At 63.3% G+C, this 43,775-nt stretch carries 59 protein-coding genes, 1 pseudogene and 1 riboswitch; of the genes and pseudogenes, 46 read left to right on the forward strand and 14 right to left on the reverse strand.

Annotation, left to right across the window (positions count from 1 at the left end; genetic code table 11):
* Positions 1-697, reverse strand: a pseudogene (locus QZY67_RS03555) (excinuclease ABC subunit UvrA); the annotation flags it as partial.
* 239 nt (positions 698-936) lie between these two features.
* A riboswitch (glycine riboswitch) is annotated at positions 937-1,036 on the forward strand.
* Positions 1,037-1,141: 105 nt separating this feature from the next.
* Between QZY67_RS03555 and QZY67_RS03560 the strand changes: the two are divergent.
* A complete protein-coding gene (locus QZY67_RS03560; protein WP_295368648.1) occupies positions 1,142-2,557 on the forward strand; it encodes a sodium:alanine symporter family protein in 1,416 nt (471 codons plus the stop codon).
* A gap of 227 nt (positions 2,558-2,784) precedes the next feature.
* Positions 2,785-3,210, forward strand: coding sequence for a cell division protein SepF (locus tag QZY67_RS03565; protein ID WP_295368581.1), 426 nt, complete (start codon positions 2,785-2,787; stop codon positions 3,208-3,210).
* 57 nt (positions 3,211-3,267) lie between these two features.
* Here the strand turns inward: QZY67_RS03565 and QZY67_RS03570 are convergent, their stop codons facing one another.
* The 4 genes from QZY67_RS03570 to QZY67_RS03585 all read right to left on the reverse strand — a co-directional run bounded on the left by QZY67_RS03570 (position 3,268) and on the right by QZY67_RS03585 (position 7,997).
* Positions 3,268-4,398: a DUF3048 domain-containing protein gene (locus QZY67_RS03570; RefSeq protein ID WP_295368593.1), complete on the reverse strand. Its 1,131-nt coding sequence runs from the start codon at positions 4,396-4,398 to the stop codon at positions 3,268-3,270.
* Between the two features lie 127 nt (positions 4,399-4,525).
* Complete coding sequence (locus QZY67_RS03575) at positions 4,526-5,722, reverse strand: coenzyme F420-0:L-glutamate ligase (protein WP_295368594.1); 1,197 nt, start codon at positions 5,720-5,722, stop codon at positions 4,526-4,528.
* Positions 5,723-5,929: 207 nt separating this feature from the next.
* A complete protein-coding gene (locus QZY67_RS03580) occupies positions 5,930-7,204 on the reverse strand; it encodes an adenylosuccinate synthase (protein ID WP_294532718.1) in 1,275 nt (424 codons plus the stop codon).
* Between the two features lie 130 nt (positions 7,205-7,334).
* On the reverse strand, positions 7,335-7,997 hold the full coding sequence (locus QZY67_RS03585; protein WP_295368595.1) for an RsiV family protein: 663 nt from the start codon (positions 7,995-7,997) through the stop codon (positions 7,335-7,337).
* Between the two features lie 241 nt (positions 7,998-8,238).
* On the opposite strand from QZY67_RS03585, the gene QZY67_RS03590 reads away from it, so the two are divergent.
* The 5 genes from QZY67_RS03590 (at position 8,239) to QZY67_RS03610 (ending at position 11,583) form a co-directional block, all read left to right on the forward strand.
* Positions 8,239-8,520, forward strand: coding sequence for an acylphosphatase (locus tag QZY67_RS03590; protein ID WP_294532722.1), 282 nt, complete (start codon positions 8,239-8,241; stop codon positions 8,518-8,520).
* A gap of 127 nt (positions 8,521-8,647) precedes the next feature.
* Positions 8,648-8,959, forward strand: coding sequence for a YerC/YecD family TrpR-related protein (locus tag QZY67_RS03595; protein ID WP_294532724.1), 312 nt, complete (start codon positions 8,648-8,650; stop codon positions 8,957-8,959).
* The gene (locus QZY67_RS03600) at positions 8,946-9,695 is read left to right on the forward strand and encodes a class I SAM-dependent methyltransferase (protein ID WP_295368596.1); all 750 of its coding nucleotides are present in this window, start codon (positions 8,946-8,948) and stop codon (positions 9,693-9,695) included. The genes QZY67_RS03595 and QZY67_RS03600 overlap by 14 nt, the downstream gene beginning before the upstream one ends.
* Positions 9,696-9,927: 232 nt before the next feature.
* Positions 9,928-10,803, forward strand: coding sequence for an Hsp33 family molecular chaperone HslO (gene hslO, locus QZY67_RS03605; RefSeq protein WP_294532728.1), 876 nt, complete (start codon positions 9,928-9,930; stop codon positions 10,801-10,803).
* A gap of 198 nt (positions 10,804-11,001) precedes the next feature.
* On the forward strand, positions 11,002-11,583 hold the full coding sequence (locus QZY67_RS03610; RefSeq protein WP_295368597.1) for a Crp/Fnr family transcriptional regulator: 582 nt from the start codon (positions 11,002-11,004) through the stop codon (positions 11,581-11,583).
* Positions 11,584-11,672: 89 nt separating this feature from the next.
* On the opposite strand, the gene QZY67_RS03615 is transcribed toward QZY67_RS03610, so the two are convergent.
* The 8 genes from QZY67_RS03615 to QZY67_RS03650 all read right to left on the reverse strand — a co-directional run bounded on the left by QZY67_RS03615 (position 11,673) and on the right by QZY67_RS03650 (position 17,712).
* Positions 11,673-12,092: a DUF6465 family protein gene (locus tag QZY67_RS03615; RefSeq protein WP_295368598.1), complete on the reverse strand. Its 420-nt coding sequence runs from the start codon at positions 12,090-12,092 to the stop codon at positions 11,673-11,675.
* Between the two features lie 243 nt (positions 12,093-12,335).
* Positions 12,336-13,022: a hypothetical protein gene (locus tag QZY67_RS03620; RefSeq protein ID WP_295368599.1), complete on the reverse strand. Its 687-nt coding sequence runs from the start codon at positions 13,020-13,022 to the stop codon at positions 12,336-12,338.
* 124 nt (positions 13,023-13,146) lie between these two features.
* Positions 13,147-14,631: a recombinase family protein gene (locus QZY67_RS03625; protein ID WP_295368602.1), complete on the reverse strand. Its 1,485-nt coding sequence runs from the start codon at positions 14,629-14,631 to the stop codon at positions 13,147-13,149.
* Between the two features lie 132 nt (positions 14,632-14,763).
* Entirely contained in the window at positions 14,764-15,333 is a 570-nt protein-coding gene (locus tag QZY67_RS03630) for a Uma2 family endonuclease (protein WP_295368603.1), read from the reverse strand.
* 118 nt (positions 15,334-15,451) lie between these two features.
* Positions 15,452-16,183, reverse strand: a complete 732-nt coding sequence (locus QZY67_RS03635) for an Ltp family lipoprotein (RefSeq protein ID WP_295368604.1) — start codon at positions 16,181-16,183, stop codon at positions 15,452-15,454.
* A 217-nt stretch (positions 16,184-16,400) separates the two neighbouring features.
* The gene (locus QZY67_RS03640; protein WP_295368606.1) at positions 16,401-16,736 is read right to left on the reverse strand and encodes a helix-turn-helix transcriptional regulator; all 336 of its coding nucleotides are present in this window, start codon (positions 16,734-16,736) and stop codon (positions 16,401-16,403) included.
* A 145-nt stretch (positions 16,737-16,881) separates the two neighbouring features.
* On the reverse strand, positions 16,882-17,088 hold the full coding sequence (locus tag QZY67_RS03645; RefSeq protein ID WP_295368608.1) for a hypothetical protein: 207 nt from the start codon (positions 17,086-17,088) through the stop codon (positions 16,882-16,884).
* Positions 17,089-17,244: 156 nt separating this feature from the next.
* Positions 17,245-17,712: a hypothetical protein gene (locus tag QZY67_RS03650; protein ID WP_295368610.1), complete on the reverse strand. Its 468-nt coding sequence runs from the start codon at positions 17,710-17,712 to the stop codon at positions 17,245-17,247.
* A 95-nt stretch (positions 17,713-17,807) separates the two neighbouring features.
* On the opposite strand from QZY67_RS03650, the gene QZY67_RS03655 reads away from it, so the two are divergent.
* Entirely contained in the window at positions 17,808-18,011 is a 204-nt protein-coding gene (locus QZY67_RS03655; RefSeq protein WP_295368612.1) for a helix-turn-helix transcriptional regulator, read from the forward strand.
* Between the two features lie 31 nt (positions 18,012-18,042).
* On the opposite strand, the gene QZY67_RS03660 is transcribed toward QZY67_RS03655, so the two are convergent.
* Complete coding sequence (locus QZY67_RS03660) at positions 18,043-18,429, reverse strand: hypothetical protein (protein ID WP_295368613.1); 387 nt, start codon at positions 18,427-18,429, stop codon at positions 18,043-18,045.
* 95 nt (positions 18,430-18,524) lie between these two features.
* Between QZY67_RS03660 and QZY67_RS03665 the strand changes: the two genes are divergently transcribed.
* The 38 genes from QZY67_RS03665 to QZY67_RS03850 all read left to right on the forward strand — a co-directional run.
* A complete protein-coding gene (locus QZY67_RS03665) occupies positions 18,525-18,722 on the forward strand; it encodes a hypothetical protein (protein WP_295368614.1) in 198 nt (65 codons plus the stop codon).
* Positions 18,723-18,763: 41 nt separating this feature from the next.
* Positions 18,764-19,219 carry a helix-turn-helix transcriptional regulator gene (locus tag QZY67_RS03670; RefSeq protein WP_295368615.1) on the forward strand — a complete coding sequence of 152 codons (456 nt, stop codon included), beginning with the start codon at positions 18,764-18,766 and terminating at the stop codon, positions 19,217-19,219.
* A 54-nt stretch (positions 19,220-19,273) separates the two neighbouring features.
* Positions 19,274-19,489 carry a hypothetical protein gene (locus QZY67_RS03675; protein ID WP_295368616.1) on the forward strand — a complete coding sequence of 72 codons (216 nt, stop codon included), beginning with the start codon at positions 19,274-19,276 and terminating at the stop codon, positions 19,487-19,489.
* The gene (locus QZY67_RS03680; protein ID WP_295368617.1) at positions 19,486-19,998 is read left to right on the forward strand and encodes a helix-turn-helix transcriptional regulator; all 513 of its coding nucleotides are present in this window, start codon (positions 19,486-19,488) and stop codon (positions 19,996-19,998) included. Before QZY67_RS03675 ends, QZY67_RS03680 begins: the two co-directional genes overlap by 4 nt.
* Positions 19,999-20,010: 12 nt before the next feature.
* Entirely contained in the window at positions 20,011-20,322 is a 312-nt protein-coding gene (locus tag QZY67_RS03685; protein WP_295368618.1) for a hypothetical protein, read from the forward strand.
* Positions 20,323-20,829: 507 nt separating this feature from the next.
* Entirely contained in the window at positions 20,830-21,513 is a 684-nt protein-coding gene (locus QZY67_RS03690; protein WP_295368619.1) for a hypothetical protein, read from the forward strand.
* The gene (locus QZY67_RS03695) at positions 21,497-22,867 is read left to right on the forward strand and encodes a DnaB-like helicase C-terminal domain-containing protein (protein ID WP_295368620.1); all 1,371 of its coding nucleotides are present in this window, start codon (positions 21,497-21,499) and stop codon (positions 22,865-22,867) included. Before QZY67_RS03690 ends, QZY67_RS03695 begins: the two co-directional genes overlap by 17 nt.
* 5 nt (positions 22,868-22,872) lie before the next feature.
* Positions 22,873-23,031, forward strand: a complete 159-nt coding sequence (locus tag QZY67_RS03700) for a hypothetical protein (protein WP_295368621.1) — start codon at positions 22,873-22,875, stop codon at positions 23,029-23,031.
* On the forward strand, positions 23,028-23,804 hold the full coding sequence (locus tag QZY67_RS03705) for a ParA family protein (RefSeq protein WP_295368622.1): 777 nt from the start codon (positions 23,028-23,030) through the stop codon (positions 23,802-23,804). The genes QZY67_RS03700 and QZY67_RS03705 overlap by 4 nt, the downstream gene beginning before the upstream one ends.
* Positions 23,797-25,287, forward strand: a complete 1,491-nt coding sequence (locus tag QZY67_RS03710) for a ParB N-terminal domain-containing protein (protein WP_295368623.1) — start codon at positions 23,797-23,799, stop codon at positions 25,285-25,287. The genes QZY67_RS03705 and QZY67_RS03710 overlap by 8 nt, the downstream gene beginning before the upstream one ends.
* Before the next feature lie 144 nt (positions 25,288-25,431).
* On the forward strand, positions 25,432-25,638 hold the full coding sequence (locus QZY67_RS03715; protein WP_295368624.1) for a hypothetical protein: 207 nt from the start codon (positions 25,432-25,434) through the stop codon (positions 25,636-25,638).
* 13 nt (positions 25,639-25,651) lie between these two features.
* Positions 25,652-25,912 (forward strand): hypothetical protein, encoded by a 261-nt coding sequence (locus tag QZY67_RS03720; RefSeq protein ID WP_295368625.1) that lies wholly within the window; start codon positions 25,652-25,654, stop codon positions 25,910-25,912.
* Between the two features lie 2 nt (positions 25,913-25,914).
* The gene (locus QZY67_RS03725) at positions 25,915-26,424 is read left to right on the forward strand and encodes a hypothetical protein (RefSeq protein ID WP_295368626.1); all 510 of its coding nucleotides are present in this window, start codon (positions 25,915-25,917) and stop codon (positions 26,422-26,424) included.
* Entirely contained in the window at positions 26,414-26,617 is a 204-nt protein-coding gene (locus tag QZY67_RS03730; protein ID WP_295368627.1) for a hypothetical protein, read from the forward strand. Before QZY67_RS03725 ends, QZY67_RS03730 begins: the two co-directional genes overlap by 11 nt.
* Positions 26,617-27,000 carry a hypothetical protein gene (locus tag QZY67_RS03735; protein WP_295368628.1) on the forward strand — a complete coding sequence of 128 codons (384 nt, stop codon included), beginning with the start codon at positions 26,617-26,619 and terminating at the stop codon, positions 26,998-27,000. The genes QZY67_RS03730 and QZY67_RS03735 overlap by 1 nt, the downstream gene beginning before the upstream one ends.
* The gene (locus QZY67_RS03740) at positions 27,000-27,257 is read left to right on the forward strand and encodes a hypothetical protein (RefSeq protein WP_295368629.1); all 258 of its coding nucleotides are present in this window, start codon (positions 27,000-27,002) and stop codon (positions 27,255-27,257) included. The genes QZY67_RS03735 and QZY67_RS03740 overlap by 1 nt, the downstream gene beginning before the upstream one ends.
* Positions 27,247-27,966, forward strand: a complete 720-nt coding sequence (locus tag QZY67_RS03745) for a hypothetical protein (RefSeq protein ID WP_295368630.1) — start codon at positions 27,247-27,249, stop codon at positions 27,964-27,966. The genes QZY67_RS03740 and QZY67_RS03745 overlap by 11 nt, the downstream gene beginning before the upstream one ends.
* Positions 27,967-28,099: 133 nt before the next feature.
* A complete protein-coding gene (locus QZY67_RS03750) occupies positions 28,100-28,252 on the forward strand; it encodes a cysteine-rich KTR domain-containing protein (RefSeq protein WP_295368649.1) in 153 nt (50 codons plus the stop codon).
* Between the two features lie 103 nt (positions 28,253-28,355).
* A complete protein-coding gene (locus QZY67_RS03755; RefSeq protein WP_294548427.1) occupies positions 28,356-28,673 on the forward strand; it encodes a hypothetical protein in 318 nt (105 codons plus the stop codon).
* Positions 28,674-28,787: 114 nt separating this feature from the next.
* Positions 28,788-29,138, forward strand: a complete 351-nt coding sequence (locus QZY67_RS03760; protein ID WP_294548424.1) for a hypothetical protein — start codon at positions 28,788-28,790, stop codon at positions 29,136-29,138.
* Positions 29,135-30,787: a terminase large subunit gene (locus QZY67_RS03765; RefSeq protein ID WP_295368631.1), complete on the forward strand. Its 1,653-nt coding sequence runs from the start codon at positions 29,135-29,137 to the stop codon at positions 30,785-30,787. Before QZY67_RS03760 ends, QZY67_RS03765 begins: the two co-directional genes overlap by 4 nt.
* Before the next feature lie 9 nt (positions 30,788-30,796).
* Entirely contained in the window at positions 30,797-32,059 is a 1,263-nt protein-coding gene (locus tag QZY67_RS03770; protein WP_295368632.1) for a phage portal protein, read from the forward strand.
* On the forward strand, positions 32,013-32,591 hold the full coding sequence (locus QZY67_RS03775; protein WP_295368633.1) for an HK97 family phage prohead protease: 579 nt from the start codon (positions 32,013-32,015) through the stop codon (positions 32,589-32,591). Before QZY67_RS03770 ends, QZY67_RS03775 begins: the two co-directional genes overlap by 47 nt.
* Positions 32,591-33,781, forward strand: a complete 1,191-nt coding sequence (locus tag QZY67_RS03780) for a phage major capsid protein (RefSeq protein ID WP_295368634.1) — start codon at positions 32,591-32,593, stop codon at positions 33,779-33,781. Before QZY67_RS03775 ends, QZY67_RS03780 begins: the two co-directional genes overlap by 1 nt.
* Before the next feature lie 57 nt (positions 33,782-33,838).
* Positions 33,839-34,117 carry a head-tail connector protein gene (locus tag QZY67_RS03785; RefSeq protein WP_295368635.1) on the forward strand — a complete coding sequence of 93 codons (279 nt, stop codon included), beginning with the start codon at positions 33,839-33,841 and terminating at the stop codon, positions 34,115-34,117.
* Positions 34,110-34,421 carry a hypothetical protein gene (locus QZY67_RS03790; protein ID WP_295368636.1) on the forward strand — a complete coding sequence of 104 codons (312 nt, stop codon included), beginning with the start codon at positions 34,110-34,112 and terminating at the stop codon, positions 34,419-34,421. The genes QZY67_RS03785 and QZY67_RS03790 overlap by 8 nt, the downstream gene beginning before the upstream one ends.
* On the forward strand, positions 34,414-34,797 hold the full coding sequence (locus QZY67_RS03795) for an HK97 gp10 family phage protein (protein ID WP_295368637.1): 384 nt from the start codon (positions 34,414-34,416) through the stop codon (positions 34,795-34,797). Before QZY67_RS03790 ends, QZY67_RS03795 begins: the two co-directional genes overlap by 8 nt.
* Positions 34,794-35,099, forward strand: coding sequence for a hypothetical protein (locus tag QZY67_RS03800; RefSeq protein ID WP_295368638.1), 306 nt, complete (start codon positions 34,794-34,796; stop codon positions 35,097-35,099). The genes QZY67_RS03795 and QZY67_RS03800 overlap by 4 nt, the downstream gene beginning before the upstream one ends.
* A 2-nt stretch (positions 35,100-35,101) precedes the next feature.
* Positions 35,102-35,686, forward strand: coding sequence for a major tail protein (locus QZY67_RS03805; RefSeq protein ID WP_295368639.1), 585 nt, complete (start codon positions 35,102-35,104; stop codon positions 35,684-35,686).
* Positions 35,686-36,048: a hypothetical protein gene (locus QZY67_RS03810; protein ID WP_295368640.1), complete on the forward strand. Its 363-nt coding sequence runs from the start codon at positions 35,686-35,688 to the stop codon at positions 36,046-36,048. Before QZY67_RS03805 ends, QZY67_RS03810 begins: the two co-directional genes overlap by 1 nt.
* 29 nt (positions 36,049-36,077) lie before the next feature.
* Complete coding sequence (locus QZY67_RS03815; RefSeq protein ID WP_295368650.1) at positions 36,078-36,221, forward strand: hypothetical protein; 144 nt, start codon at positions 36,078-36,080, stop codon at positions 36,219-36,221.
* Between the two features lie 12 nt (positions 36,222-36,233).
* Entirely contained in the window at positions 36,234-38,249 is a 2,016-nt protein-coding gene (locus QZY67_RS03820; protein ID WP_295368641.1) for a hypothetical protein, read from the forward strand.
* Positions 38,246-38,635 (forward strand): hypothetical protein, encoded by a 390-nt coding sequence (locus QZY67_RS03825; RefSeq protein WP_295368642.1) that lies wholly within the window; start codon positions 38,246-38,248, stop codon positions 38,633-38,635. Before QZY67_RS03820 ends, QZY67_RS03825 begins: the two co-directional genes overlap by 4 nt.
* Positions 38,632-40,929: a hypothetical protein gene (locus QZY67_RS03830; RefSeq protein ID WP_295368643.1), complete on the forward strand. Its 2,298-nt coding sequence runs from the start codon at positions 38,632-38,634 to the stop codon at positions 40,927-40,929. Before QZY67_RS03825 ends, QZY67_RS03830 begins: the two co-directional genes overlap by 4 nt.
* Before the next feature lie 10 nt (positions 40,930-40,939).
* Positions 40,940-41,080, forward strand: a complete 141-nt coding sequence (locus QZY67_RS03835; RefSeq protein ID WP_295368644.1) for a hypothetical protein — start codon at positions 40,940-40,942, stop codon at positions 41,078-41,080.
* Between the two features lie 113 nt (positions 41,081-41,193).
* Positions 41,194-42,552 (forward strand): hypothetical protein, encoded by a 1,359-nt coding sequence (locus QZY67_RS03840; protein ID WP_295368645.1) that lies wholly within the window; start codon positions 41,194-41,196, stop codon positions 42,550-42,552.
* A gap of 4 nt (positions 42,553-42,556) precedes the next feature.
* Positions 42,557-43,081: a hypothetical protein gene (locus tag QZY67_RS03845; RefSeq protein WP_295368646.1), complete on the forward strand. Its 525-nt coding sequence runs from the start codon at positions 42,557-42,559 to the stop codon at positions 43,079-43,081.
* The coding region (locus tag QZY67_RS03850; protein ID WP_295368647.1) for a phosphodiester glycosidase family protein at positions 43,078-43,775 on the forward strand (698 nt) is incomplete at its 3' end. The genes QZY67_RS03845 and QZY67_RS03850, both read left to right, overlap by 4 nt.

Here is a 43,775-nt window from a genome sequence, read left to right on the forward strand (position 1 = left end):
TCAGCTCCCGGAAGGGCACGTCCGTCCGCACGCCCATGGCCCGGCACACGTCGGTCATCAGCGACCACATGAGGCTGTTCCAGGGGGCCACCGCCCCCTGGTCAATGGTCAGGGACTCGTCCGGAACCAGGGTGGACCGGTCCACCGCCCGCACCACGCCGGTGCCGCCGCAGGCGCGGCAGGCCCCCTGGCTGTTGAAGGCCAGCTCCTCCGCGCCGGGGGCATAGAAATGAGCGCCGCACTCCGGGCAGATCAGCGCCTGCCCCGCCGCCACCGCCAGAGAGGGCGGCACATAGTGCCCGTTGGGGCAGCGGTGGCTGGCCAGGCGGGAGTACATCAGCCGCAGGCTGTTGAGCAGCTCCGTCCCCGTGCCGAAGGTGCTGCGGATTCCCGGCACGCCGGGCCGCTGGTGGAGGGCCAGGGCCGCCGGGACGTAGAGCACCTCGTCCACGTCCGCCCTGGCCGCCTGGGTCATCCGGCGGCGTGTGTAGGTGGACAGGGCCTCCAGGTACCGCCGGGAGCCCTCGGCATACAGCACCCCCAGGGCCAATGACGATTTCCCGGAGCCGGAAACGCCGGCGACGCCCACGATCTGGTTCAGCGGCACCGCTACATCAATGTTTTTCAGATTGTGGACTCTGGCGCCACGGACCTGGATCTTGTCCGGCTTACGCTCCCGCCGCTTCATTTTGCCCATCTTTTTTGCCCCCATTTCAAGGGATGACAGCCTGGTGTTCCAGCCTGCAAAATCATAAATCTGAAAATATATTGTATCACATGGCGCCGGCAAAGGAAAGGGACTTGACAATGTCCTCTGCTGGCGGTATAATGTCCCTCACAACCGAACAGGACAATAGAAGCGCCCAGGAAAAAGCCGTTGGCTTGCCGAAGGAGTAACACTCTCAGGTGTTCCGGACCGGAACAGAGACTGTGCGTGGATGTCACTCTGGAGAAGCTCACGAACTGGGTGCCGAAGGGGCAAAGCGGCGCGGGACAGCGCCGCCAATCTCTCAGGCAAAAGGACAGAGGATGCACAAAATGGCGGCGGGGGCGTCAGACCCCGCCGGAAGCAGTGTTTTTTCTTTTCAGGCCGTGGGTAAATCCACGGCCTGTTTTTTTGAAGAGGAGAGAAAACACTATGATGGAAGCACTGCAAGCGCTGGAGGCGTGGCTCTACCCCTACGTTTGCGACATCAACGTCACCCTGTCCAGCTATATCCTGGTCTTTCTGCTCATCGGCGTGGGGCTCTGGTACTCCATACGCACCCGCTTTGTCCAGATCCGCTGCTTCGGCGAGGGAATGCGGAAGGTGTTCGGCAATCTGTCCCTGCGGGGCGGGCGGCAGGAGCGGGGCATGAGCTCCTTCCAGGCCCTGGCCACCGCCGTGGCCGCCCAGGTGGGCACGGGCAACATCGTGGGCGCCTCCGGCGCCATCCTCACCGGCGGCCCGGGCGCCATCTTCTGGATGTGGATCATCGCCTTCTTCGGCATGGCCACCATCTACGCGGAGGCCACCCTGGCCATTGTGACTAGGGTGACGGACAACCAGGGCCACTTCCACGGCGGCCCGGTGTACTACATCACCACCGCCTTCAAGGGCCCCTTCGGCAAGTTCCTGGCCGGCTTCTTCGCCGTGGCCATCATCCTGGCCCTGGGCTTCATGGGCTGCATGGTCCAGTCCAACTCCATCGGCTCCACCTTCCAGACGGCCTTCCATGTGCCCTCCTGGGTGGTGGGCATCGCGCTGGTGGCCATCTGCGGCTTTATCTTCCTGGGCGGGATGGACCGCCTGGCGGCGGTGACCGAGAAGCTGGTGCCCGTCATGGCGGTTGTCTTTCTGGCGGGCGGCCTGGCCGTGCTCATCGCCCGGTACCGCTACATCCCCGAGACCTTCGCCATGATCTTCCGCTACGCCTTCCAGCCCCAGGCCATCATCGGCGGCGGCTTCGGCTACGCCATCAAGACCGCCATCAGCCAGGGCGCCAAGCGGGGGCTGTTCTCCAACGAGGCGGGCATGGGCTCCACGCCCCACGCCCACGCCCAGGCCAACGTGAAGGACCCCCACGACCAGGGTGTGGTGGCCATGGTGGGCGTGTTTATCGACACCTTTGTGGTGCTCACCCTCAACGCCCTGGTGATCATCTCCACCCTGTATACCAGCGACGGCATCCTCCACACCGGCGTCATCCCCGAGGGCATCAGCAACACCAATCTGGCCCAGACCGCCTTCGGCACCGTGTTCGGCGCGGAGGGAGGCGCTGTGTTCGTGGCGGTGTGCCTGTTCTTCTTCGCCTTCTCCACGGTGCTGAGCTGGAATATGTTCGGCAAAATCAACGTGATCTACCTCTTCGGCAAAAAGGCCGTGCCGGTATACGCGGCTGTCGCCCTGGTGTTCATCTTCCTGGGCACCCTTATGTCCAACACCCTGGTGTGGGAGCTGACCGACATGTTCAACAACCTGATGGTAATCCCCAACGCCATCGCCCTCTTTGCCCTGACGGGGACCGTGGCAAAGATTGCCCGGAGCCACTCGGGCAAAAGGGCTGCGAAAAAGTAAAGATATGGATGGAATGCCCGCCGGAGTCCGCTCCGGCGGGTGCCTTTTTTGGCGCGGCGGCCAGTCCCCAAACTACTTGAGAAAACCGTGGAAAGCTGAAATTTGTTTTCAGATTTTTGGGGAGAATGGGGATATTTCCACTGCTTTTGGGGAGAAAAGTGGGAAACCGACTTGTAAAGCGGAGAGGCCTGCGCTATAATGTAGAAAAACGACAGGGAGGGAAAAGCATGGGAATCTGGGATAAGATGCGTCAGCGCATCCTGAGCGGGAGCCGGGAAGCGCCGAGCGGAGCGGCGGAGAAGGAGCCGCCGGAGGACAGGCGGCCGGGCCGGAGCCAGGGCTTTTCCCCGGCGGATGAGACGGGCGCGGGCAAGGTCATGGTGCTCACCCCGGGGAAATACGTGGACGCGGGCAGGATTGCCGACTGCCTGCTGGACGGCTACACAGTGGCGGTCAATCTGGAGAGCGCCTCCCGGGAGGCGGCCCGGCGCATTGTGGACTTCCTCAGCGGCGCGGCCTACGGCCGGGACGGCCATATCGTCCAGATTGGATACAGCGCCTATCTCCTCCTGCCCGCGGGGGTCCAGCTGCTGGACGGGGAGGAGGAGAACGACCCGGACGGCTTTGACTTTGAGGACGCCCAGGGCTTTTAGCAGCAGAGGACAAAAGCGGACCGGCCACTGGCCGGTCCGCTTTCTATGTATCGGCTCTTATTCAAAGGTCACCTGGGAATCCAGAGGGACGATGTTCACATAGGTCTTGCCCCGGCCAAAGACGATGGGGTTGCCCTCCAGGTCGGTGTAGTAGAGCTGCCCGTCGGGCTCGGATTTGCTCCACACCAGGTCCACGACCTTGCCGCCGCAGGCAAAATACCCGGTGCCGCCGCTGGACAGGTCCACGGAGACATGGCCGTAGGAGTCGCCGGTGTTGCGGCAGGCGGTGCGCAGCACCACCACGTTGGTCACGCCCACCTGTTCGCCGGTGTTGCCGTCGATGTAGGGCTCGCCGTATTCGGACACCAGGTACCGCCCGCTCTCCGGGTCGTAGGTGAACACGCCGGTCTTGTAGTTGGAGAAGGGCACCGTGATGACCGGGGCGTCGGCGCCGCCGGCGGGGGTGCCGTCGTCGGCAAAGTCCATCTGATAGCGCCAGCCCTCCTCGTGGTCCTGCCGGAAGGAGGCGGCGGAGAAGATCTCGTCAATCTTCGCGCCGGTGGTGATGACGCTGTGGACGTACCCGTTGGCTGCCTTCCGGCCCGGGTCCCGCCACATCAGGTTGCCCCCCTCGGTGTTGCTCATATAGGGGCCCCGGACGGCGTCCAGGGAGGTGACGCCCCAGGCCCTGATTTTGCCGTAGGCGTCCTCCACGCCGGCCACGTCGCTGCCGCCGGCGTGGATGAGGATGGCGTCGTGGCCCAGGGCCAGCTCCAGATAGTAAGTTCGGGTGGAGCGGACCGAGCCGATGACCCCCACATCCCGGGGGTTCTGGTACACCCCCATCATGCGGGTGATGCCCCCCTCCTCCAGGCACTCGTAGATGATATCCGCCTCGGACTGGCCCTGCTGGGGCAGGGCCTGCTCCAGGTTGTTGAGCATAATGGCCACCGGCCGCTTGTTCACCCACTCCTCCTCCATGGGCTCGCCGGTGAGGGGGTTCCGGGGGCCGGTGTATTCCGGCTCCGCCGTCTCACTGGGGGTGGGGGAGGGCTCGGGGGCTTGGGTTCTGGCGGGCAGGGTGGGAATAGCCGGGGGCGTGGGGGTGATCTCCGCCGTCTTGGAGCCGCAGGCGGAGAGCAGGAGCAGCAGGGACAGGCAGAGGGGGAGCGTCCGGCGCAGTCGCATGGCAGGGGCCTCCGTTCGTCAAGATTCTGCTTTTATAGTACCCGGTGACGCTGCCGGTGTCAAGGGAGCGGCGGAAAGAAAAACCGCCCGGACGGCGCGCGTCCAGGCGGCTGGAGACTGTGAAAAATCAGTCGGTGGTGTAGTTGTCGAAATAGCCCTGGATATAGACAATGGGGGTGCCCTTGTCGCCGGAGCCGGAGGTCAGGTCGCACAGGGAGCCGATGAGGTCGGTGAGGCGGCGGGGGGTGGTGCCCTGGGAGACCATGTTGCCCACCAGGCTGCTGCCGTCCTTCTTGCGGATCTGGTCCTTGATGGCGTCCCGGAGAGCCTCGCCGGACAGGGCGGCGAAGTCGTTGTCGGCCAGGTACTTCAGCTTCAGCTCGTTGGGGGTGCCCTCCAGGCCGGCGGTGTAGGCGGGGGAGACCACGGGGTCGGCCAGCTCCCAGATCTTGCCCACAGGGTCCTTGAAGGCGCCGTCGCCGTAGACCATGACCTCCACGTGCTTGCCGGTCTCGGCGAGCATCCTGGCCTGGATGGCCTCCACCAGGTCCTGGCAGGGGCGGGGGAAGAGCTTCACCTTGTCCTCGGTGGCCTTGTTGGAGCCCAGCAGGCCGTAGGTCTCGTTGCAGCCGCTGCCATTGACGGGGGCGGTCATGATGTCGTCCAGGGTGAGGACCTTCTCGGCGCCGGCGGCCTGGAGCAGGCGCTTGGTGCGCTTGCGGGTGTGGATGTCGCAGGCCAGGACGGTCTTGGTGTAGCTCAGGACGGCGCGGGGGTCGTTGGCGAAGATGATCTCCACCTCGGCGCCGCACTCCTGAATCAGGTTCTGGTAGTACTCCACGTAGTCCACGCCGGTGAAGGGGTGCTTCTCGTAGCCGAAGAGCTCACGATAGCGCTCCAGAGTGAGCACGTCCTTATAGGGGTCCACGCCCTTCTCGTCCACGGCGTCCAGGCTGATGAGGTGGTTGCCCACCTCATCGGAGGGGTAGGAGAGCATCAGCACAATCTTGCTGCAGCCCTTGGCGATGCCCCGCAGGCAGATGGCGAAGCGGTTGCGGGACAGGATGGGGAAGATGACGCCCACGGTGCCGCCGCCCAGCTTGGCGCGCACGTCGGCGGCGATGTCGTCCACGGTGGCGTAGTTGCCCTGGCTGCGGGCCACAATGGCCTCGGTGATGGCAATGACGTCCCGGTCGCGCACGGTGAAGCCGTCGTCCCTGGCGGCCTCCAGCACGGAAGAGGTGACGATATCCACCAGGTTATCGCCGCTGCGGATAATGGGGGCGCGAACGCCGCGGGAAACAGTACCGACCATCCGGCTCATGAAAAAACACTCCTAAATTTTCAAATTTCTGTATGGAACGGCAGAAGCCGCCCGGCAATCTTACAGTATATTATACTACAAGCTCCGCCCGCCGCACAATAGACAATTCTGACGTAACGGAAGAAAATGCGCCAAACGGGGAAGAATTATGCACAGCAGAGCGCCCCGGTTTTTGGCCGGGGCGTTCTGAAAAGGGGTGGAAACAGCTCAGCGCCGGATGATCTCGTGGCGCTTGGGGCCGGTGGACACAGTCTTGACGGGCACGCCGATGTGCTTCTCAATGAAGTCCACATAGTCCCGGGCCGCCTGGGGCAGCTTGCCGTACTCGGTGACGCCCCGGATGTCGCTCTTCCAGCCGGGCAGGGTCTCGTAGACCGGCTTGGCCCTGTCCAGCAGGGGGGAGACGGGGAAGTCGGCGGTGACCTTGCCGTCAATCTCGTAGCCGGTGCACACCTTGATCTCGTCCAGGTAGCCCAGGCAGTCGATGGCGGTGAGGGCAGCCTCAGTGGCGCCCTGGACCATGCAGCCGTACCGGGTGGCCACGGCGTCGAACCAGCCCACACGGCGGGGCCGGCCGGTGGTGGCGCCGAACTCGCCGGCGTCGCCGCCCCGGCGGCGCAGCTCGTCGGCCTCGTCGCCGAAGATCTCAGACACAAAGGCGCCCGCGCCCACGGCGGAGGAGTAGGCCTTGGTGACGCACACCACCTCGGTGAGGGCGGAGGGGGGCACCGCGGCGCCCACGCAGCCGTAGCCGGCCAGGGTGTGGGAGGAGGTGGTGAAGGGGTAGATGCCCAGATCCGGGTCCTTCATGGAGCCCAGCTGGCCCTCCAGCAGGATCTGCTTGCCCTCCTTCAGGGCCTGGTGGACAAAGGCCACCGCGTCCCCCACATAGGGGGCGATCATGTCCCGGTAGCCCATGAGGGTGCTGAACAGCTCTCTGGGGTCCAGGGCGGGCTTGTGGTAGAGGTGCTCAAAGAGCACGTTCTTGATGACACAGGCGTGTTCCAGCCGCTCCATCAGCCGCTTCTCGTCAAACAGGTCGCAGACCTGGATGCCGATCTTGGCGTACTTGTCGGAGTAGAAGGGGGCGATGCCCGACTTGGTGGAGCCGAAGGCGGCCCCGGCCAGGCGCTCCTCCTCGTAGGTGTCCTGGAGCACGTGGTAGGGCATCAGCACCTGGGTGCGCTGGTCCACAATGATGTGGGGGGCCGGCACGCCGCCGTCGGTCAGGGTTTTCAGCTCGTGGACAAACTTGGGCACGTCCAGGGCCACGCCGTTGCCGATGATGTTGGTGGTGTGGGGGTAGAACACGCCGGAGGGGAGCTGATGCAGCGCGAACTTTCCATAATCACAGATGATGGTATGGCCTGCGTTGGCGCCGCCCTGGAAGCGGATGACCACGTCGGACTCCTCGGAGAGCAGATCGGTGATTTTACCCTTGCCCTCGTCGCCCCAGTTTGCGCCTACAATTGCTTTGACCATAATCGTTCCTCCTGCCGCGGGGATTCGCGCATTGGCCTTTTCCCACGGACGGACGATATTATATCCCGGCATTTTTCAGATTACAAGGGACAAAATGTAAAAAATAACCCAAAGCGCTGTTTTTTTACGCTCATACGGGCAGGGGAAGGAAAAATTCCGGGATGCCCTCGGCGGCGGGGCACAGGGTGTGGAGGGGATAGAAAATGACCAGGGCGTCCTCCGTCAGATAGAAGTTGTCCGGGTCGAAGTCCGCCGCCGCCCGGCGGGGCCAGTCCTCGTAGAACAGGAACTCCCCGGAGGAGGCCCGCCGGGCGCACTGCTCCTCCACCGCGGAGCGCACCTGCCGCCGCCACCGGCGGGCCGGAAAGAGGGCGGACAGAGGGACGGGTACGCCGGAGGACAGGTCCCAGGTCTCGCCGGCGCGGACCAGCAGGGGCCGCGCCGCGCCGTGCCGCTCGGCGGCGTCGGTGCGGAGGCTGAGCAGGCCCCCGCCGCTGCGGGTGACGGTGAAGTCCAGCTCCGCCGTCCAGGGGGTGAAGGGCCGGGACTGCTCCCTGGCCGCCTGCCGGGCGGCGCAGGCCATGGCGTACAGCGGCCCCTCCCACCGGGCCCGCCAGGCCTGGGTCTGCCGGGCAAAGCACCGGCCAATCCGCCGCAGCTGGGGCGCGTCCCCCTCCAGCGCCGGAGCACGGAGGGACAGGGAGAGCACCGGCTCCTCCTCCGCCGTCAGCACCCGTTCCTCCGGCACAGCCTTAACCTCAACGGACTCCACACGTCTTTTCCCCAGCTCCATGGCCGCCCCTCCTTCTCCAGACCAGTCTGCCCCATCCTATGCCGGAGAAGGCGGTTTGACAGAAGTTTTTCCCTGTGATACGCTAATGCGTACCGAACAAAGCCGAAAACCTTGAAAGCCAAAGCTTTCAAGGCCATTTGGCTTTGTTCAAGTGCAAGGGTTCTGGACGAAATTGTCTAAAAACCCTGCACCCGCGGAAATACGTATTGCGCGAAAACAAAAGAGAAAGGGGGAGCGGGGCATGATCCGGCTCTATATCCGGGTGTCCGGGCGGGTCCAGGGCGTGGGCTTCCGGTGGTTTACCAGCATGACCGCCGCCCGGCTGAATCTGACCGGCTGGGTGCGCAACCGGGAGGACGGCGACGTGGAGATGGAGGTCCAGGGGGACGAGGGGCCCGTGGAGGACTTTGTCCGGGCGGTTTCCCGGGGGCCGCGGTACGCCGTTGTGGAGAATATGGAGCGCCATCCGCTGGTTCCCGAGCCGGGGGAGCGGTCCTTCCACGAGCGGGGCAGCCTGTGGTGAAATTTTCCCTGCAAAACGGACAAAATATGTTTACTTTCATGATTCAGTGAAGTAAAATATAAAACGATAAAGTAAGAAAGCAGAGCCCTGAATCAAAACCAACGCTAGCAAAGGAGGCTGTCAGCCTATGACCAAGGGTGAAAAGAAGGAGCGGAGCGATATTCTCTACGAGACCATCCTCACCCTCAAGGACCTGGACGAGTGCAAGAAGTTCTTCTCCGACCTGTGCACGGTGGCCGAGCTGCGGGCCATGGAGCAGCGCTTTGAGGTGGCCATTCTCCTGTCCAACGGCATGATCTACAACGACATTCTGGAGCGGACCGGCGCGTCCAGCGCCACCATCAGCCGGGTGAACCGGTCCCTCAACTATGGCGCCGACGGGTACACCACCGTCCTCCCCCGGGTAAAGGAGAAGCTGAAGGCCGATGGAAAGCTATGAGTTCCTGGCCGGGTGCTACGATGAGCTGACCACCGACGTGCGGTACAGCCGCTGGGCGGACTACATCGAGAAGCACTTTGCCCGCAGCGCCCTGCCCATCCACACGGTGCTGGACCTGGCCTGCGGCACCGGCAGCCTGACGGCCGAGCTCATGGGCCGGGGCTACGAGATGATATGCGCCGACCGGTCGGCGGAGATGCTCTCTGTGGCGGCCGAGAAGTGCCGGGACCTGGCGGGGGAGCCCCCCGTCTTCCTGTGCCAGAGCATGGAGAAGCTGGACCTGTACGGCACCGTCGACGCCTGCGTCTGCTGCCTGGACAGCGTCAACTACGTCACCAGCCCCAGGAGGCTGAAAAAGGCCTTCCAGCGGGTCCACCTGTTCCTCGTGCCCGGCGGGCTGTTCCTCTTTGACATCAACACGCCGGACAAGCTCCGGGGCCTGGACGGCGGCATGTTTATCGACGAGACCGACGACGCATACTGCGTCTGGCGGGCGGAGTACGCCCCCCGGCGGCGCATCTGTACCTACGGAATGGACATCTTCCGCCTGGAGCCCGACGGCCGCTGGAGCCGGGGGGAGGAGGTCCACGAGGAGTACGCCTACGAGCCCGACGAGCTGGAGGAGTACCTGCGGGAGGCGGGCTTCACCCGCATCCGCCGCCACGGCTGCCTGAAAATGCGCGCCCCCGTGCCGGGGGAGGAGCGCATCTTCTTCACCGCCGTGAAGCAGGGCTGAACACAGCCATTTGGTTTGTGAAAAAAGCCGCGCAGGGTTCGCGCCCACAGGCGCGAATCAAGTGCAATCTATTTTCTCCGGCGACATGTACGGCGGAGAAAATACTTCTCAGGCCGCAAGTGTGGAATTTGTCCGCTGAATGCGGACAAATTATGCGCGCAGCGGACTGCATCTTATTGGAAAAAGGTGCGAGCGCCTTTTTCGATGGAAGAGAAAGGAAACCATACCGCTTATGTCTGATCAGATTATCCGTATGCTGGCCAAGGACGCGCCCGTGAAGGCCTCCGCCATTACGGCGGGCGCTCTGGTGGAGCGCGCCCGCCAGATCCACAAGACCCTGCCCACCGCCACCGCCGCCCTGGGCCGCGCCCTGATGGGGGCGTCCATGATGGGCAACCAGCTCAAGGAGGAGGCGGCCTCCCTCACTCTGCGGGTGAAGGGGGACGGGCCCCTGGGGGGCATCACCGCCGTGTCCGACAGCGAGGGCAACGTCCGGGGCTACGTCCAGAATCCGGCGGCCGACCTGCCCCGGAAGCGGCCCGGCAAGCTGGACGTGGGCGCCGCCGTGGGCGCCGGATCCCTCACCGTCATCAAGGACCTGAACATGAAGGAGCCCTATGTGGGCACCATTGAGCTGCTCTCCGGCGAGATTGCCGACGACATCGCCGCCTATTTCCTGGAGAGCGAGCAGATCCCCACGGCCTGCGCCCTGGGGGTGCTGCTGGATACCGACCAGTCCGTCCTCTGCGCCGGCGGCTACCTCATCCAGCTGCTGCCCGGCGCGGACGAGAGCGTCATCCGCACCATCGAGCAGGGGGTGGCCCGGGTGGGCGCGGTGACCGAGGCCCTCCGGGACGGCATGACCGCCAGGGGCCTGCTGATGCAGGTGCTGTCCGACTTCGACATGGAGGTGCTGGAGGAGAGCCCGGTGGAGTACCGCTGCTACTGCAGCCGGGACCGGGTGACCCGGGCCCTCATCAGCATGGGAAAGAAGGACCTGGAGGAGCTGATTGCCGACCAGGGCAAGGCGGAGCTCACCTGCCAGTTCTGCGACAAGGTGTACCACTACTCCAGGGAGGAGCTGGAGGCCATTCTGGCCGCCATGTGAAAATGCTCTTCGGCGCGGAACGGGGCCCATTCGCACAAACACCCCCTGCCGGGGTTTCCGGCAGGGGGTGTTTGTGCGCGGAAGAAGGACAGAATTCCCCCAATTCCCATAATCATTGAGAAAATTAACATGGGATAATGCGATAAAAAAAGAGAGCCTGTAATATAGTAGGCACTACAGGAAGAAGGGGGGAAAGAGGTGCTGCTGATTGATTTTTTTCAGAAGGTCCTTGGGATCTCCGATGAGGCGCTGGTGCAGGAGGCGCTCCGCGTATCAGAGACAAGGGTGCTGAAAAAGGGGGAGTACCTGATTCGCCAGGGGAATACGCCCACCCATGTGTATTTCCTGATGCAGGGCATTGCCCGTGGCGTGCTCACAGATGTGAACGGAAAGGAAATCACCGACTGCCTGGTGTTCCAGTGCGGAGCGCCCGCCATGCCCAGCTCAGACATTGCCCAGCCCGCGCCCATTGACGTGCAGACGCTTACGGAGTGCGAGGTTGTGCGCATCGCCGTCCCGGAGGTCAACCGGATGCTCCGGGAATACCCGGCCATGTCCGAGCTCTACCGCCAGCTGGTGATGGAGTCGTCCAGGCTCCACTGGGAATTGAAAATCGCCATCTACCAGTACACGGCCATGGAGCGCTATCAGTGGTTCCGGCAGGCCTATCCCGGGCTGAGCGAGAAAATCAGCAACAAGTACATCGCGTCGTTTCTCAACATGACCCCTGTGACGCTGAGCAGGCTGAAGCAGGAGCTGAAAAAGCAGGGCGGGGCATAGCAGCGGACTCTGCCCGGAAGTGGTCGGAAACGAAAAAAGGGGAATCCGGGAGCGCGAAATGCGGCTCCGGGTTCCCCTTTTTCAGGTGATTAATAGCAGAACTTGCCGACAGGCTCACCGTTGATAACGCAGTACACAGCGCCGTCCTCGGGCTTGACGTAGAGCTCCATGGTCTCAATGGCCTCGGTGCGGCCGGCATCGGCCCACACCTTCTTGGCGCCGGCGATCATGGTGGTCTCGGTGACCTGGCGGCCGCAGTACTCCAGAATAATGGTGGTCTTGGCCTCCGCAGACTTCTCCTCGGCGGCCTTCTTGGCGGGGGCCTTCTTGGTAGCGGTCTTGCGGGCGGTCTTCTTGGCGGCGGCCTCAGCCACGGGCTCAGCCTTGGCGGCAGGCTCGGTCTTGGCCTCGGCCTTGGCCTTGGTCTCCACAGCCTCAGCGGCCTTGGCGGCGGTCTTCTCCTCGGCGGCCTTCACGGCGGCCTCGCGACGCTTCGCACCAGCGATCATGTGTAAATTCCTCCAGTCCATTTATTCAGACATGTTTTTATATGATTTGCTGCAACTATTCTACAACAATTTTCCGGTAATTGTCATATATAAAATGTAAGAATTTTCAAGAGCGGACAGAGGGCATTTTAGCTAATGCGTACTGAATCGGCAGATTTTAAAAAAAATGGGGTTCCAGGACGGGAGAGCACAGCGAGGATCCGCAGTCTGCGGACCCTCGCTGCATGAATTGGTGTGGGACCTTCAGCTCCGGCAGCCATTGCCGCCGGAGGGCGGGCAGTGGTCGGAGCAGCCGCAGCCGCCCGCAGCGCTGTTGGGCGGGAAGAACTCATCCACGGGGAACTGGACATGGCGGAAGATCTCGCAGGGGTCATCCTCACAGCCGCCGCAGGTGCACTCCTTCTCGGGCATGCAGTAGTCGTAGGCGGGCATGAGCAGCTGGGTGTCCCGCTCCAGACGGATGATGGAGAACTGGCCCAGGGTGACGTAGACCCGCTTGCCCTCGTTGCCGAAGCACAGGTCGCTGCCGAAGCAGGCGCAGATGCAGGGCGGAATGTCGGACAGCTCACAGTCGCAGCAGGGGCGGCAGTCGCACATGTCCACCAGCTTCATGTTCAGCACGATGGGGTCCACCGCCTCCACCACCGCGGTGGGCAGGTTGGTCTTCATGATGTTCTGCTCGTCCACGGCCCCGGAAGCGGTCTCGGAGGAGAACACCTTGGCGCTGCCCTCGCTGCCGAAGAGGATGACCCGCTTGTCGAACACGCACAGGCCGCAGATCTGGACGGGCCGGGCGGCGCCCACGAAAGCGTCGGCGGTGACCCGGTAGAAGTACCGGACGTCCACGGTGAAGAAGCCCCGGTTGAAGCCGATGGGCTCCACGTCGATGTACACATAGAGCAGCTCGGCCTGGCCGGCCCGGATGGACACGGCCCGGTCAATGGCGCACTGGGAGCTCTGGGTGGGATAGAAGCGGAGATCCTCAATGCAGTCCTTATCGGAAGATATAGCGTCTTAAATACAACGGAATGTGCTGGGCCCCAAGTGGTTGGCGTCAGTAGGGCTTCAGCGTGAAGAGCAGCTGGAACTCGCTCTGCTTGGATTTCTTCTCTTTCCGGTAGGTGATGGTGCTGATGACGCTCTTGAGCATGGCGTTGCGGCCGGCGGCGTCGGCGGCGTCGTATGCGTCCAGCACGGCCCGGATTTTCCTGGCCAGGGCGGCCGGGTCGGCCAGCTGGGCGTCCCGGATGGACTGTTCTGTCTCCCGCCGGCGGCGCTCCAGGCCGGCGATCTTCTCCTTCACCGCCGCCATCCGCTCCCGGAAGGTGGGCAGGTCGTACTCCTCCATCTCCAGCAGCTCGTACAGGCGGCTCTTCTGCCGCTGGGCCGCCGCCAGCTCCTTCTTCACCGCCTCCAGGGCGCTGTCCAGAACGGAGGTATCCCGGGCCGTACCGCGCTGCTGCTCCAGCTCCAGCTTCACCAGGGTCTCCTCCAGGTAGGAGAGCACCCGCTGCTCCACCAACTCAAACTTGGTGCTGGCGCAGCACCCCTTTTTGGTGCACAGCAGATACGCCTGCTCCTTCATCACCACGCGCTGCATGTTCTGCCCGCAGTTGGCGCACTTCACCAGCCCGGCCAGGGGGCTGCGGACGGTGCCGTCGTTCCTGGAGGGGATATACCGCCCGGCCATGATGTCCTGCACCGTGTCGTACAGCTCCTGGCTCACAATGGCGGGGTGGAGGCCGTCCACAATGGTCCACTTCTCCCGGGGATTGTAGATGGTGATGTGCTTGGGGTTGCCCCTGGCCCCCTTGCGGATGTGGGACTTCTGGTTCCAGACCACCTTCCCGGCGAAGGTGGGGTTGCGGAGGATGTGGGCCACGCTGTTGCGGGTGAACTCCTCCGAGCGGTGGGGCTTGGCCCCCAGGGCGTTGATGTGACGGGCGATGGAGATGCAGCCGTAACCCTGGATGTAGAGCTGGTACATCATGCGCACAAAGCGGGCCTCCGGCTCGTAAATCTCCAGGGTGGGCCGCCGGTCCACCAGCACCTTCCGGTAGCCGTAGGGGGCGTTGGCCACATAGCAGCCGTCGCTGATGCTCTGCTTCAGGCCCCGGCGCAGCCGCTTGTTGATAATCTTGTACTCCCGGCGGGACATGAAGGTCTTGAACTCCGCCATCTCGTCGTCCAGGTCGTCGGACAGGTTGTAGGTCTTTTCCGGGGTGACGATGAGGGTGCCGGAGTCCCGGAAGGCGTCCAGGATGATGCCCTGGTCCTTCATCCGGCCCCGGGAGAGCCGGTCCAGGTCCATGACCAGCACCGCGTCGTAGCGGCCCTCCTCCACGTCCTCCAGCAGGCGCAGCATCTCCGGCCGGGCGTACAGGCTCTCGCCGCTGACCACCTCCTCATAGGTGGCGATGATGTGGATGTCATGGTCGGCGGCGTACTGCTCCAGCGCCTTCCGGTGCCGGGAGAGCACTTCCTCCGTATCCATGCCCTCCTCCATGCGGGATTTTCTCAGATATTCCGCCGCGTCCATTGGGTTCCCTCCTTCGCAATATGTTGAGAGCATAACCGCCCCCGGCCGGATGGCTGAGGGCGGTTTTGATATTCAGGTCATTTATTTCAATCCACGCCCCACGCTCCCCACACGGGGAGCGGCAGGGGAGACCTAGGATAAAAAGACTCTGGCCAGCTCAATGAAGCAGCCGTCCAGCACGTTGACCTTGGCGATGTCTCCGGCGGTGTAGACCTCCCGGACGCGGTAGCGGCCGCCGTCCAGCACGCTGACCTGGACGGTCTTGCTCTCCGGATCCACAATCCAGTACTCCCGCACCCCGGCGCGCTCATACAGGTTGTACTTGGTCAGCCGGTCGTGGCGCTGGGTGGAGGGGGATAGAATCTCAATGATAAGGTTGGGCGCGCCTCTGCACCCCATATCGTCCAGCTTGTCCATGTCGCAGACCACGGACAGGTCGGGCTCCACCAGGGTGTCCACAGCCTCCGGCCGGTCGCCGGCCTTCTCAAACAGCCGCACGGCAAAGGGGGCCGGGTAAACCTTGCAGCGCTTGCCCTCCAGATAGTTGTAGAGCTGGGCCAGCAGGGCGGCGGCAATCTCCTGGTGGACGCGGGAGGGGGGCGCCATCATCACAGCCGCGCCATCGATGAGCTCGGCCCGCTCCTGCTCGTCCCAGGTCAGGACGTCGGCCAGGGTGTATCGTTCTTCCTTGGGCAGCGGCATGTCGCTCTCTCCTTTCCATGAATTGATTCGCGCTGTCTCTATTGTATGCCGCAACAGGGGCGGCAAATCCGGAAACGTGCTCGGATTTGGGGCGTGTCCAAGTTGGACACAGCTATGCTCAATATCCGACAGCGGTCACGCCATACTCGGCCTGTTCTGCGGTGTAGCCTTCAAACTGAAGCTGCTGGAGCAGACTGTCCCGGGAAAAAGCCATGATATCCAAATAATCCTGAGCCTTTTTCGCAGCCTGCTCATTCCAGTCTGCGCCGCAATTGGCGACGGCATACTGAGCCTGGTCCGCAGTGAAGCCCTCAAAGGTCAACTGGTTCTGGAGGCCGCTGGCGGAGAAGGGCATGGTAGCCAGGTATGTCAGGGCCTTTCCAAGGGCCTGCTCGTTCCAGTCTGCACCGCACTTTGCCACGGCATAGGCTGCGTCGCTCTCCGAGTAACCCTCGAATTGAAGCTGCTCGGCCAGGCCGCTGGCGGAGAAGTTCATAACGGATAAGTAATGTTCAGCGGCCTGCCGTGCGTTCTTCTGGCCGAGGGTTTCACCGGCGGTGTCATCCTCCACAGCTGGCTGGGGCTGGGAGACGCTGGGGGCCGTGCTGGCTGTGACGCCGGCTGTCTGCTGGTCCGGCGTCTGGGTTGTCTGAGGAGGGTCAGACGGTACATCTGCCGTGTTGGGCGTATTATCCTTGCCGCCGATTATGGCCACAATTGCCATGAGTACGACGATTGCGGCAAAGACAAGGATAAACTTTCCGGCTTTTTTGCCTCCGTTCTGGTTTCCGGCACCACAGTTCGGGCAGAAATTACTGTCGTACATGGTGCCGCATTTTTTGCAGATCATACACACGACTTCCCTTCATCTTTTTCAATCTATCATTGGGATGCTGGGGACACAAAATTATTTTCTCTTTTTCCTTAGTTGTATTGACATTGTAGAACATGCGTTCTATGATGTCAAGTACAAGGAGGGGGAGAAATGCGCGAAAAAGAAATTCAGCTACTGGAAATCATCCGGGGGAGCCGAGACCCGGAGGCTGTACTGGCTGTGGCCATGGCGGCTATTGCTGATTGTCAGCGGCTGCCTGTACCATCCGAAGTACCATGTCCTGCTGCTCCGGTGTCAGCTGCCGGAACTGCTTCATAAGCGCGCGTTCTCCTTCTGTGAGCCCATCGTCTTGGACGGTGGGCTCTGTTTTTTCGCCAGTAAGGAGGTATTCAACAGTCGTGCCCAGTACCTCAGAAATTTTGGGGAGATATTTTGTGTAAGACTGTGATCTCCCTGTTTTCCATGCACTAACAGTCTTGTCGGTGGTTCCAAGCAACTGAGCAAATTCCTTCTGCTCAATCTCCTTTACTTTCAGAAGAGAAAAAATTCGCTCAACAGGTGTGGACAAGTAAATCACCTCCAAACTGCACAAATCTTAAAAAACGAGATTATAGCATTTTCACAAGATTTAATATTCTTGATATTTTAGATTGACAATCTTAAAAATCGAGATTATGATTTGCTTGTAAGGTAAACAAGTGGTAAACGGGACATTAGATGGAGCGGATGATATTTATAACGCTCTGATAGAAGTTGTGTACGGCCAGAAAATAGAAGGCCAGCGCGGCCACGATAACCAGCACCACGACCAATAGGGCGATTCTCGCGTGCTGTTTGGCCTCCAGGCTGGGGTCTGTATGCCGCCCGCAAGAGGGGCATTTCTTTCCCTTGTACTTGGTGCCGCAGTTAGGGCATTTCATGGTGCATACTCCTTCATACAGTTATGTTCACGCAGTAAACATGCGGGAGGTGAAAAAGAGATGAACGGAACGCAAATATTCTGCGTATCTCTTCTTGCCGTTTTATACGGGATTTGCATTCCGGTGTACAAATACGTCAATCCAAAGGGATTTAAACTATATCTCCTTTGGTTGGTGTGTATCGGTGTGCTGTGGTTGCTCCTTGTTCTGGGTACGGATTTCTGTAGATGATAACTCCTTACACAATTTGATGAAGTCGCCTTTAGCCATAAACCACTTATCATTATGAAAGCATTCTGCAATATTATCGAGCAGTGGCCATAGGGACTCATCTACATAAAAGTAGATTTCACCCATAGAGTTTCCAAAATCATAGTAGCGACCAGATAAAATAGCTTGGCCAGCAGTACTAATGTAACGCTCAATTACTTCGGCACGGTGGCGGTAATAAAAGTCCCGCTCTTGTTCACGTTGCTTCGCGGAAATCTCAAGCGTCTTTTCTTTGATTTGGAACAGTCCGCTTATTAAGGCCGAGATGAGCGGGGACAAAGCAGAGAGAACCAGTGCAGCTATTGCGATAACAAGGGAAAGATCCAGGCCGGTTGATACCTGCTCTGTGGGCATTGCAATACATCCTTTCTGTGGCCTGCAAATAGTTTACCTATTGTGAATCATAGCACATAACCAAAAAAAGGACAACCAGAAAGGAGGGGGAAAGGTTGAAAATCAAAGAATTCCGCCAGGCGCGCGGTATGACGCAGCAGGCTTTGGCGGACGCAGTACACGTCACCAAGGGAGCTGTGTCCCAGTGGGAGAATGGACTTCGTGTTCCGGATGTCTCCACCCTTCTGGCTCTGGCCGATGTGTTTGGCGTATCTTTGGACAACCTGGTCGGCCGTCAGCCGCCCGAGGCGGCCAGCTGAGAGGAGGTGAGAAAACATGCGCTGTGATCTCCTACTTTCTGCTACTATCGGCATCTTTCTCGGATGGACTGTTATCCCTCATATCATCGCAGGGATAAAACGCCATTGCAGTATCAAACGCTCCCATAACGAACAGAAAAGAAAAGCCTGCTATAAGTAGAGCGAACACTTTTATGCCGCCTTCTAACGAAAAGGGTCTAGTAGCCTGAATGGATAACCCTACGATAAGGCAACCAGCAAAGGTGAAGAGAGAAGCATAAAACTGTTTTTTTAAAACTCGGTGGGGCTGTTGCGCTTTAGGCGTATGCACCACAGTATTGTGGGGCGCTGTGAGCAATTTAAAAATCCGTTTTGCCAATGCGGATAAAGCTGTGACGATGATAGTAACGGCAATATTTTCGAGTATGCTTTGAAGCACAAAATCACCTCCCTTCCACCGCTCACATTCTACCACGGCGGGGAAGGGAAGTACAACAGCCGCCCCAAGCGGCCAGCTGAGAGGAGGGAAGAGACATGATGCAGGGAGACACCCCGGAGCTGCGGCGGATTATCAGCTGGCTGGAGGGGCAGTTCGAGGCGGGCCAGCTGGCCCGGGTGGAGCGGGTGACCAAAAACGCCGTCCGGGTCACGGACCGCTGGGGCGACACAGCCCTGGTCATCTGCCGGCAGGACGGGGCCGTGGAGATGATGCCCGTCCCGGAGGCTTGCTGAACTATCTGACTTAATTTTATCCCGAAAAGGAGGTGATTACCATGCCGGATGAAACCCGAAATATTTATAAGGCCTGTCGCAAGGCTGCCGGGCTTACTCAGGAAGCGGCAGCAGAGCGGCTGAGCATCAGCGTGGAGAGCCTGCGGGCCTATGAGACTGGCCAACGGGTGCCGCCTGACGAAGTGGTTGAGGCGATGTCCGACCTGTACAATACCCTGTATCTGATTGTGCGGCATGTGCGCGAAAAGAGCGCCATGTATGGCCGGGTGGTGCCTGAGGTGCCGCAGATAGGAGTGCTGGAAGCCAGCGCCAAGCTGAGAAATAGGCTCGACACTTTTACTGAGAGACGCAGCGCGAAGCGGCTGATGCTTATCACTGAGGACAATATTGTCGACAACGGTGAGAGACCGGAGTTTGACGAAATTGTGGATGAGCTTGTAGAAATGTTCGCCTTGGTTTTGGCGCTGAAATCAGGAGACCAGAACCCTCAGGCATAAAAAAATCCGCCCCCAGGTGTGCGAGACCTGAGGACGGAAAAGGAGAACTAACTAATGAAAATATACCATAAGACGGGCGGAAATGCAAGGAATTTCCGCTGGATTCGTGTACCCTTTTGCACCCTGCTGGCCGTCATGGCCCTGGGCACCGTGGGCAACATCGAGTGCGGATTTGTGAGCGTCCGGGCCGGGGCCGAGACCCTGGCGGCGCTGATGACCGGGCTGGCTCTGACGCTGGCCTGGCCGGAGAGGAGGAGGCTTTCCCCTTGAATATCGATTTTTTTGTGCAAAATGTCAAGCATCTCTGTGAAGGGCGAGGGATTAGCCCCACCGCCGCCTGCAAGGAGAGTGGCGTCGGAACCAGCTTTATCCCCGATATCAAGCGTGGACGCATTCCATCTATTGACAAGTTTGAAAAGCTGGCGCTCTATCTGGGAGTTACAATCAGCCAACTCATTGGCGACGCGCAGAACAGTCCTGTGGTCCTGCAATACAGTGTCCCTCCAAAGGATACCATTGCTGAGATAACCAAGCGCGAGGAGAAAAGCTGGAAGGAGTACTACGCACGGGAGGCACGCCGCCGGTGGGTGGCATCTCCTTGGGGCCTGGTGGGTACCCTGGAGGGCATTATGCAGCTCCAGGAGTGCACCGCCGGGTATAAGATCAAACTAATGCAGTGGGCCATGGATGCCTACAACGAAGCGCTGAATGAAACCAGCGTGAATCCGACCGACAGCGGGCGGCATAGGACATCCTGCCCGGAGCATACAGAGGACTGAGGAGGTGTTCCGATGCTGGAACTGAACATAGAGCCCCTGGAGGAGCTGGTGGTCACCACCAAGATTATCCCCGAGACCTTCGGCAAGAACCACGTGAACACCGTGATGACCCGCCGGAAGGGCCTGCACTGGCTCACCGACATGGGCGGCCAGCGGGTGCTGGTGGATGAGTCGGCCACCATGGACGCCGGGGAGAAGTACGGCACCACGCTGTGCTACACGCCCCACAGCGACGTGGTAATCAGCGAGGAGGAGCGGGCCGCCAATCGGGCCCGTATCAAGGCCGTGGCTACCCAGGTGATGATTGACATGGGTATCTGGTAATATGCGGATTTTACATACGACAAGAAAGGACGATGGCTCATGTCCAGATTGACATTTCTGCACGGGCTGGGGGATGTTGCCATGCGGTACGGCGTGGAGGAGTCCATTTTCCTCCACATGCTGGTATCTCTGACTATGAACAACAAGGACAACGACCGGAATTACAGAGACGGAAGGTGGTGGACATTCAACTCCCTGGCGGCCTGGGAGGCTGCGTTTCCATGGTGGAGCGCAAAACAGATCAGGAGAATTATTGCCAGCTGCCGGGAGAAGGGGGCACTGCTGGTGGGCGAGTACAACAAGGACCCGAGAGACAGGACGGCGTGGTACTCGCCCAGCGATGAACTGCTGGCATTTTACAGGGATGACTGGACGGGCACATGCATGTGCCCAAATGGGCAAATGCACGAGCCCGAACGGGCACGTTCACGTGCCCAAATGGGCACACCATTACCAAAGGATACCCAAAGTATTCTAACAAAAGATATATATGCGCATTTGGATGCTGTGCGGGAACTGCTGTCCGGCGTTGTGGTTGCCGACGATGACCGGGCGGCCACCATGGCCGTCACAGCCGCGCTGGAGGAGAACGGGTATCTCTGCCAGAACAATGCTCCGGTTCCGTCCCGGGACAGCGACCCAAAGTATACCGGACGGATCGGGATAGTCGCCAGCCGGGACGGGTTTATCACGGCGATTGAGATAGGCAGAAAAAGCCCCCGGAGAAAAAGCATACATAAGCTGCTGGAGTACCCCTGCGACGCGCGGCTGATACTGCTCCGGGGCGGTGCGGCCGATATCGTCCCGGATGGCATTGACGCAGTGATTCCTCTGGCTGTGAGGGAGGATGACGATTGCTTCCACCGGTTCTGGGATGCGTACCCCAAAAAAGTGGACAAGCGCCGCGCCTACGAGGTGTTTAAGCGCCTGAATGTGACGCATGAGCTTCTGGGGGAGATGCTGCGGAGCCTGGAGGCCCAGAAGAAGAGCCCCCAGTGGAAGGAGGCAAACGGACAGTTTATCCCCCACGCCACCACCTGGCTCAACGGCCGCCGGTGGGAGGATGTGGTCACAGTACCTCCGGCCGATGATGCCCGGACCTCTGTACCCACCGCCCCGAGCCTGAGCGGCTGGCACTACGAGACCATAGACGGGGAGGAGGTGCTGGTGCCCGATGGACCGGGAGATTGACCTGCGGCAGGACGGCCTGCTGGCGGAACAGAGCGTCATCGGGGCCATTCTGGTGGACGACAAGTGCCTGCCCGAGGTGGAGCGGGTCCTCTCCCCGGCGGACTTCCGGCTGGAGCCGGACCGGGCCCTCTACGAGGCGGCGCTGGCCCTGGAGCGGGCCGGCATCGGGGCCGACCCGGTGACCATGCTGGACCAGGCGGCCAAGCTGGGCCGCCCCGTCTCCCGGGACTACGCCATGCAGCTGATGGAGCTGACGCCCACAGCGGCCAACGTGGGGGAGTATGTGCGCCTGGTGCGGGAGGAGCGGCTGCGGGACGGCATGCTGGGCCTGGCGGAGGACATCCGGGCCGGGGTGCAGGCCAGAGAGGACCCGGGAGCGGTGCTCACCAGGGCGGGACAGGTCCTGGACAGCCTGACGGCCAGAGGCAGCGCCGGGCGGCTGTCCACGCCCACGGACATCTTCACCGCCTTCTACCGGCAGCGGGAGGCCGTGGAGAGCGGCAATGCCCGGGGCTATGTCTGCACCCAGTACATGGCCCTGGACAGCCTGCTGGGCGGCGGACTGCTGGCCAGCGGCCTCTACCTGCTGGCCGCCCGGCCGGGCATGGGCAAGACCACCCTGGCCCTCAACATCGCCGACCGGGTGGCCCGGACCGACCCGGTGCTCTTCGTCTCCCTGGAGATGGACGACGAGCAGCTGGCCGCCAAGCGCATCTCCCGGGAGACCGGCATCCCCACGGAGCGGCTGCTCATGCAGCTGCTCAGCGACGGGGAGCAGGTGTCCGTGGCCCAGGCGGCCAGCAGGCTGGCGGCCCTGCCCATGTACGCCAACAAGGCCCCCACCGTGACGGTGGATGACATCGGGGTGCTGGCCCGGAGCATCCCGGGGCTGCGGCTCATCGTGGTGGACTACTTCGGCAAAATCATGCCCCCGCCCGAGGCCCGGCGGGCGGGCCGGTATGAGTACACCACCGAGATTTCCGGCGCGCTGAAGAACCTGGCCCGCACCATGCGCCTGCCGGTGCTGGTGCTCTGCCAGCTCAACCGGGAGGTGGAGCAGCGGCAGGACAAGCGGCCCCAGCTCTCCGACCTGCGGGACACCGGCGCGCTGGAGCAGGACGCGGACGGCGTGATTTTCCTCTACCGGGACGACTACTACAACCCACAGGCGGACCCGGACGCCCCGTCCCTGCTGGAGGTGAGCCTGGCCAAGAACCGCCACGGCAGGGTGGGCGGCTGTCAGATGGCCTTTGACATGACGGCCAGCCGCATCTCGGGCATGGCCCGGCGGCGGACCAAGGAGGACCCGGAGCAGCTGGACATCTTTGGCGACAGACAGAAAGGACGGCGCTGAGCTGAATGGACGACAACCGGCGGCTGGAGCTGATTGAGGCGGAGTACCTGCGGCACATGGCCATGGCCCTGGCCGACCCGGACCGCCGGGACGAGCATGAGGAGGTGGCCGGGGCCCTTGCCTGGGCGCTGGACAGCCTCAGAAAAGGAGACGAGAAGACGTGAATACATACGCGATTGTAAACTTTAAGGGCGGTGTGGGCAAGACGGTCACCGCCGTCAACCTGGCGGCCATCCTGGCCACCGAGTACGGCAGGCGGGTGCTGCTCATCGATGCGGACGCCCAGGGCAACGCCACGGCGTCCCTGCTGCCGCCGGGGGAGTACAACACCCTGGCGGGGCTGCTGACCATCCCGGACGCATATTATGACGACCTGCTGTATCACAGCTCCATCCGGGGCCTGGACGTGCTGCCGGCGGACGACGAGCTGCGCAGCCTGGATGTGGACCTGCTCCGGGGGGAACGGCTCAACCTGGGCGCCCTCCGGGACCTGCGGGACGCGGTGGAGGAGGACGAGGCCTACGACGCCATCATCATCGACTGTCCGCCCGCCCTGTCCCCGGCCTGCGCGGCGGCCATCGCCGCCAGCACCGGGGTGATCATCCCCATCAAGCTGGACGCCTACTCCGTCCGGGGCATGAGCGAGCTGACCGCCCAGATTGAGCGGCTGCGGGCGGTGTACCCGGACGTGCGGGTGGCGGGGGTGCTGCCCACCATGTGGTACCGCTCAGACATCGTGGAGCAGGGGGAGGCCCTGCTGAGAGCCAACAGCCCGGTGCGGGTCTTTGAGAGCCGCATCCGCCGCAGCCCCAAGGTGGACGAGAGCACCTGGACCAGCGAGCCGGTGGTGAGCTGGTCACCCCGCTCCGCCGCTGCCCAGGATTACCGCACATTTGTGGCCGAGCTGCTGAGAGGGGAGGGGCCGGACCGTGGCTAAGTTCGATATGGCGGCCGCCTTTGCGGCAGCGGTGGGAGATGTGTCCAAGCCGGACACATCGAGGGAGACCATTGAGTACATCGGCCTGGACAGGCTGGACCCCGACCCGGACAATTTTTACAGCCTGACCGGCCTGGAAGAACTGGCGGCCAACATTGAGCTGTGCGGCCTCCAGCAGCCCATCCGGGTCCGTCCGGCGGAGCATGGCCGGTATGTGATTGTCTCCGGCCATCGGCGATGGTCAGCCCTCAAGCTCCTGCACAGCGCGGAGGAGGACGGCGACCGGTGGATGGGCGTCCCCTGCATCGTGGAGCGGGACCAGGCGTCCCCGGAGCTGCGTGAGCTGCGGCTCATCATGGCCAACGCCTCCACCCGTCAGCTCAGCCCGGCGGAGTTGTCCCGCCAGGCCGCCAAGGTGACCGAGCTGCTCTACCAGCTCAAGGAGCAGGGATATGACTTCCCCGGACGGATGCGGGACCAGGTGGCGGCGGCCTGTCAGGTGTCGGCCTCCAAGCTGGCCCGGCTCAAGGTCATCCGGGAGAGGCTGACGCCCCACTGGACGGCGCTGTTTGAGGCTGGAAAGCTGGCCGAGGCTCCGGCCTACCTAATGGCCCGCCAGAGCGTGGAGCGGCAGGAATGGCTGGCTGTGGTGTACAGCCGGGGTATCAACGCCATGTACGAGCCCACCGAGTCTTCCATCCAGGGCTGGCTGGAGGGCCTGGACAAGATTGACGCCGTTGTGTGCCGGGACGGAGCCCCATGCGCCAACCGGGACGGCATGCGGGAGCGGCTGGCGGAATCCACTTCCGCCTATTGGCACAGATGTACATCCTGCTGCGCTCAGTGCGACTCACGCATGACCTGCGGGCATGTCTGCCCCTCTCTGGAGAACCAGGTGGCGGAGGAGAGGGCCGAGCAGGAGCGAAAGCTGGCCGAGGCGAGACGGAAGGACGAAGAGCGGAGCCGGGAGCGCTGTGCGGAGGAAAAGCGCCGGCAGGAGCGGGAGCGGGCGACGTGGCTCCGGCTGGGCGAGGAGGCGGAGCGGGTGAACCTTCCGGCGGAGGCCCTGGGCGAGATGCTGGGGGAGAGCCGGGTTGAGATGGTGGAGCGCGCCCTCAACGGCGTGGTGGACCCCTGCTGCGTCCTGGCGGATGACTTTGCCTCCAACCTGGACGCCGACGTGGTGGCCGGTCTGGCGGAGGCGGGCGTATCCCTGGACTATGTGCTGGGCCTGACTGACACCCGGCCCGATGGGGACACGGGCGGCGACGGCCCGTGGCACTACGGGGACCCGGTGGAGGACGGCTACTACTGGTGCCTCTGCGGCCCGCTGGACGGCAGCGGAAAGCTGCTGTACTGGTCCGGGGACCACTGGGAATTCTCCAATGTGGTGATGACCATCAACACCACGGTGGTGTGCTGGATGCCCTGCCCGCCCATCCCGGAGGCCCAGAGCTGGCACCGGCAGCGGATTGAGGATTGAGGCCGTGGTCCGGCCCTCTGCCGGGCGGGGCGGCGTCTTCCCCGCCCGGGCCTCCTTTTCCCGGGCCCGCCCTCTGGGCGGCGCCCGGCAGAGGGCCGGATCATTTTCTTGACGCCACGAAAATGATAGCAGGAGGATATGCCGATGATGACAATATGCTGGGCCTGCGCCAACGCGGTGCCCGACGCGGACGGGGAGCGGGGCTGTCCCTGGAGCCGGGAGGGCAAGCCCGTGGAGGGCTGGGTGGCTGAACGACGTGACATCCGCATCCAGTCCTCACATCCGGGTGGGGAGCGGAAAACAGTTGAGAGCTACCAAGTCATTACATGCCCGGCGTTTGTGCCGGGGTAGGGGGGAGAAAACAGTGAAAAAACTGAGAATATGTCTTGAGATCCCTGGTCTTGCGGAGGATGAAAACGGTCAGCCGTGCCCTGGCGGCGTGTGCTTGACGCTCGGAGACGATAATGCAGAAGAAATTACGGGAGAGGCCTATCGTAACCTGATGAAGGAGATCAACATCGCGGGGATTTTGAGGATGGCTTGTCTTGACGGTTTTTGCAGGCCGGAAGATTGCCGTCTGCTTACGCCGGAGGAGTACAACGAGAAGTATGGGGAGGAGGAGTGAGCGTGGAACGGCTGACCATGATTGACGGAATTGGCAATGATGAGCTGGTGCGGTGTATGGGCTGCGGCCTGGAAAAGGCAGGAGAGAACCTGGAAAACTGCGGGTTCTGCGAAGAGGGGTGGCAGAAGGCGCTGAAAAAGCTTGCGGCCTATGAAGACACTGGCCTGGACCCAGAGGACTTTAAAAAGGCATTCAACGAAGAATCATTTTTGACCATGACAGCACAGATGATGGGGATAACACCTGAGCGTCTGAGGGAGCTGGCGAAGGCTGACCGGGATGGGCGGTGCGAAATCCACATGGTAAAAGATGGAGAAAGAGTTTATTCGATATTTGCATATGTGAATGGACTTTGTCCGAAAAAACCGGACGGGAAGCCGTTTGATACGATCGCAGAGTACACGGTAGACGATTTCACGAGGAATACCGTAGACAGAGAGTTTGGCAAAACTGTATTCCTCACCCGTGAAACCGCTGAGGCCGCGCTGAAAGGAGAGCAAAATGGGCAATAAGAATCTACGGCGGCTGCGCTGCCTGGTGACGGCCCAGACCATGGGCAATCTGGAGCGCCTGGCTGCCATGGACGGCTGCGGGGACGTGGGCCGGATGGTGGGCAAGCTGACCCGGGAGAAGATGATCTCCCTCCGCCGGCCCGTGGCAGAGTGGAAACGGCACTACACAGAGCGGTTTGAGAGGGTGGAGTAATGGACGAACGGAAAGAGCTGGCCCGCCGGCTCAGGCAGATGGCGGTCACCACCGGAGACCTGAGCTGTCTGGGCTGCGGCTATGAGAGGGGTTGCAGCGTCCACGGCTGCGCGGTGCTCAGGCGGGCCTCCGACCTCCTGGCCCCGGCGGTTGACATAAATAAACCCATCCCGCTGGAGGAGCTGCGGGCGGCGGCAGCGGAGCGGCCCGTGCTGGTCTTTGTCCTGTGCGTGGACGAGGACGGGCAGCTTGTTAACCCGGAATGGGGAGAGTGGGAGATGTTTTACGGTGATGAATTCGTGGGGAACGGCACCTACGACATAGCCGCCAACTACGGCAGGACGTTCGTGGCCTTCTGGGATGAGCCGGGGAGGGATGAATAGTGGCTGGAACAGCCGAAAAGGGCGCGACCTACCTGGACAGGCTGTGCCATAAGCTCTATGACGAGCCGAAGGGGGCGGGATACAGGGTGCTCGACAACTGCCGGGCCTGCGGCGGGATGCTGGAGACCTACTACTGCGAGGGGCGGCTGTATCTTGTGCGCTGCTCTGAGTGCGGAGCTCTTGCGCTGGCGAAGGCCGGAAACCCGGTTGAGGCCGCCGCCCGGACGCTGGGAGTGGGAGGCGGCCATGGAGGATAGACCGTGGTACTGCGTCCGGCAGCGGGCCGGGCCCCTGACCAAGGAGTGCCGGGCCATCCGGCCCAGGCTGTCCAGGGACGACGACCGGGGCACGCGGAGGGACAAGAATGAGATCCTCCGCGCGCCCCACTCGGCGGTCTGCCGGAGCCAGGCGGACCGCCTGGAGCTCCGGCTGGCCCTCTTCGGCTATGAGGGCGTCCACTACACCCTGACCTACGACTCGGTCCACCTGCCCCGCACCTTCCGGGAGGCCATGGCCACCAAGCGGGCCTTTATGGCCCGGGCCCGGCGGTTCAACGATGGCCGGCCCTTCGACTGGGTGACCTGCATCGAGGGCCTCCACGGGGACCACCGCTACCACATCCACATGGTGCTCCGGGAGGGCGAATTCCCGCCGGCGGCGGTGCGCTGTCTGTGGAAGGCGGGGGAGGTGGACGACGAGCCGGTGCTGATGGCTGAGGGCGGATACCGCCGCCTGGCCGAGTACCTCACCAAGGAGCGGACGGACGGCATTATCATCCCCATTGGCCGGCGGCCGTGGAGCTGTTCCCGCAGCCTGTCGGGCCGGCTCCCGCCGCCGGAGCGGTGGAAGGACGAGAGCGGCGCCATTGACATCCCGTCCCGGGTTCTCTGGGCCCGGAGGAGCCAGCGGGAGAACGATTTCGGCGCCTACAACTACGCCAGCTACATCGTCCCAAAGGGGACCTGAGCGGCTGCCTCTCGCGCGCGCACGCGCACGCGCGCGATCTATCTTGAATCCTAGTGGAACAATAGACACACGGGAGGGAAAAGCGTTGCCTGAAAAACTGAATTGTGGTAAACTTATCGTAAAGGACGGATATGTGATTTGCCCGTCCTGTAAACTGCGGACAAGCCAGGTCATCCGGCCGGAGACAAAAGCGACGAAGCTCCAGCTCTGGTGCCGGCACTGCAAGGCGACGTTCGTCGTGGATATCGAGAGTGGCCAGTGCTTTCTTAGCCAGTGCCCGACATGATCCCAACACGGGATGCGGTCGGGCGCTGGCTTTTTGTTTTGCCCGGAGGTGATAGCCCGGGACCAAGAGGCCGGTGTCCGACTCGGACACAAGGGGGCACCGCATGAAAGCATTTGCAAAGCAGTTCTACCGGTCCAAGGCCTGGCGGGCCTGCCGGGCGGCATACATCGCCCAGCGCCTGCGGATTGACGGCGGGCTGTGCGAGGAGTGCCGTGACCAGCAGGGGTACATCGTCCACCACCTGGTCCAGCTGACGCCGGAGAACATCGGCAACCCTGCGGTGACCCTGAATCATAGCCTGCTGGCCTACGTGTGCAAGGACTGCCACGACCGCTACGAGGGCCACGGCCTGGGCAGAGGCAAGCCCATGGCCTGCGCCTTCGACGCAAGCGGCCAGCCGGTGGACCGGCGCAGGCTCTGACCCGGGCCAGCGCGCCGCCGCCCTCCCCCCAGTAAGGCCCGGGAGAGGGTACCAGGGAGACCGATGAGCGGGAGGTAAAAAAGAGCGGGTCACACACAGGATGGGGGTGTGGAAATGGCAAAAGGACCCAGCAAAAAAGAGCTGGGCCGGTTCGCGGACACATATAAAGCGGCCAGCCCGGAGCAGCAGAAAATCTGCCTCCAGCTGATTCTGAACGCGGTGTTCATGGAGGAGCAATTGACCGCCCTCCAGGCCCAGATTCGGAAAAACGGCGTGAAATCCGAGTATCAAAACGGCGAAAATCAGTGGGGGGAGAAGAAGTCCGTGGAGGTGGATGTCTACAACGCCATGATTAAAAACTACGCCGCCGTCATCCGGCAGCTGGGGGACATGCTGCCCCAGGCGCCTCCTGCGGACGACGAGCTGATGGAGTTCCTGAAAACCGGGGGCGGTGGTGCCAGGTGACCGACCTGGAGCGCTACTGCACCGGGCTGCTGGACGGGACTATCCCGGCCTGCCGCCGGATGAAGCAGGTGGCGGAGCGGCTGCTGGAGGACCTGGCCAGCCCCGGGGAGTTTCACTTCGACCCGGACATCGCGGCCCGGCACATCGGCTTTATCCAGCGCTTCTGCAAGGTGCCCTCCGGCCGCATGGGGGCGCCCCTCCGGCTGGAGCTGTTCCAGCGGGCGCGGCTGGAGGCGGTGTTCGGCTTTGTGGACGACAACAACCTGCGCCGCTACAACGAGGTGCTGGTCATCGAAGGCCGCAAGAACGGCAAGACCACCGAGACCGCCGCCATTGAGCTGGACCTGCTGGTCAACGACGGCGAGGGCGCGCCCCAGATCTACAACGTGGCCACCAAGCTGGACCAGGCCCGCCTGGGCTATGAGGCGGCGGTGCGGATGCGGCAGATGTCGCCCATGCTGGCCAAGCACCTGCGCAAGCGGGTGTCGGACATCTACTGCCCCATGAACATGGGGTTCATCAAGCCCATGGCCTCCAACACCTCCAGCCTGGACGGCCTGGACGCCCACGCCGCTACCATCGACGAGCTCTCGGCCATCAAGAACCGTGACCTGTACGACCTGGTCAAGCAGGCCATGGGCGCCCGGAGCCAGCCCCTGCTCTTTGTCATCACCACCAACGGCTTTGTGCGGGAGGGCATCTTTGACGCCCAGTACAAATACGCCTGCGACGTGCTGGACGGGAAAATCTCCGCGCCCCGGTTCCTGCCCTTCATCTACGAGCTGGACGACCGGGCGGAGTGGGACGACCCGGCGTGCTGGGAGAAAGCAAACCCCGGTCTGGGTACCATCAAGAGCCGGGCCTACCTGGCCGAGATGGTGCAGAAGGCCAAGGACGACCCCAGCTTCAAGCCCACCGTGCTGGTGAAGGACTTCAATATGCCCCAGACCTCGGAGAGCGCCTGGCTGCGGTGGGAGGAGCTCAACAACGAGGCCACGTTCCAGATCCCCTTCGACTACGGCATCGGCGGCTTTGACGCAGCTGACACCACCGACCTCAACGCCGCCAAGGCCATCTTCATGCGGCCGGACGACCCAAACGTGTATGTGCGGTCCATGTACTGGATACCGGAGGCGGTGCTGGAGGAGGCCCGGCGGACGGGCAGCCGCCGCGAGCGGGACAACGTGCCCTACTCCCTCTGGGTGGAGCAGGGGTACATGCGCACCTGTCCGGGCCGGAAGTGCGACAAGCAGATTTTCCTGGACTGGTTCCGGGAGCTGCGGGACAAGGAGGGGCTGTACATGCTCTACATCGGCTACGACCCGTGGCACATCGACGACAGCCTGCTGCGGGCCTTCCAGGCCGAGTTCGGCCCCGACTCCATGATACCGGTGCGCCAGGGCGTGGCCACCCTGTCCCAGCCCATGAAGGACCTGGCGGCCGACTTCCGGGACCACCGGGTCATCTACAACAACAACCCGGTGGACAAGTGGTGCCTGGTCAACAGTGAGGCCAAGAGCGACGTCAACGGCAACATCCAGCTGGTCAAGACCCTGGACCCCCGCCGCCGGGTGGACGGCACGGCCGCCCTGCTGTGCGCCTACACGGTGCTCCAGGACAAGAAGGACCTGTATATCAATCTGAACTGAGGTAAGCCCATGGGACTCTTTGAAAAGCTGTTTCCACAAAAAACCGCCGAGGCGGCGGTCTATATCTACTTCAAGACCCTGGGCGGGTACACGCCGGTCTACACCTCCTTTGAGGGCGGGGTCTACGAGATGGCCCTGACCAGGGCCTGCATCCACACCTTTGCCACCCACGTCAGCAAGCTCAAGCCCATCGTCACCGGCCCGGGCAGCGGCCGGCTGGAGCGGGTCCTGCAATTCCAGCCAAACCCCTGGATGGACACCAAGAAGTACCTGTACCGGCTGGGCACCATCTACATGACGGAAAACACCGCCTTTATCGTGCCGGTGTACAGCGACGAGCTGATGCTCAGGACCGAGGGCTTCTATCCCATTCTCCCGTCCCAGGCGGAGATTGTGGAGCGGGGCGGCGGGCAGTACGTCCGCTTCCGGTTCCCCACCGGCCAGGTGGGGGTGCTGGAGCTGGAGAACACCGGCATCCTGACCCAGTTCCAGTACCGGAGCGACTTTTTCGGCGAGGGCAACGGCGCCCTGCGGCCCACCATGGAGCTGCTCAACGCCCAGAACCAGAGCATCCTCAACGGCGTCAAGGCCTCGGCCTCGGTGCGCTTTCTGGCCCGGCTGGCCAACGTGCTCAAGCCGGAGACCATGAAGGAGGAGCGGGACCGCCTGGTCCAGGACAACCTGACGGCTGGCAACTCCGGCGGCGTGATGATCTTTGACAGCAAGTACGCCGACATCAAGCAGATCGACAGCAAGCCCTACATCGTGGATGACAAGCAGGCGGCCCAGATCCGGGAGTCGGTGTTCGACTACTACGGCATGTCGGACGCCATTTTGCAGAACAAGTACACGTCCGACCAGTGGTCGGCCTACTACGAGGGCAAGATTGAGCCCTTTGCCATTGAGTTGGGGCTGGTCCACACCAACATGACCTTTACGCCGGCTGAGGTGGCCCGGGGCAAGGAGATTGCCTTCTCGGTCAACCGCCTCCAGCACATGACCATGGACGACAAGCTGGAGACCGTAACCCAGCTCTTTGACCGGGGCATGATGAACATGGACGAGGGCCGGGAGGTGTTCCAGCTGCCGGCGCTGAACACGGAAGAATCCAAGAAATATTACATCCGGCGGGACTACGCCGAGGTGAACGCGCTGGGGAAGGAGCCCCAGGGAAAGACGGAGGTGAGCGGCGATGCCGGTGTGCAAGGACCGGGAGTACCGGGCAATGAGCCTGCTGGCCCCAACGCAGGGGGACAAGAGGCTCAAGAGTGATTTTTATGTTGAGGGCTACGCCACGACGTTTAACGAACCCTACGTGCTCTACGAATACGATGGGGTCCAGTACAAGGAGATCATCGACCGGGGAGCCCTGGAGGGCGCCGACATGTCAGATATTATTTTCCTCTATGACCATGAGGGCAACGTCCTGGCGCGGAGGTCTAACGGCACCCTGATTGTGGAGCCGGACGACCATGGGCTGTTTGTGGCGGCAGACCTTTCCAAGAGCGCGGCGGCCAGGAACATGTATGAGGAAATCCAGAACGGCCTGGTGACCAAGATGTCCTGGGCCTTCAAGGTCCGTGAGGACAGCTATGACCGGGTGACACACACGCGCACAATCAAACGCATGAAGAAGGTTTTTGACGTGTCGGCAGTCAGCAAACCCGCCAACCCGTCAACCGATATTTCCGCCCGTTCTTACTTCGACGGAGTGATCGAGGCAGAAAAAGCGGAGCGACTTGCAGCCCAGGCTGCCGAGCGGAAAAGGCAGAGACTCAAACTTTATTTGGAGGTAATCAGATAATGAAAAACCACAAGAGCAAGCTCAGCGGCATCGGCATCCAGTTCTTTGCCGCTCCCGGCGCCCGCATGGGCGAGATTGAGAGCCGCCTGTCCGCCATCGCCCAGGAGCTGGAGCGGGACGACTGCGACGTGGACGCCCTGGAGCGGGAGGCCCGGGCCCTCAAAGAGGAACGTGACACCCTGACCCGCAGCGCCGAGCGGCGCCGTCAGCTGCTCAGCGAAATCGGCGCCGGCCGCACCGGCCGGGTGGCCCACACCTTTGAGGACGGCACGCCCGAGCAGCGCACCTATGGCGTGGACACGCCGGAGTACCGCTCCGCCTGGCTGCGGAATCTCCAGGGCCGGGATCTGTCCGCCGAGGAGCGGGCGGCGGTCACCGCCACGGCGGCCATTCCCACCACCACCATGAACAAGATCATCGCCCGCATGGAGCTGACCCCCATCATCCAGGCGGTGGATGTGACCTACATCCCCGGAAATGTGACCTATCCTGTAGAGAAGACCGTCAACGGCGTCAGCTGGGTGGACATGGGCACTGCTGCCACCGACAGCGCCGATGCCCTGGACGCCGTCACCCTGGGGGCCTACAAGCTCATCAAGACGGTGGAGATTACCGCCGACGTGATGGCCATGGGCATTGATGCCTTTGAAGACTGGCTGGTGGCCCGCCTGGGCAACAAGATGTCCGTGGCCGTGGCCGCCGCCATCGCCGCCGGCACCGGCGGCAACCAGGCCACCGGCCTGACCAAGAGCGGCGAGATTACCCAGACCGGTGAGTACACCATGGCGGGTATGACCTACAAGGACCTGATGACCCTCCTGGCCACTCTGCCCACCCAGTACATGGCCAACGCCAAGTTCGCCATGCCCCGGGCGGTGTTCTATTCCGACCTGCTGGGCATGACCGACTCCAACGGCAAGCCCGTAGTGGTGGCCGACGTCCAGAGCCCCGCCAAGTTCAACATCCTGGGCTATCCCGTCATCCTGGAGGACAGCATCCCCAAGGACAACATTGTCTTCGGCGACCTCTTCGAGGGCTATAAGTTCAACTTCGCCATGGCGCCCACCGTGGAGAGCGACAAGTCGGTGGCCTTCCGCTCCGGCTCCACCGTCTACCGGGTCATGGCCCTGGCCGACGGCAAGCCCGCCGACAAGAAGGCCCTGTGCCTGTTCACCCGGGCCGCAAGCTGACACCCGCCTCAGGCGGCCCCATGCCGGGGCCGCCTGGGGGAATAGGAGGGATTTGACATGACCCATGTGCAGGACATCCGCACCGCGCTGCGCATCTCCGGCACAGCGCTGGACGACGAGATACAGGACACCATCGACGCGGCGGTGCTGGACCTGAAGACGGCGGGAGTGGAGCGGGGCGACGTGGACGCCCTGACCGGCATGGCCGTGAAGCTGTACGCCCGCTGGCAGTTTGACTATCGGGGCAAAGGGGAGGAGTACCACAGGGCTTACGAGAGTCTGAAGGCCGTCCTCTCCATGTGCGAGGAGTACCGGGGAGGCGGCGGCTATGAATGATACCCTGGTGCTCATCGGCCTGACCTATAAGAACAACAGCCTGATGGAGCAGGTGCCCGCCGGCGAGACCCGGACGGAGATTTTCGGCGAGGAGCGCTCGGTCACCCGGGCGGAGTGGTACGAGGGAGGCCGGGAGGGTATGAAGCCCTCTGTCATGTTTGTCACGCCGTCCATCAATTACACCGGACAGCAGGAGGCCGAGCTCCGCGGCAGGCGGTACGTAATCTACCGTACCTACCGCCGCAGGGACAGCGAGGAGACCGAGCTGTACCTGGAGGAGAAGGCGGGGGTGGCCCATGGGTAAGGTCAGCGTGGATGGAATGGCGGAGGCCTTGGGGGCTGTACTGGAGGACTATGGCCAGGAAGTCAGGGATACCGTAAAGCGCACTGTCAAAGCGGCGGGAAAATCCTGCAAAGAAGACATCCAGCGCCGCAGCCCGGCGCGAAAGCAGCGAGGAGCCTACCGGAAAGGCTGGCGCTGTGAAACCGTGTACGATGGCCCCAAGGGTATCCGGGTCCGGGTGGGCAACAAGACGAAGGGCCAGCTCACCCACCTGCTGGAGTTCGGCCACGCCAAAGTGGGCGGCGGACGGGTGGAGGGTATCCCCCACATCCGCCCGGCAGAGGAGAAGATGGAGCGGCAGCTGCTGCTGGACCTGAAGGAGGCGCTGGAGGAATGACCCAGGAAGAGCTGGCCCGCCGTCTGGCAGACACTGGACTGCCGGTGGCCTACCGGGCCTTCCGCACCAGGCAGGACCCGCCGTATCTCTGCTATGTCTATGTGTACGATGCCCAGTTTTTCGCCGATGACGTGATGTACTACTCCGCCGGCCACTACCAGGTGGAGCTGTACACCTCCGCCAAGGACCCGGCCGCTGAGGCCAAGGTAGAGGCCGCCCTGGAGGGCCTGTGCTGGGAAAAGGGCGAGGAGTACCTCCAGGACGAGAAAGTCTATCAGATTTTATACGAAATTGAGGTGTAACAATGGCAACAGGCAAAGCCAACAAGGTAAAGTTCGGCCTGAAGAACGTGCATTACTCCCTCCTGACCGTGGGGGAGGAGGGGGAAATCACCTTTGCCACGCCGGTCCCCATTCCCGGCGCGGTGAACCTCTCCATGGACGCCCAGGGCGACCAGAGCACATTCTACGCCGACGACATGGCCTACTATGTCACCTCCGCCAACGACGGCTACAGCGGCACGCTGGAGGTGGCCGTCATCCCGGACAGCTACCGCAAGGACGTGCTGGGGGAGACGGAGGACGAGACCGACAAGGTGCTGGTGGAGAATGTGAGCGCGGAGCCCAAGCCCCACGCCCTGCTCTTTGAGTTTGCCGGCGACCAGAAGGCGGTGCGGCATGTGCTGTACAACTGCTCGGCCACCCGGCCCGGCGTCTCCGGCAGCACCACCAACAACACCAAGGAACCCTCCACCGAGAGCCTGACCCTCACCGCGTCCCCACTCGCTGACGGCAGAATCAAGGCCCGCACCACACCGGACACCCCGGATGAGAAGTACAACAACTGGTACAAGACCGTGTGGCAGCCCAGTGCGGAGGTGGGCGGCTGATGGAGAAGATTATCACCATTGACGGCCGCTCCGTGCCCTTCCGGGCCACGGCGGCCATCCCCCGCCTCTACCGCATCAAGTTCGGCCGGGACATCATGCAGGACATGCGGGACATCCAGCAGGCCGTGGAGAAGGCCCAGGCGGGGGAGGAGCCCATCCCCGTGAAGCTGCTGGAGGTATTCGAGAACGTGGCGTACCTGATGGCCCGCCACGCCGACCCGGACATGGAGGCCCACACCGTGGAGGACTGGCTGGACGGCTTCGACACCTTCTCCATCTACGAGGTGTTCCCCGAGCTGCTGGAGCTGTGGCGGGCCAACAATCACTCCATCGCCGAGAGCAAAAAAAAACGAATCCCGTAGACCGGGAGCTGACCACGGCGCTGTTCCTTTTGCGGGCGGCCCAGCTGGGTATCCCCATCCGGGACCTGGAGCTGCTCACCGTCGGCATGGTCACCGACATGCTGATTGAGGCGGGCAACGACGGCGCGGAGTATGACATGCTTCCCACTCAGGAAGACTTTGACGCATTTTAAGGGGGCGGACCAATGGCACGCAACAGAATCAAGGGCATCACCGTTGAAATCGGCGGCGATACCACCAAGCTGGACAAGGCCCTGGCGGGCACCAACAAGCAGCTGTCCGCCACCCAGCAGTCCCTCAAGGATGTGGAGCGGCTGCTCAAGCTGGACCCGGGCAACACCGAGCTGCTGGCCCAGAAGCAGAAGCTGCTTGCCCAGGCGGCCAGCGGCACGGCGGACAAACTGAAAACACTGCGGGAAGCCGCCCGGAGCGCTGATGAGGCCCTCCAGCGTGGGAAGGACTACCAGGCCAAGTATGAGCCGCTGAAGGCTCAGCTGGACAGCGTGGCGGCCTCCATGCAGGGCCTGGAGGCCAACGAGGCGTCCATGCAGGCCAAGCTGGAGAGCGGCGAAATCTCCACGGAGCAGTACGACAAATTCAAGGACAAGCTGGAGGACACCCGGAAGGCCCACCAGGCCCTCCAGCAGGCGGTGAAGGACCTGGACAAGGAGTTCGCCGGGGCCAGGCTGGACCAGAGCCAGTACGACGCCCTCCAGCGGGAGCTGGCCGAGAGCGAGCGGGAGGCCAAGGACGCGGAGAAGGCCTTCAAAGACTGCTCCAGGGGCCTGGACGAGCTGGGCCGGAAGGCCGGAGACGTGTCCGACAAGGCGGGCAAGGTGGCCGGGGCCTTCGCTCCGGTGACCGCTGCCGTGGGGGCTCTGGCCGGGGCGGCCCTGGCCACCGTCCCCGCCACCGAGGAGCTGCGGGGCGACCTGTCCATGCTGGAGAACAACGCCCGGCAGGCCGGGGTGGGCATGGGGGCCGTGCAGCAGGCCTTTCTGGACCTCAACGCGGTGTCCGGCGAGACCGACAGCAGCATCGAGGCCATCTCCAACCTGCTCCAGGCGGGCTTTACCGAGTCCAACCTCCAGCAGGCGGTGGAGGGCCTGGCCAACGCGGCCATCACCTTCCCCGACACCCTGAAGATTGAGTCCCTGGCCGACAGTCTCCAGGAGACCCTGGCCACCGGCGAGGCCACCGGCCAGTTCGGCGAGCTGCTGGACCGGCTGGGCATCGGTGCGGAGAACTTCTCGGAGGGGCTGGCCATGTGCACCACGGAGGTGCAGAAGCAGGACTACGCCCTCAACGCCCTGGTGGGCGGCCCGCTGAAGGGGGCGTATGAAGGCTGGAGGGAGAGCAATCAGGCGTTGGTGGAAAACCGGAACGCGGCTATGGACGTGGAGCTGGAACTGGCCCGGCTGGCGGAGCTGCTGGTGCCGCTGATCACCCAGCTCACCAACTTCGCCGCCGGGTTCCTGGACTGGTTCAGCTCCCTGGACGAGGGTTCCCGCAGCGCACTGGTTGGCCTGACCGCCCTTATGGCCGTCATTGGCCCGCTAGCGGGGCTGGTGGCCAATGTGTCCGGCGCGCTGCCAACCCTCATCAACCTGTTCTCCAAGCTGGGAGCCCAGGGAATCATCGTGGCACTGGCCGTGGGCACGCTGGTGGGGCTGTCCGCCAAGGTGATGGACGCCTGGGACGACCTGAGCGGCCTGCAAAAGGTGGTTGTGGTGCTGGGTCTGGTGGGCGCTGCCGCCCTGACGGCCGCCGTGGCCGTGGGCGCGTTCCAGTCCGCCCTGACCCTGGGCGCCGCCGCTGTGGGCATCGTGGCGGGCATCACCGCCGTGCTGCTGGCCATCAACTCCGCCACCCAGCAGGCAGAGCAGGCCACCCAAAATCTTAAGCGGAGCATGTCCTCCGCCGGCGGCTCCATTCCCGGCTTTGCCACCGGCGGCGTGGTGCCGCCCAACAACCCGTTCCTGGCGGTGCTGGGGGACAACAGACAGGAGCCGGAGGTGGTGGCGCCCTACTCCACCATCAAGCAGGCCGCCGGGGAGGCCCTGGCGGAGCGGGGCAATTCCGGCGGGACGGGCCGGGGCGACGTGTATCTGGACGGCACCAAGGTGGGCCGGGTGCTCTACTCCTGCATTGAGGGGGAGCGCACCCGCCTGGGTGTGAAGCTGACAGGGGGGAGACGGTGATGGTCACCATGGACGGGAAACAGTACAGGGTGCGGGTCAAAATCAGGACCCTGCGCCGGTCTTTCCGCATCGAGGAGGACGACCGGTCCGGCATGGTCAAGTCGGGCGCCTATTTCCGCTCCATCATCGGCACCTACTACGACTACGCCATGGAGGTGGAGCCCGACCCGGCGGCCCCGGAGGAGTACGACGCCTTCTTTGAGGCCATCTCCGCGCCGGTGGAGTCCCACACCGTCACCGTGCCCTACGGTCAGGGCACCATGACCTACGACGCCATGGTGTCCTCCGGCGAGGACACCCAGCGGGACAAAATCGGCGGCGTCACCCGCTGGACCGGCCTGACGGTCAACTTCTCCGCCCGGAAGCCCCAGAGGAGGCCCGCATGAGCACAATCAACAAGCTGGTATACGGGGATATCACCCTCACCGACGACGAGATTGAGGACGGCGAGGCCTACACCGCCCTGGCCCTCCTGTCCGACGCCCTGGAGATCGGCACCCTCCAGGTGCAGCTCATTATCCGGGACCAGGCGGTGGGGGCGGCTCTGCTCGCCTTCCGCCGCAACGACAAGCTGCTCTACTACCACCGGGACGCCCTCCGGGGCACCTACTACATCGAGCGCATCCAGCGCACCGGGCCATACAGCTACGAGCTGACGGCAAACGACGCGGTGGCCCTGCTGGAGCAGTCCACCCACTACGGCGGCATCTATACCGGCCAGACCGTGGCGGAGGTGGTGGCCCACATCTGCAATATCCCCTACCTCATTCAGACCCGGTTCGCCGGCGTCAAGCTGTACGGCTGGCTGCCCATCGCCACCCGCCGGGCCAACCTGACCCAGGTGCTCTTTGCCGTGGGGGCCAGCGCCAAGGTGGACCAGAACGGCACGCTGCGCATCGAGTCCCTGTGGGACGGCGTCACCGCCGCCATCCCGGAGGATCGGGTGCTCCTGGGCGACAGCGTCGGGTACTCCGCCCGGGTGACCGAGGTGTCCGTGCTGGAGCACCAGTACATCCCGGGCAGCGAGACCGTGGACCTCTTCGACGGCACGGCCCTTGAGGGGGATATCATCCAGTTCTCAGAGCCGGTCCACACCCTCTCCGCCGAGGGCTTCTCCGTCCTGGAGAGCGGGGCCAACTACGCCCGGCTCTCGGCGGGCACCGGCAAGCTGACGGGCAAGAAGTACGTCCACACCACCCGGGACGTGCGGGCCCAGGTGCTGCCCGACGACGTGCCCAATGTGGTGGAGGTCAAGGAGGCCACACTGGTGTCCCTGGTCAATTCCTCTGCGGTGGCCCAGCGGCTGGCCCGGTACTACGCCTGCCTGGACACCCTGACCCACGATATCATCCACCAGGGCGAGGCCCCCGGGGACGTGGTGGCCTTTGAGCACCCCTTTGGCGGCGCGGCCACCGGCTGCATCAAGGACACCGCCGTGGCCCTGGGCAGCCGCCCGGTGGCCACCGAGCACGTCCTGGTGGGCTACAAGCCGCCCAGCTTTGAAGGCACGGAGACCCTCTCCCAGCGGGTGGTGCTGACCGGGGAGGGGACCTGGACCGTCCCCGAGGGCGTCACCGAGGTGACGGCGGTGGTCATTGACGGCGGCGAGGACGGCGAGGACGGAGCGGACGGCCAGCTGGGCGGGCAGTACAGCGCGCAGAACAACCAGGGCTCCAACTCGGTCTTTGTACAGCGCCCGTCATCCGGTACAAACTCCGGCCAGACCACGGCAACCGCGTCTGTGTCGTCCTACGGCAGCGGCAGCAAGGGTGAGGGCGGCGCCGGCGGCAAGGGCGGCAGTCCGGGGCGGGTGCTCAGGGACATCGTAAAGGTATCCCCGGGGGAGCAGATACCGTACCGCTGCGGCGCGGCCCGGGCCAGGGGCGAGGACCATACGGAGACCACGTTCGGCGGCATTACCTCCGCATCCGGCAGCCCGTCCGAGCAGGGCTATACTGACCCCACTACCGGTGAGACATACGCCTCCGCCGGTGTGTCCGGTACCGCCGGCGGCGCCGGCGGCGAGGCTGGAGCGGCCGGTGAGGCTGTGGGCGGTGCGGAGGGCGGCGCACCCGCAGAGGGCGGGAGCACCACCCGGAACGCGTCCGACAATGACGCGGTGAGCGGCTGGAGCGCCAGCTACACCGTGACGGCAAACATCCAGATTGGCTCCGCCGGCGGCGGCGGAGCGGGCGGCGGCTCAGGAGACAGGGACGGAACCCCCGGCGGCGCGGCGGCGCTCAACGGAGAGATTTCCGTGACGGCCAATGCATCGACCGGCGGCGGTACAGCCCAGAGCCCGGCCATCAACGGCGGCGCGGGCGGCAACGGCGCGGACGGAGCAGATGCGGAACACTACGGCTCCGGCGGCAACGGTGCCGGAGGAGGCGGAGGAAACGGTGTGCCGGGCCGGGGCTCCGTAACCTGTGACACCACGGTAAAGGGCATTGTCTGGTCCACCCTGGGCGGCACAGGCTCGGGCAGGACATTTTATGCCTACGCCACCGCGAGAGCCATGGGCACCACCTCCTCTGCCGGCAAGGGGGGCAAGGGCGGCAAGGGCGCACCCGGATGCGTCATCCTGTATTACGGCATCCTGCGGCCCATTCCGTCCGGCCCTGTGAGAGATAAAACCGGAAGACTGGTCTTGGACCGGCTGGGCCGGAGAATCATTGTGTGAGGTGAGAAAAATGGCGACACTGGAGGAGCTGGAGGCGCGCATTGAAGCCCTGGAGCAGGCCCAGGCCCCCACAGAGTACTACACCAGCAAGTACTCCGGCGAGGAGATGGACGCCCTGCTGGACAAAATCGCGGCCATGGCGGAGGGCTGAGGGCCGTCTGACAGGCTGGGTGTGCGGAGAGGTACACATTCTAAGCCCGGAACGGCGGTATGTGAGAGACCGCCCGGGGGAGGGGCGGCCCAAAGCGGAGAGGAGAGATGCGCGTGATACACTATGAGGACTGGCGGCTGTGGGCGGACACAGGGCCGGTCATCGCCCGGCAGTACGACAACCTGACCCGGCGGCTGGAGATTACGGGGGACCTGCCGGAGGGCTGGGACTGGACGCTGCTGGTGCAGGCGGACAGGGAGCACCTGGACCTCATCGCCCTGAGGCCCATGGAGGGCGGCCTTGGGGTGGACCTGACGGCGGAGATGCTGGCCCTGAGCGGGTACTACACCATCCAGCTCAGGGGAAATCAGGGCGAGCTGGTGCGGCACACCAACCAGGTGCGGATTTTTATCCCCTCCAGCCTGTCCGGGGACGCCAACTGGCCGGAAATCCCGTCTGAATTCAGCCAGGCTGAGGCCCGCATCAGGGAACTAAACGAACATCCGCCCTACCCCGGCGACGGGGGATACTGGCTGGTGTGGGACCTGGACGGGGAGAAGTACGTCACCTCCAACCTGCCCCTGCCCGACGTGTCGGTGGGGCCGCCCGGCCCTCAGGGACCCCAGGGGCCCCAGGGTGAGCCGGGGCCTCAGGGCCCCCAGGGAGAACCCGGCCCCCGGGGCGAGAAGGGCGAACAGGGTGAGCCTGGCCCGCAGGGAGAGACCGGCCCCGCAGGCCCGGAAGGTCCTCAGGGCCCGCAGGGCGAAAAGGGCGACACAGGTCCCCAGGGCCCTCAGGGAGAGAAAGGCGAGAAGGGTGATGCAGGCCCTCAGGGACCGCAAGGTCCAAAAGGCGACACAGGCGACACAGGCCCTCAGGGTGAACCCGGCCCTCAGGGTGAACCCGGCCCGGCCGGAGCGGGCGTGCCGCCGACCGATGACGTACCGGAGGACTATCTGCTCAGCGTGGGCGGCTGGGTGCCGCCTCCTGACGGCGGCACGGGTTTGGGCGATTTGGAGCTGGTGGCGTCGGCCACGCTCGAGGAGGCGGTGGACGTGATCTCCCTGGACCTGTCGAAGCCCTGCACAGAGGTTATCGCGGTGCTGACCCCCTATGGCGACGCGGGCAACCCCAGCGGGACCACTGCGCCGTATCTGTTTCTCACAAGCAAAACAGGGGGTGAGAACGGTGAAGGAGTTGCTTTTCTCAAAATGAACCTGAAAAATGACGGGGCTATGGTTTGGGACTTCCGGGCGGCGCACTGGCGGCTGGAGGGGAACCTTATTTACAAGGCCAGCTATAAGGAGGGGGGCTACCAACCCGATGGAGTGATGGTCAATGGCGCGGGCCCATGGCAGGTACAGGGAAACAACTGGGAGATTACGGACATAGACGCATTCCGCAATCTGCGGGCGCAGCTGTGGAGCGTAGTCTTCGGCGCCGGCACAAAGCTGGAGGTCTACGGGAGGTAAGGCAATGAGAGTGTATGACAATGGATACTATCGCGACGCCACGCCGGAGGAAATCGAGGCGTGGGAGGCCGCTGCATCCCAGCCCGCACCCCCGCCCGGCCCTCAGGAGCAGGTTATGACCCTGGCCCGCACTATGGCGGCGGCCGCCACCGGCCTGACCGACGCGGTGGCCCTCAGTATCCCCGACCTGCTGCCCGCCTGGGCCGAGCTGCTCGCCGCCGGGAAGGAGGTGGCCGCCGGGGTGTGCCTGACCCACAAGGGCCAGACCTACCGGGTGGTGCAGGCAGTGACGCCCATTGAGAGCCAGCCCCCCGGCGGGGAGGGCATGCTGGCAATCTACCGGCCCATTGAGCGGGAGCACACCGGCACCCTGTCCGACCCCATCCCCTGGGTGTACGGCATGGACTGCTACAGCGGCAAGTACTACGCCCACAACGGGCAAACCTATCTTGCAAAAATGGACATGCTGCCCTGCGTGTGGGAGCCGGGGAGCGCCGGCACCGAGGGACAGTGGGAGGCGGTTACATGAGCAAGTACATCCAGCGTGTCCGACTTGGACACATCAAACGCCTGGCCCTGGTGACCGGCGGGGGCCGGAGCTTGGAGCAGGTCAAGGCGGCGGAGCAGCCCGACCTCATCTGCAACGCCGGATTTTTCGACAGCATCAACCACCCCACCCACCACCTGAAGGCGGACGGGGTAGTCCGGGCCAAGGCGGCCTGGGGCTGCTGGGGCTACGCCTGGGACAGCGGCGGCGATATCAGGCTGTGCGCCCTGCCCGCCGATGAGCGGGCCAGCTACATCGGCGGCTACGAGCTGCTCACCCCCATGGTGGGCATCCGGGACGCCCTGAGCTACGGCGGGGAGCTGGGCGGCCGGAGAGGCCGCACGGCCATGGCCCTGGACGGGGAGCACCTCATCCTCTACTGCTCCGGCGACGGCACGGCGGACGCCGCCGCCCCCGAGGCGCTGCGGGAGGAGCTCTACGCCCTGGGGGCCGAGACGGCCATCATGCTGGACGGCGGCGGCAGCTCCCAGTGCGACTTCGGCGGCGGGCGGGTTATCGACTCCACCCGCCCGGTGGACAATTACCTGTGCGTCTGGCTGACGGCGGAGGACAGCGACAAGGAGGACACCATGGACAAGCAGTATACCGTGACGCCCAGCGCGGGCGTCAACATCCGCAGCGGCCCCGGCACCGGCTACGGCAAGGTGGGCGCCTA

It is taken from the genome of uncultured Pseudoflavonifractor sp., from assembly GCA_904419835.1.
In the GTDB taxonomy this organism is placed as follows: Bacteria; Bacillota; Clostridia; order Oscillospirales; family Oscillospiraceae; genus Pseudoflavonifractor.

Bases quoted from the DNA above. Each gene is read 5' to 3' on its own strand.
- QZY67_RS03560 (WP_295368648.1), top strand. From the start codon at position 1,142: ATGGAAGCACTGCAAGCGCTGGAGGCGTGGCTCTACCCCTACGTTTGC.
- QZY67_RS03565 (WP_295368581.1), top strand. From the start codon at position 2,785: ATGGGAATCTGGGATAAGATGCGTCAGCGCATCCTGAGCGGGAGCCGG.
- QZY67_RS03570 (WP_295368593.1), bottom strand. From the start codon at position 4,398: ATGCGACTGCGCCGGACGCTCCCCCTCTGCCTGTCCCTGCTGCTCCTG.
- QZY67_RS03575 (WP_295368594.1), bottom strand. From the start codon at position 5,722: ATGAGCCGGATGGTCGGTACTGTTTCCCGCGGCGTTCGCGCCCCCATT.
- QZY67_RS03580 (WP_294532718.1), bottom strand. From the start codon at position 7,204: ATGGTCAAAGCAATTGTAGGCGCAAACTGGGGCGACGAGGGCAAGGGT.
- QZY67_RS03585 (WP_295368595.1), bottom strand. From the start codon at position 7,997: ATGGAGCTGGGGAAAAGACGTGTGGAGTCCGTTGAGGTTAAGGCTGTG.
- QZY67_RS03590 (WP_294532722.1), top strand. From the start codon at position 8,239: ATGATCCGGCTCTATATCCGGGTGTCCGGGCGGGTCCAGGGCGTGGGC.
- QZY67_RS03595 (WP_294532724.1), top strand. From the start codon at position 8,648: ATGACCAAGGGTGAAAAGAAGGAGCGGAGCGATATTCTCTACGAGACC.
- QZY67_RS03600 (WP_295368596.1), top strand. From the start codon at position 8,946: ATGGAAAGCTATGAGTTCCTGGCCGGGTGCTACGATGAGCTGACCACC.
- hslO (WP_294532728.1), top strand. From the start codon at position 9,928: ATGTCTGATCAGATTATCCGTATGCTGGCCAAGGACGCGCCCGTGAAG.
- QZY67_RS03615 (WP_295368598.1), bottom strand. From the start codon at position 12,092: ATGATCGCTGGTGCGAAGCGTCGCGAGGCCGCCGTGAAGGCCGCCGAG.
- QZY67_RS03625 (WP_295368602.1), bottom strand. From the start codon at position 14,631: ATGGACGCGGCGGAATATCTGAGAAAATCCCGCATGGAGGAGGGCATG.
- QZY67_RS03630 (WP_295368603.1), bottom strand. From the start codon at position 15,333: ATGCCGCTGCCCAAGGAAGAACGATACACCCTGGCCGACGTCCTGACC.
- QZY67_RS03635 (WP_295368604.1), bottom strand. From the start codon at position 16,183: ATGATCTGCAAAAAATGCGGCACCATGTACGACAGTAATTTCTGCCCG.
- QZY67_RS03645 (WP_295368608.1), bottom strand. From the start codon at position 17,088: ATGAAATGCCCTAACTGCGGCACCAAGTACAAGGGAAAGAAATGCCCC.
- QZY67_RS03650 (WP_295368610.1), bottom strand. From the start codon at position 17,712: ATGCCCACAGAGCAGGTATCAACCGGCCTGGATCTTTCCCTTGTTATC.
- QZY67_RS03665 (WP_295368614.1), top strand. From the start codon at position 18,525: ATGATGCAGGGAGACACCCCGGAGCTGCGGCGGATTATCAGCTGGCTG.
- QZY67_RS03670 (WP_295368615.1), top strand. From the start codon at position 18,764: ATGCCGGATGAAACCCGAAATATTTATAAGGCCTGTCGCAAGGCTGCC.
- QZY67_RS03675 (WP_295368616.1), top strand. From the start codon at position 19,274: ATGAAAATATACCATAAGACGGGCGGAAATGCAAGGAATTTCCGCTGG.
- QZY67_RS03685 (WP_295368618.1), top strand. From the start codon at position 20,011: ATGCTGGAACTGAACATAGAGCCCCTGGAGGAGCTGGTGGTCACCACC.
- QZY67_RS03695 (WP_295368620.1), top strand. From the start codon at position 21,497: ATGGACCGGGAGATTGACCTGCGGCAGGACGGCCTGCTGGCGGAACAG.
- QZY67_RS03700 (WP_295368621.1), top strand. From the start codon at position 22,873: ATGGACGACAACCGGCGGCTGGAGCTGATTGAGGCGGAGTACCTGCGG.
- QZY67_RS03715 (WP_295368624.1), top strand. From the start codon at position 25,432: ATGATGACAATATGCTGGGCCTGCGCCAACGCGGTGCCCGACGCGGAC.
- QZY67_RS03730 (WP_295368627.1), top strand. From the start codon at position 26,414: ATGGGCAATAAGAATCTACGGCGGCTGCGCTGCCTGGTGACGGCCCAG.
- QZY67_RS03735 (WP_295368628.1), top strand. From the start codon at position 26,617: ATGGACGAACGGAAAGAGCTGGCCCGCCGGCTCAGGCAGATGGCGGTC.
- QZY67_RS03745 (WP_295368630.1), top strand. From the start codon at position 27,247: ATGGAGGATAGACCGTGGTACTGCGTCCGGCAGCGGGCCGGGCCCCTG.
- QZY67_RS03755 (WP_294548427.1), top strand. From the start codon at position 28,356: ATGAAAGCATTTGCAAAGCAGTTCTACCGGTCCAAGGCCTGGCGGGCC.
- QZY67_RS03760 (WP_294548424.1), top strand. From the start codon at position 28,788: ATGGCAAAAGGACCCAGCAAAAAAGAGCTGGGCCGGTTCGCGGACACA.
- QZY67_RS03770 (WP_295368632.1), top strand. From the start codon at position 30,797: ATGGGACTCTTTGAAAAGCTGTTTCCACAAAAAACCGCCGAGGCGGCG.
- QZY67_RS03775 (WP_295368633.1), top strand. From the start codon at position 32,013: ATGAGCCTGCTGGCCCCAACGCAGGGGGACAAGAGGCTCAAGAGTGAT.
- QZY67_RS03780 (WP_295368634.1), top strand. From the start codon at position 32,591: ATGAAAAACCACAAGAGCAAGCTCAGCGGCATCGGCATCCAGTTCTTT.
- QZY67_RS03785 (WP_295368635.1), top strand. From the start codon at position 33,839: ATGACCCATGTGCAGGACATCCGCACCGCGCTGCGCATCTCCGGCACA.
- QZY67_RS03790 (WP_295368636.1), top strand. From the start codon at position 34,110: ATGAATGATACCCTGGTGCTCATCGGCCTGACCTATAAGAACAACAGC.
- QZY67_RS03795 (WP_295368637.1), top strand. From the start codon at position 34,414: ATGGGTAAGGTCAGCGTGGATGGAATGGCGGAGGCCTTGGGGGCTGTA.
- QZY67_RS03800 (WP_295368638.1), top strand. From the start codon at position 34,794: ATGACCCAGGAAGAGCTGGCCCGCCGTCTGGCAGACACTGGACTGCCG.
- QZY67_RS03805 (WP_295368639.1), top strand. From the start codon at position 35,102: ATGGCAACAGGCAAAGCCAACAAGGTAAAGTTCGGCCTGAAGAACGTG.
- QZY67_RS03810 (WP_295368640.1), top strand. From the start codon at position 35,686: ATGGAGAAGATTATCACCATTGACGGCCGCTCCGTGCCCTTCCGGGCC.
- QZY67_RS03820 (WP_295368641.1), top strand. From the start codon at position 36,234: ATGGCACGCAACAGAATCAAGGGCATCACCGTTGAAATCGGCGGCGAT.
- QZY67_RS03830 (WP_295368643.1), top strand. From the start codon at position 38,632: ATGAGCACAATCAACAAGCTGGTATACGGGGATATCACCCTCACCGAC.
- QZY67_RS03835 (WP_295368644.1), top strand. From the start codon at position 40,940: ATGGCGACACTGGAGGAGCTGGAGGCGCGCATTGAAGCCCTGGAGCAG.
- QZY67_RS03845 (WP_295368646.1), top strand. From the start codon at position 42,557: ATGAGAGTGTATGACAATGGATACTATCGCGACGCCACGCCGGAGGAA.